The organism is Pseudoxanthomonas sp. 97-1-1 (assembly GCF_057773125.1).
Genome location: NZ_JBYMTJ010000003.1, coordinates 597,086 through 653,529, shown reverse-complemented (window position 1 = coordinate 653,529; position 56,444 = coordinate 597,086). Strand labels below are relative to the sequence as shown.

51 protein-coding genes and 2 pseudogenes (2 of these 53 running past the window's edge) are annotated in these 56,444 nt (G+C 68.0%); 16 read left to right on the top strand and 37 right to left on the bottom strand.

The window, feature by feature from the left end; translation table 11 throughout:
• The 7 genes in view from lptD to AC3DET_RS14805 are tightly spaced (at most 51 nt apart) and all read left to right on the top strand, a layout consistent with a single transcriptional unit that may run on beyond the window.
• A protein-coding gene (lptD, locus tag AC3DET_RS14835) for an LPS assembly protein LptD (protein ID WP_446538070.1) crosses the window boundary here: on the top strand, window positions 1-1,632 show its 3' portion. Its footprint begins 837 nt before the window's first position; the window shows 1,632 of its 2,469 coding nt (coding positions 838-2,469); its start codon lies beyond the left edge, outside the window; it ends in the stop codon at window positions 1,630-1,632.
• Window positions 1,629-2,957 (top strand): peptidylprolyl isomerase, encoded by a 1,329-nt coding sequence (locus AC3DET_RS14830; RefSeq protein ID WP_488392099.1) that lies wholly within the window; start codon window positions 1,629-1,631, stop codon window positions 2,955-2,957. The genes lptD and AC3DET_RS14830 overlap by 4 nt, the downstream gene beginning before the upstream one ends.
• A gap of 1 nt (window position 2,958) precedes the next feature.
• Entirely contained in the window at window positions 2,959-3,942 is a 984-nt protein-coding gene (gene pdxA, locus AC3DET_RS14825) for a 4-hydroxythreonine-4-phosphate dehydrogenase PdxA (protein ID WP_488392098.1), read from the top strand.
• A 38-nt stretch (window positions 3,943-3,980) separates the two neighbouring features.
• A complete protein-coding gene (rsmA, locus tag AC3DET_RS14820) occupies window positions 3,981-4,769 on the top strand; it encodes a 16S rRNA (adenine(1518)-N(6)/adenine(1519)-N(6))-dimethyltransferase RsmA (RefSeq protein ID WP_488392097.1) in 789 nt (262 codons plus the stop codon).
• A 51-nt stretch (window positions 4,770-4,820) separates the two neighbouring features.
• Entirely contained in the window at window positions 4,821-5,201 is a 381-nt protein-coding gene (apaG, locus tag AC3DET_RS14815; protein ID WP_192201929.1) for a Co2+/Mg2+ efflux protein ApaG, read from the top strand.
• Between the two features lie 12 nt (window positions 5,202-5,213).
• The gene (locus AC3DET_RS14810) at window positions 5,214-6,068 is read left to right on the top strand and encodes a symmetrical bis(5'-nucleosyl)-tetraphosphatase (RefSeq protein ID WP_337731369.1); all 855 of its coding nucleotides are present in this window, start codon (window positions 5,214-5,216) and stop codon (window positions 6,066-6,068) included.
• A gap of 2 nt (window positions 6,069-6,070) precedes the next feature.
• Window positions 6,071-6,736 (top strand): DUF1287 domain-containing protein, encoded by a 666-nt coding sequence (locus AC3DET_RS14805; protein WP_488392096.1) that lies wholly within the window; start codon window positions 6,071-6,073, stop codon window positions 6,734-6,736.
• A 199-nt stretch (window positions 6,737-6,935) separates the two neighbouring features.
• On the opposite strand, the gene AC3DET_RS14800 is transcribed toward AC3DET_RS14805, so the two are convergent.
• The 8 genes from AC3DET_RS14800 to AC3DET_RS14765 form a co-directional block, all read right to left on the bottom strand.
• Window positions 6,936-7,430, bottom strand: coding sequence for a dihydrofolate reductase (locus AC3DET_RS14800; RefSeq protein WP_488392095.1), 495 nt, complete (start codon window positions 7,428-7,430; stop codon window positions 6,936-6,938).
• Window positions 7,431-7,436: 6 nt separating this feature from the next.
• Window positions 7,437-8,231, bottom strand: a complete 795-nt coding sequence (locus AC3DET_RS14795) for a thymidylate synthase (protein WP_488392094.1) — start codon at window positions 8,229-8,231, stop codon at window positions 7,437-7,439.
• Between the two features lie 22 nt (window positions 8,232-8,253).
• Window positions 8,254-9,144, bottom strand: coding sequence for a prolipoprotein diacylglyceryl transferase (lgt, locus tag AC3DET_RS14790; protein ID WP_337731373.1), 891 nt, complete (start codon window positions 9,142-9,144; stop codon window positions 8,254-8,256).
• A gap of 87 nt (window positions 9,145-9,231) precedes the next feature.
• Window positions 9,232-9,723 (bottom strand): TPM domain-containing protein, encoded by a 492-nt coding sequence (locus AC3DET_RS14785; RefSeq protein WP_488392093.1) that lies wholly within the window; start codon window positions 9,721-9,723, stop codon window positions 9,232-9,234.
• Window positions 9,723-10,604: a TPM domain-containing protein gene (locus tag AC3DET_RS14780; RefSeq protein ID WP_446538078.1), complete on the bottom strand. Its 882-nt coding sequence runs from the start codon at window positions 10,602-10,604 to the stop codon at window positions 9,723-9,725. The genes AC3DET_RS14785 and AC3DET_RS14780 overlap by 1 nt, the downstream gene beginning before the upstream one ends.
• Before the next feature lie 19 nt (window positions 10,605-10,623).
• The gene (locus AC3DET_RS14775; RefSeq protein ID WP_192201936.1) at window positions 10,624-11,262 is read right to left on the bottom strand and encodes a LemA family protein; all 639 of its coding nucleotides are present in this window, start codon (window positions 11,260-11,262) and stop codon (window positions 10,624-10,626) included.
• A gap of 162 nt (window positions 11,263-11,424) precedes the next feature.
• Window positions 11,425-12,159 carry a TerC family protein gene (locus AC3DET_RS14770; RefSeq protein WP_142125807.1) on the bottom strand — a complete coding sequence of 245 codons (735 nt, stop codon included), beginning with the start codon at window positions 12,157-12,159 and terminating at the stop codon, window positions 11,425-11,427.
• A 29-nt stretch (window positions 12,160-12,188) separates the two neighbouring features.
• Window positions 12,189-12,569, bottom strand: coding sequence for a diacylglycerol kinase (locus AC3DET_RS14765; RefSeq protein WP_337731376.1), 381 nt, complete (start codon window positions 12,567-12,569; stop codon window positions 12,189-12,191).
• Between the two features lie 223 nt (window positions 12,570-12,792).
• Here AC3DET_RS14765 and AC3DET_RS14760 point away from each other — a divergent pair, with 223 nt between their 5' ends.
• Window positions 12,793-13,515: an SGNH/GDSL hydrolase family protein gene (locus AC3DET_RS14760; RefSeq protein WP_488392165.1), complete on the top strand. Its 723-nt coding sequence runs from the start codon at window positions 12,793-12,795 to the stop codon at window positions 13,513-13,515.
• Between the two features lie 58 nt (window positions 13,516-13,573).
• On the opposite strand, the gene AC3DET_RS14755 is transcribed toward AC3DET_RS14760, so the two are convergent.
• The 9 genes from AC3DET_RS14755 to AC3DET_RS14715 all read right to left on the bottom strand — a co-directional run bounded on the left by AC3DET_RS14755 (window position 13,574) and on the right by AC3DET_RS14715 (window position 22,874).
• The gene (locus AC3DET_RS14755) at window positions 13,574-14,947 is read right to left on the bottom strand and encodes a S8 family peptidase (protein WP_446538079.1); all 1,374 of its coding nucleotides are present in this window, start codon (window positions 14,945-14,947) and stop codon (window positions 13,574-13,576) included.
• Window positions 14,948-15,153: 206 nt separating this feature from the next.
• Complete coding sequence (locus AC3DET_RS14750; RefSeq protein ID WP_337731379.1) at window positions 15,154-15,531, bottom strand: VOC family protein; 378 nt, start codon at window positions 15,529-15,531, stop codon at window positions 15,154-15,156.
• Between the two features lie 20 nt (window positions 15,532-15,551).
• Window positions 15,552-16,217: an RNA polymerase sigma factor gene (locus AC3DET_RS14745; protein WP_488392092.1), complete on the bottom strand. Its 666-nt coding sequence runs from the start codon at window positions 16,215-16,217 to the stop codon at window positions 15,552-15,554.
• On the bottom strand, window positions 16,218-17,174 hold the full coding sequence (locus AC3DET_RS14740; RefSeq protein ID WP_337731381.1) for an isoaspartyl peptidase/L-asparaginase family protein: 957 nt from the start codon (window positions 17,172-17,174) through the stop codon (window positions 16,218-16,220).
• Window positions 17,175-17,249: 75 nt separating this feature from the next.
• The gene (locus AC3DET_RS14735) at window positions 17,250-18,491 is read right to left on the bottom strand and encodes an ABC transporter permease (protein ID WP_337731382.1); all 1,242 of its coding nucleotides are present in this window, start codon (window positions 18,489-18,491) and stop codon (window positions 17,250-17,252) included.
• Window positions 18,488-19,213 (bottom strand): ABC transporter ATP-binding protein, encoded by a 726-nt coding sequence (locus tag AC3DET_RS14730; RefSeq protein ID WP_488392091.1) that lies wholly within the window; start codon window positions 19,211-19,213, stop codon window positions 18,488-18,490. Before AC3DET_RS14730 ends, AC3DET_RS14735 begins: the two co-directional genes overlap by 4 nt.
• A gap of 2 nt (window positions 19,214-19,215) precedes the next feature.
• Entirely contained in the window at window positions 19,216-20,751 is a 1,536-nt protein-coding gene (locus AC3DET_RS14725; RefSeq protein WP_488392090.1) for an efflux RND transporter periplasmic adaptor subunit, read from the bottom strand.
• Between the two features lie 96 nt (window positions 20,752-20,847).
• A complete protein-coding gene (locus AC3DET_RS14720) occupies window positions 20,848-22,119 on the bottom strand; it encodes a sensor histidine kinase (protein WP_192201944.1) in 1,272 nt (423 codons plus the stop codon).
• Between the two features lie 53 nt (window positions 22,120-22,172).
• On the bottom strand, window positions 22,173-22,874 hold the full coding sequence (locus tag AC3DET_RS14715; protein WP_055940490.1) for a response regulator transcription factor: 702 nt from the start codon (window positions 22,872-22,874) through the stop codon (window positions 22,173-22,175).
• A 127-nt stretch (window positions 22,875-23,001) separates the two neighbouring features.
• On the opposite strand from AC3DET_RS14715, the gene AC3DET_RS14710 reads away from it, so the two are divergent.
• Window positions 23,002-23,340, top strand: a complete 339-nt coding sequence (locus tag AC3DET_RS14710; protein ID WP_446538084.1) for a DMT family protein — start codon at window positions 23,002-23,004, stop codon at window positions 23,338-23,340.
• 19 nt (window positions 23,341-23,359) lie between these two features.
• On the opposite strand, the gene AC3DET_RS14705 is transcribed toward AC3DET_RS14710, so the two are convergent.
• The 6 genes from AC3DET_RS14705 to nudE all read right to left on the bottom strand — a co-directional run bounded on the left by AC3DET_RS14705 (window position 23,360) and on the right by nudE (window position 26,791).
• Complete coding sequence (locus AC3DET_RS14705; RefSeq protein WP_488392089.1) at window positions 23,360-23,902, bottom strand: hypothetical protein; 543 nt, start codon at window positions 23,900-23,902, stop codon at window positions 23,360-23,362.
• 7 nt (window positions 23,903-23,909) lie between these two features.
• Complete coding sequence (locus tag AC3DET_RS14700; protein ID WP_488392088.1) at window positions 23,910-24,212, bottom strand: Mpo1-like protein; 303 nt, start codon at window positions 24,210-24,212, stop codon at window positions 23,910-23,912.
• A 16-nt stretch (window positions 24,213-24,228) separates the two neighbouring features.
• Complete coding sequence (locus tag AC3DET_RS14695) at window positions 24,229-24,552, bottom strand: YnfA family protein (protein WP_446538086.1); 324 nt, start codon at window positions 24,550-24,552, stop codon at window positions 24,229-24,231.
• Between the two features lie 61 nt (window positions 24,553-24,613).
• The gene (mazG, locus tag AC3DET_RS14690) at window positions 24,614-25,426 is read right to left on the bottom strand and encodes a nucleoside triphosphate pyrophosphohydrolase (protein WP_488392164.1); all 813 of its coding nucleotides are present in this window, start codon (window positions 25,424-25,426) and stop codon (window positions 24,614-24,616) included.
• The gene (gene cysQ, locus AC3DET_RS14685; RefSeq protein WP_337731389.1) at window positions 25,410-26,246 is read right to left on the bottom strand and encodes a 3'(2'),5'-bisphosphate nucleotidase CysQ; all 837 of its coding nucleotides are present in this window, start codon (window positions 26,244-26,246) and stop codon (window positions 25,410-25,412) included. Before cysQ ends, mazG begins: the two co-directional genes overlap by 17 nt.
• Window positions 26,243-26,791 carry an ADP compounds hydrolase NudE gene (nudE, locus tag AC3DET_RS14680; protein ID WP_142125793.1) on the bottom strand — a complete coding sequence of 183 codons (549 nt, stop codon included), beginning with the start codon at window positions 26,789-26,791 and terminating at the stop codon, window positions 26,243-26,245. Before nudE ends, cysQ begins: the two co-directional genes overlap by 4 nt.
• A 74-nt stretch (window positions 26,792-26,865) precedes the next feature.
• Between nudE and bioA the strand changes: the two genes are divergently transcribed.
• Window positions 26,866-28,260, top strand: a complete 1,395-nt coding sequence (gene bioA / locus AC3DET_RS14675; protein ID WP_488392087.1) for an adenosylmethionine--8-amino-7-oxononanoate transaminase — start codon at window positions 26,866-26,868, stop codon at window positions 28,258-28,260.
• Window positions 28,261-28,426: 166 nt separating this feature from the next.
• Window positions 28,427-29,158 (top strand): 16S rRNA (uracil(1498)-N(3))-methyltransferase, encoded by a 732-nt coding sequence (locus AC3DET_RS14670; RefSeq protein WP_488392086.1) that lies wholly within the window; start codon window positions 28,427-28,429, stop codon window positions 29,156-29,158.
• A gap of 96 nt (window positions 29,159-29,254) precedes the next feature.
• Here AC3DET_RS14670 and AC3DET_RS14665 read toward each other — a convergent pair whose 3' ends face one another.
• The 7 genes and pseudogenes from AC3DET_RS14665 to AC3DET_RS14635 form a co-directional block, all read right to left on the bottom strand.
• Entirely contained in the window at window positions 29,255-29,725 is a 471-nt protein-coding gene (locus AC3DET_RS14665) for a chemotaxis protein CheW (protein WP_192201951.1), read from the bottom strand.
• 10 nt (window positions 29,726-29,735) lie between these two features.
• Entirely contained in the window at window positions 29,736-30,977 is a 1,242-nt protein-coding gene (locus tag AC3DET_RS14660) for a chemotaxis protein CheB (protein WP_488392085.1), read from the bottom strand.
• Window positions 30,970-31,782 (bottom strand): annotated as a pseudogene (locus AC3DET_RS14655) (response regulator); the annotation flags it as partial. The pseudogene AC3DET_RS14655 and the gene AC3DET_RS14660, both read right to left, overlap by 8 nt.
• Window positions 31,768-37,083 (bottom strand): annotated as a pseudogene (locus tag AC3DET_RS14650) (chemotaxis protein CheA); the annotation flags it as partial. The pseudogenes AC3DET_RS14650 and AC3DET_RS14655, both read right to left, overlap by 15 nt.
• 90 nt (window positions 37,084-37,173) lie before the next feature.
• Window positions 37,174-39,210 (bottom strand): methyl-accepting chemotaxis protein, encoded by a 2,037-nt coding sequence (locus tag AC3DET_RS14645; protein WP_488392084.1) that lies wholly within the window; start codon window positions 39,208-39,210, stop codon window positions 37,174-37,176.
• Window positions 39,211-39,244: 34 nt separating this feature from the next.
• Window positions 39,245-39,775: a chemotaxis protein CheW gene (locus AC3DET_RS14640; protein WP_488392163.1), complete on the bottom strand. Its 531-nt coding sequence runs from the start codon at window positions 39,773-39,775 to the stop codon at window positions 39,245-39,247.
• Window positions 39,776-39,829: 54 nt separating this feature from the next.
• On the bottom strand, window positions 39,830-40,231 hold the full coding sequence (locus tag AC3DET_RS14635; RefSeq protein ID WP_055940451.1) for a response regulator: 402 nt from the start codon (window positions 40,229-40,231) through the stop codon (window positions 39,830-39,832).
• A gap of 242 nt (window positions 40,232-40,473) precedes the next feature.
• Here AC3DET_RS14635 and gshB point away from each other — a divergent pair, with 242 nt between their 5' ends.
• Both gshB and AC3DET_RS14625 read left to right on the top strand, forming a co-directional pair.
• Entirely contained in the window at window positions 40,474-41,418 is a 945-nt protein-coding gene (gene gshB, locus AC3DET_RS14630; RefSeq protein WP_488392083.1) for a glutathione synthase, read from the top strand.
• Between the two features lies 1 nt (window position 41,419).
• Complete coding sequence (locus tag AC3DET_RS14625; protein WP_488392082.1) at window positions 41,420-42,295, top strand: TonB family protein; 876 nt, start codon at window positions 41,420-41,422, stop codon at window positions 42,293-42,295.
• An 11-nt stretch (window positions 42,296-42,306) separates the two neighbouring features.
• On the opposite strand, the gene tsaB is transcribed toward AC3DET_RS14625, so the two are convergent.
• The 4 genes from tsaB to mrcB all read right to left on the bottom strand — a co-directional run bounded on the left by tsaB (window position 42,307) and on the right by mrcB (window position 48,178).
• Window positions 42,307-43,047 (bottom strand): tRNA (adenosine(37)-N6)-threonylcarbamoyltransferase complex dimerization subunit type 1 TsaB, encoded by a 741-nt coding sequence (tsaB, locus tag AC3DET_RS14620; protein WP_337731397.1) that lies wholly within the window; start codon window positions 43,045-43,047, stop codon window positions 42,307-42,309.
• A 55-nt stretch (window positions 43,048-43,102) separates the two neighbouring features.
• Complete coding sequence (yoaA, locus tag AC3DET_RS14615) at window positions 43,103-45,148, bottom strand: DNA repair helicase YoaA (protein WP_488392081.1); 2,046 nt, start codon at window positions 45,146-45,148, stop codon at window positions 43,103-43,105.
• Between the two features lie 64 nt (window positions 45,149-45,212).
• Entirely contained in the window at window positions 45,213-45,794 is a 582-nt protein-coding gene (locus tag AC3DET_RS14610) for a hypothetical protein (protein ID WP_488392080.1), read from the bottom strand.
• Window positions 45,795-45,796: 2 nt separating this feature from the next.
• Window positions 45,797-48,178 carry a penicillin-binding protein 1B gene (mrcB, locus tag AC3DET_RS14605; RefSeq protein WP_488392162.1) on the bottom strand — a complete coding sequence of 794 codons (2,382 nt, stop codon included), beginning with the start codon at window positions 48,176-48,178 and terminating at the stop codon, window positions 45,797-45,799.
• 126 nt (window positions 48,179-48,304) lie between these two features.
• On the opposite strand from mrcB, the gene AC3DET_RS14600 reads away from it, so the two are divergent.
• Window positions 48,305-50,401 carry a glycosyltransferase gene (locus AC3DET_RS14600; protein WP_488392079.1) on the top strand — a complete coding sequence of 699 codons (2,097 nt, stop codon included), beginning with the start codon at window positions 48,305-48,307 and terminating at the stop codon, window positions 50,399-50,401.
• Here AC3DET_RS14600 and AC3DET_RS14595 read toward each other — a convergent pair.
• Window positions 50,398-51,813 (bottom strand): tetratricopeptide repeat protein, encoded by a 1,416-nt coding sequence (locus AC3DET_RS14595; RefSeq protein WP_488392161.1) that lies wholly within the window; start codon window positions 51,811-51,813, stop codon window positions 50,398-50,400. The genes AC3DET_RS14600 and AC3DET_RS14595 overlap by 4 nt on opposite strands.
• Window positions 51,814-52,007: 194 nt before the next feature.
• A complete protein-coding gene (locus AC3DET_RS14590; RefSeq protein ID WP_488392078.1) occupies window positions 52,008-54,152 on the bottom strand; it encodes a RelA/SpoT family protein in 2,145 nt (714 codons plus the stop codon).
• Window positions 54,153-54,223: 71 nt separating this feature from the next.
• Here AC3DET_RS14590 and AC3DET_RS14585 point away from each other — a divergent pair, with 71 nt between their 5' ends.
• Window positions 54,224-54,742, top strand: a complete 519-nt coding sequence (locus tag AC3DET_RS14585) for a hypothetical protein (RefSeq protein ID WP_488392077.1) — start codon at window positions 54,224-54,226, stop codon at window positions 54,740-54,742.
• A 20-nt stretch (window positions 54,743-54,762) separates the two neighbouring features.
• The gene (locus AC3DET_RS14580) at window positions 54,763-55,239 is read left to right on the top strand and encodes a hypothetical protein (protein ID WP_337731404.1); all 477 of its coding nucleotides are present in this window, start codon (window positions 54,763-54,765) and stop codon (window positions 55,237-55,239) included.
• 15 nt (window positions 55,240-55,254) lie between these two features.
• Here AC3DET_RS14580 and hrpA read toward each other — a convergent pair whose 3' ends face one another.
• Window positions 55,255-56,444, bottom strand: partial view of an ATP-dependent RNA helicase HrpA gene (hrpA, locus tag AC3DET_RS14575; protein ID WP_488392076.1) — the 3' portion only. It continues 2,935 nt past the right edge of the window; 1,190 of the gene's 4,125 nt are visible here — the last part of the coding sequence; its start codon lies off the right edge, out of view; its stop codon occupies window positions 55,255-55,257.

Genomic DNA, 56,444 nt, shown 5'->3' with positions numbered 1-56,444 from the left:
TACCTGTACGAGAAGGGCCGTGGCGAGATCCAGGGCTCCTGGATGAACAAGGACGACCTGATCCGGGACCGGATGAACGAGGTGGACTATGACCCGCTCAATCCGAACAATCCGGATCCGGACGACGGCCGCGGCTTCTTCTCGTTCGCAGGTAACCACCGCTTCAACACGAACTGGCAGGCACGCGCCAACCTGATCTGGCTGAGCGACGCGCGCTATCAAGAGGATTTCGGCAGTTCACTGTATGGTCAGGCGTATTCGTCGGTAACCAGTACGGCCGGCGTCTACGGCGCCGGAGAGTTCTGGAGCGCCGGCGTGATGGCCGACCACTGGCAGCTCTCCGATTACCTGAGCAGCGAAGCCTCGCTGCCCTACAACAGGCTGCCGCGCGTCTACCTCAACTGGAGCCAGCCCCTGAGCCGCTGGATCAGCGTGGGTGGGCACGCGGAAGCGGTGAAGTTCCAGCACGACGAGAAGCCCGGCGGCAGCCGCCTCGACATCAAGCCAACCATCTCGTTCCCGCTGCAAGGCGCCGCCTGGTACATCACGCCAACGCTGGCGTACCGCCATACCGAATATCGCCTCGACGCCGATCTGGCGCAGCAGATCGCCACCAGTCGCGCCGTCGAGGCGTACGGAGTCCCCGCTGCGCAGGTGACGCCCGCGATGATGGCGGAATTCTACGACCGATCGCCCAGCCGCAGCCTGCCGATCGGCTCGCTGGATGCGGGTGTCTATTTCGACCGCGAGACCGAGATCAAGGGCGACCGCTTCCTGCATACGCTGGAACCTCGCCTGTTCTACCTCAACGCACCGTACCGCGAGCAGGAAGGACTGCCGATCTTCGATACCCGTCCGTTCAACTTCAGCTACGGCCAGTTGTTCCGCGACAACCGCTACACGGGCCCCGACCGCCAGGCCGATGCCAACCAGCTGACGCTGGCACTGACCACGCGCCTGCTGCGGCAGAAGGACGGCTTCGAACGGCTGTCGGCCAGCATCGGCCAGATCCGCTACTTCGAAGACAGCCTGGTCACCTATTCCTCCGCAGAAACGCCGCTGGAACAAGGCAAGTCGGCCTGGGTGGTGGACGCCAACTACGCCCCGACCGATCGCTGGACCATTGGTGCCTCGTACCAGTGGGACCCGAAGTTCCGCCGCGAGGACCTGGCCAGCGTCCGCGCACGCTACCTGCTGCCGGACGATGGCGTGGTCAACATCACTTACCGCCGCCGCCGCGACCTGCTGGAACAGGCCGACTTCTCGTTCCTCTATCCGGTGACCCCGGCATGGAGCGTTGTGGGCCGCTACTACCACTCGTTCTACCGTGATGCCGCCACCGACCAAGAGCCTGGCCTGCTGGAAGGCGTGGCAGGCGTGCAGTGGGACAGCTGCTGCCTTGCCGTGCGTGCGCTGGTGCGTCGCTACGTACGGAATCGCGAGGGCGACATGAACACCGGCTTCCAGGTCGAGTTCGTCCTGAAGGGCCTGGGCTCGGCGGGCCAGAACACGGACCGCACGCTGCGCCGTGCTATCCTCGGTTATTACCGAGACGACCTCTATCTCGTCCCGCCGAGCAATATCGCGCCGCGTCCGGACGACAACACTTACGATCCGGATCCGATGCCATGACCAAGCCTCTTTCCCACCTCCTGATCGCCGGCCTGCTGGCCCTGTCGGCAGCCTCGACGCCCGTGGCAGCGCAGACACTGCAGCCGCTGGACCGGATCGCCGCCGTCGTCAACGAAGACGTCGTCCTGCAGAGCGAGCTGGAACGCGCCGTGAGCAACGTCCTCGCCCAGTACGCCAACCAGCCCGGCCAGCTGCCCCCGCGCGCGGTGCTGGAGCGCCAGGTGCTGGAGCGCCTGGTGCTGGTGAAGCTCCAGGTGGCACGAGCTGCGGAGACGGGTGTCCGTGTCAGCGATGCCGACCTCAACAACGCCGTCAACGCCGTGGCCCAGCAGAACGGGACCACGCCCGACGGCCTGCGCCAGCGGCTTGAAGCCGATGGGATGTCGTTCGCCGAATTCCGCAACTCGATGCGTGATGAAATCACCATCCAGCGCCTCAAGCAGAGCTTCGCGCAGAGCCGCGTGCAGGTCAGCGAGGCCGAGGTGGACGCAGCCCTGGCCATGCAGGCCAACAGCGGCGCGCAGTACCACCTGGCGCACATCCTCGTCAGCCTGCCGGACGGAGCAACCGCCGAGCAGATCACCGCCGGCCAAGGCAAGATCGATGGCATCAAGGCGTTGATCGACAAGGGCGAACTGGACTTTTCCGCCGCTGCCGTCCGCTATTCCGACAGCCCGAATGCACTGGAAGGCGGCGACCTCGGCTGGCGCAGCCTGGACGAAATCCCCACCGCCTTCGTGGAGATGCTCAAGGGCATGTCGCCGGGCCAGTCGGTCGGCCCGTTGCGCGGCCCCAGCGGATTCCAGCTGCTGAAGCTGGTGGAAGTCCGCGATGCCACGCAGGCCGAGAAGCGCAGCGTGACCGAGTACAACGCCCGGCACATCCTTGTACGGATCACCGAAACCCAGGACGCCGCCGCCGCCAAGGCCAAGATCGACACGCTGCGCGCCCGCATCGCGGGGGGCGCCGACTTCGTTGCCGTGGCAAAGGAATCCACCGAGGACGCCAACAGCCGCGATGACGGTGGCGACCTGGGCTGGTTCCCCGCCGATGCGTTCGGTCCGGCCTTCGGCCAGCAGGTGACTGCGCTGCAGGATGGCCAGGTCGGCGCACCGTTCCGTACCGATGCCGGCTGGCACATCGTGCAACGCGTGGGCAGCCGCCAGACCGACGTGACCGACCAGAACCGCCGCGCGCAGCTCCGCGACACCATCGGCCGTCGCAAGGCCGAGGACGAGTACAACCGTTACCTGCAGGAGTTGCGCGGCGAAGCCTACGTCAGCTTCCGCAGCGGTGACCGCGCCGAGACTACGCCGGGCGGCTGAGGTGATTCCGCGGCTGGCGCTGGTACCGGGCGAGCCGGGCGGCATCGGCCCCGAACTCTGCGTACGGCTCGCGCAGCACCCGCGCAGCGACTGTACCCTGCTCGCGTTCGGGGATCCCGGCACACTGCGCGCCGCGGCCGACGCACTCGGTCTGCCGCTTCGCCTGCTCGACGAGGCCGTCGTCGCCGTCGAACCGGGTGACCTGCGCTTGCGGGCGGTGCCCAATGCAGCGCCCAACACCTTTGGCGTTACCGATCCCCGCAATGCGCGCGCCGTCATCGATGCACTGACGCAGGCCGCCGATGCGTGCCTGCAGGCATCCCTGGATGGCATGGTGACGGGCCCCGTGCACAAGGCGGCCATCAACGCCGGCGGAATCGCGTACAGCGGCACTACCGAACTGCTGGCAGAACACGCCGGCCGCAAGGTCGTGATGATGCTCGCCAACGACATCGTCCGCGTCGCACTGGCGACCACCCACCTGCCGTTGCGGGATGTCGCGGACGCGATCACGCCCGCGTTGCTGGAAGAGATCCTGCGCATCACGCACGCGTCCTTGCGGCAGGACTTCGGCATCGAAGATCCGGTCATCGCCGTCCTGGGACTGAATCCGCATGCGGGTGAAGCCGGACACCTCGGACGCGAGGAGATCGAGGTGATCGGGCCGGTGCTCGCCGTCCTGCGTGCAGAGGGCATGCGCCTGGAAGGCCCGCTGCCCGCCGACACCGCCTTCCTGCCCCAGAAGCTGCGCGGCTTTGATTCCGTGGTGGCGATGTACCACGACCAGGGCCTGCCCGTGCTCAAGTACAGCGGGTTCGAGCAGGCGGTGAACCTGACCCTGGGTCTTCCCTACCCGCGCGTGGCCGTCGACCACGGCACGGCACTGGACCTGGCCGGCAAAGGCATCGCGGATCCTTCCAGCCTGTTCGCGGCCGTCGCCACCTGCGCACGGATGGCCTCCCAACGCATCATGGGCCGCACTTGACGCCACGCAGTACGCGAGCGTTCCCGCATAATCCATCCATGTCGCATTTCAAGGCTCCCCCCAAGAAGTCCCTCGGCCAGCATTTCCTGACCGATCGCAGCTACATCGACAAGATCGTGAGGGCAGTGAATCCGCAGCCCGGCGACCGCCTGGTCGAGATCGGCCCTGGCCAGGGCGCGATCACGTTCCCGCTTCTGAAGAAGCATGGCGAGCTGACCGCCATCGAGTTCGACCGCGATCTGATCACGCCGCTGATGGAAGCATCGGAAGGCATCGGGCGATTGACCATCATCCACAAGGACGTGCTGTCGGTGGACTTCGGCAAGCTCGCGGGCGAAGACACGCTGCGCCTGGTCGGCAACCTGCCCTACAACCTGTCCTCGCCGATCCTGTTCCACGCCATCGAACATGCTGCGGCGATCACCGACATGGTCTTCATGCTGCAGAAGGAAGTCGTCGACCGCATGGCGGCCGAGCCGGGCAGCAAGGTCTACGGCCGGCTCAGCGTGATGCTCCAGGCCTACTGCCAGGTGGATGCCCTGTTCGTGGTGCCCCCGGGCGCCTTCCGTCCGCCGCCCAAGGTGGACTCCGCCGTCGCGCGCCTGGTCCCGCGCGATCCGGCCACCATCGGCATCCAGGACCCTAAGCGCTTCGAGCATGTCGTGCGCGCCGCCTTCGGCCAGCGCCGCAAGACCTTGCGCAATGCGCTGTCCGAGGTGTGCAGCAGCGAGTCGATCGAAGCCGCCGGTGTGCGCCCGGATGCGCGCGCCGAGCAGATCGCGGTGGAAGATTTCATCCGGCTGGCCAATCAGGTGGCCACTGCCTGAGATGGAGGCGGGTAGTTTCCGCTTTCACCTGCGTTTGAATACACTGCGGGGATGAATTCCCCCGACTATGCCATCGATGTGGACGTGGCCACGCGCTTCCTGGACGACCAGTCCGCGCCCGAGGACGGGCGCTACGTGTTCGCGTACACCATCCGTATCCACAACCGTGGGCGCGTACCCGCGCAGCTGCTGCGCCGCCACTGGGTCATCACCGATGCCAACGGCAAGGTGGAGGAAGTGGAAGGCGAAGGCGTCGTCGGCGAGCAGCCCTGGCTGAGGCCCGGTGAAGATTTCCGCTATACCTCCGGTGCCATCCTGGAAACGGCGCTGGGCACCATGCAGGGAAGCTACGACATGCTGGCCGACGACGGCACCCGGTTCGACGCCCCCATCGCCCCGTTCACCCTGTCCGTTCCACGGACCCTGCACTGAGGCCACGGCACAATGAGTGTCTGGGCCATCGGTGACCTCCAGGGCTGCTACGACGCCACGCAGCGACTGCTCGAGAAGATCCGCTTCGATCCGGCGCAGGACCGCCTGTGGTTCTGCGGTGACCTGGTCAACCGCGGTGGCCAATCACTGGAAACGTTGCGCCTGGTGCATTCGCTGCGCGAGCACAGCACCGTGGTCCTGGGCAACCACGACCTGTCCCTGCTGGCCATCGGCGAGCGGTCACCGGACGAGCAGCGCAAGGTCAATCCCGACCTCCAGCGTGTAGTACTGGCCGACGATGCACGCACGCTGCTGGACTGGCTGCGCCTGCAGAAGCTGGTGCATGCGGACCGCGAACTCGGGTGGATGATGGTACATGCCGGTCTCGCTCCGAAATGGACCACCACGCTCGCCGAGAAACATGCGCGCGAGGTCGAGCAGCAGCTGCATGGCAACGCCTACCGCAAGCTGTTCCGCAACATGTACGGCGACAAGCCGAACTGGGCACCGCACCTGTCCGGCTACGACCGTGCGCGCGCCATCATCAACGTGCTGACGCGCATGCGTTATTGCACCCCGCGCGGCCGCATGGCGATCGAGGAAAAGGGCGCGCCCGGCCGCCAGGCCCAGGGCCTCTACCCCTGGTATGAAGTCCCCGGTCGCGCCGAGCGCGACCTGAAGATCGTGTGCGGCCACTGGTCCACGCTCGGCCTGATGATCGGCCACGGCGTGCATGCCATCGACACCGGTGCCGTGTGGGGCGGCAAGCTCACTGCGCTGCAGTTGGATACGGACGACATCCGGCTGGTGCAGGTCCCCGGCCGCGACGTGCCGCCACCACCGAAGGGCGAGTTGCCGAAGGACTGAACATGCGGCTGGCACGGTGCGCATCGCTGTGCCTGATGCTGCTGACGCTCGCGGCATGCCGCAACGAAACACCCGTCGCCTTCGAACCCGCGGCGGCGCCGACGACGGTGCCGGACGCGCCGCCCATCCTTTCTCCGTCGCTGGTCTCGGCGACACGCGCGCAGATCGGCGTGGTCCGCGTCTACGACCCGGCCTACTTCAGCCTGTCCTATCCCGGCGGCGACGTGCCGGCCGATCGGGGCGTGTGCACGGACGTGGTGATCCGCGCGCTGCGTACGCAAGGACTGGATCTTCAGCAGGCGATCCACGAGGACATGCGCGCGCACTTCGCCCTGTACCCGCGCCAGTGGGGCCTGAGCCGACCCGACCGCAACATCGACCATCGTCGCGTCCCCAACCAGATGTACTGGTTCAAGCGGCAGGGATGGCAACAGCCCATCGGTCGCACGGAGAAGGACTTCGCGCCCAGCGACATCGTGGCGTGGAAACTCGGCGGCAGCGGCCTGCTGCACATCGGCATCGTCTCCGACCGCCGCAGCCACGACGGCACGCCATTGATCCTGCACAACATCAACGCCGGCACGCAGGAAGACGACATCCTGTTCCGCCACGCCATCATCGGACACTACCGGCAACCGGAGACGCGCACGCCGGGCGCGCCTCCCTAGCGCAGGACCCGCTCGATGCCGCAGGCCGTCCGCTCGCTGCGAACCCGCCCAAAGACGCCAGAGGGTGGACTCCGCCCGTCATTCCGACGAAAGCCGGAATCCATCTTGATCCTACGGTCAGATGTGCGTCAGCTGACGACCAATGGATTCCGGCTTTCGCCGGAATGACGGACCAGGGTTGAAGGCGTACCGCCTGCTTTCAGGTGCGCCGATACTCGACGAAGTCAAAATCCAACGCATGCTTCGCATCCACCGGATGCGATTCGCGCGCGATCTCGCGCCACTGCGCGGTATCGAACGCGGGGAAGAAGGCGTGCGCGTCCTCGACGACGGTATCGACCTCGGTCAGATGCAGCACGTCGGCGCGGGACAGCGTCAACGCATAGATCTCGCCGCCGCCGATCACGCACAGTTCGTCGCTTCCCCGCTCCATGGCGATCCGGACCGCCTCGTCGATCGAGGCCACCGGCTGCATGCCGTCGAACGGCACGTGGCCGCTGCGTGTCATCACGAGATTGAGCCGGCCGGGCAACGCCCGCCCCAACGACTCGGCCGTCCTGCGCCCCATCACTACCGGCTTGCCCAGCGTCAGCGCCTTGAAGCGCTTCAGGTCATCCGGTAGGCGCCACGGCAGGTCGTTGTCGCGGCCGATGGCGCGGTTGCGGTCGAGGGCGGCGATCAGGGAAATACGCATCGGCACCTAGACCGCCACCGGCGCCTTGATCGCGGGATGAGGATCATAGCCGTGGATCTCGATGTCGTCGTAGGTGAAGGCGAACAGATCCGTGACGTCGGCACTCAGGTGCAGCTTCGGCAGCGCGCGCGGTTCGCGCGACAGCTGTTCACGCGCCTGCTCGTAGTGGTTGGAATACAGGTGCGCGTCACCCAGCGTGTGCACGAAGTCGCCCACCCCCAATCCGCAGGCCTGCGCCACCATGTGGGTCAGCAGCGCATAGCTGGCGATGTTGAACGGCACGCCCAGGAAGATGTCGCCGCTGCGCTGGTAGAGCTGGCAGCTGAGCTTTCCCTCCACCACGTAGAACTGGAACATCGTGTGGCAGGGCATCAGCGCCATCTTCGGCAGGTCGGCCACGTTCCAGGCCGACACGATCAGCCGGCGCGAGTCTGGATTGCGCTTGATCTCCTCGACGACCCATTTGATCTGGTCGATCTCGCCGCCGTCGGCCGTGGCCCAGCGACGCCATTGCTTGCCGTAGACCGGGCCGAGTTCGCCGTCGGCATCGGCCCATTCATCCCAGATGCTGACCTTGTTGTCCTTGAGGTAGGCGATGTTGGTCTCGCCCTTCAGGAACCACAGCAGCTCGTGCACGATCGAGCGCAGGTGCAGCTTCTTCGTCGTGACCAGCGGGAAGCCTTCGTTGAGGTCGAAGCGCATCTGCCAGCCGAACACGCTGCGCGTGCCGGTGCCGGTGCGGTCGGACTTTTCGGTGCCCTGCTCCAGCACGTGTCGCAGCAGGTCGAGGTACTGCTTCATTCTTTGCCTCCGGCGGATGGCTTCATGCGATGTCCTTGCCGGCACCGGGTGCGGGCAGGACGGGCTGCAGGGTGGGCGCGCGACGCGACAACGCGAGCAGGAACAGGCCCAGTGCCACCAGCGGCAGGCTCAGCACCTGGCCCATCGTCAGCCAACCGAAGGCGAGATAGCCGATGTCCGCATCCGGCACGCGCACGAACTCCACCACGAAACGGAACACGCCGTACATCAGCGCGAACAGGCCGGAGATGGTGTAGCGCGCGCGTGGCTTGCGCGACACCGTCCACAGCACCACGAACATCACCAGCCCCTCGAGGAGCGCCTGGTAGAGCTGCGAAGGATGGCGCGCGAACGGATCCAGCGCACCCGCCGCATACTGCGCCTGCAACTGCGCCGCATCCAGGCCGCGCAGCGCGGGATCGGTCGGGAAGATCACGCCCCAGTCGGCACCGGTCGGCTTGCCCCACAGTTCGGCACCGATGAAGTTGCCGATGCGGCCAAAGCCGAGCCCGGGAGCGACCACCGGCGCAACGAAATCCATCGTGTCGAAAAAATGCAGGCGATGTTTGCGCGACCACCACCATGCGGCGGCCATCACGCCCAGCAGGCCGCCATGGAAGCTCATGCCGCCTTCCCAGACCTTGAAGATCGACAAGGGATTTTCGAGGAAGGTGCCAAAGCCGTAGAACAGCACATAGCCGATGCGGCCGCCCAACACCACGCCCAGCATGCCGTAGAACATCAGGTCGGAGAACGCGTTGGCGTCCACGCCGGGCAGTCGCCCCTGCGATGCGCGCATGCGTCCCAGCCACCAGGCGGTGACGAACGCCAGCAGGTACATCAGGCCGTACCAGTGCAGCTTCAGCGGACCCAGCGAAAGGATGATCGGATCGATCTGGTGGAGGTAGATCATGCGCCTCGGCTTGGCCGGTGGGGATGGGCTATTTTGCCCCACCCTGCCCGCGCGTGGCGGATCCCGGACTGATCGGCGATCGGTGGATCAGTCCAGCAAGTGCGGCCGGTTTGGGAGTTCGTCCTCGTCCGGACGGTCGTCCAGCTGCGGAAAATGCAGCGCCAGCAGGTCCGAGACTGCGCGGATGCCGTCGATGACGGCCTGTTCCGCCCGGTTCTCCGCCATGCCCACTTCAATCAGGTGGCAGACCTCGCGCCATGCCGCGTCGCTGACGAGGCCGTTCAAGCCGCGGTCGGCGACGATCTCGATGCGGTGGTCGGCCAGCAGCAGGTAGATGAGCACGCCGTTGTTGGCTTCCGTGTCCCAGGTGCGCAGCCGCACGAACACCTCGTGCGCGCGCTCGCGCGGCTCCACCGCGGAAAGTACCGCACCCAATGGCAGGTCCGACTCCACCGCGAACATCACCTCGCCGCGGTGCCTGCGCTCGCCCTCGGCAATGGCGTCGGTGATGTGGTGCAGGGTCGATTCCGGGAACAGCCGGCGCGCCGAACGGGCGAACAGATGGCGGAGAACGCGCATCACCAACTCCCGGAGGCGCCACCGCCCCCCGACATGCCACCGCCACCACCCCAGCCACCTCCGCCGAAGCCCCCGCCTCCCCCACCAAAGCCACCGCCTCCGCCACCCCAGCCGCCCCAGTCCCGGTGCCGGGCGTACCCGCCGCGGGTCGACACCGACATCAGACCGTAGAGCAATCCCAGCACGGCGGCGATGCCACCGACCGCAAGCAGCGACGACAGCAGCAGTGCAACACCACCGGCCGCACCGCCCGTGAACAGTCCGCGGATGCCGGAGGGCGCACGGCTGAACATGCCGCGCACGATGGTGGCCACGACGAAGGCGGCGAATGCGGCGAACAGCACGCCGCCGCCCCTGCCGCCTTCACCGGAAACGCGATGCGTGCTGACCGGTTCGGGCAGCGCTTCACCGTCGATCAGTTTCACCAGCGTCGCGGTCGCGTCGCCAATGCCGCCCGCGTAGTCACCGGCGCGGAACCTGGGCGCCAGGTATTCCTGGATCACGCGGTTGGCGATGGCGTCGGGAATCGCGCCCTCCAGTCCGTAGCCTGTTTCGATCCGAACGCGGCGGTCGTCCTTGGCCACCAGCAGCAGCACGCCGTCATCCACGCCCTTGCGGCCCAGCTTCCATTGTTCGAACACGCGCACCGCGTACTGTTCGATGGTTTCGGGCTGCGTGCTGGGCACCATCAACACCTGCAGCTGGCTGCCCTTGCGCTGCTGCAACGCCAATGCCTGCGCTTCCAGTTGCTGCTTCTGCGCGGCATCCAGCGTGCTGGTGGTATCGACCACCGGCGAATCGAGCGCGGGAATCGGCGCCAGCGACTGCGCCCAGGCGGGCGCGGCGATCAGCAGCAGGCAGAGCGCCAGCGCACGCAGCATGGAAGCGCCGGGACGCTGATCAGTTGCCGGGCGACGGCGGAGGCGGCGGTGTCGGAGCCTGCGGCGTCGCCGGGGCCGGCGTACCGAAGTCGACGGCCGGCGCTTCGGAGATGGCCGCTTCGTTCTCGACGGTGAAGTTCGGCTTCTCCTTCGCGCCGGTGACCTTGGCGGTGATCACTTGCGGGAACTGGCGGATGTAGGTGTTGTAGTCCTGCACCGTCTGGATGTAGCGCCCGCGCGCCACGGTGATGCGGTTCTCGGTGCCTTCGAGTTGCGCCTGCAGGTCGCGGAAGGACTGGTCGGATTTCAGGTTCGGGTAGTTCTCGGTGACGACCAGCAGCCGGGACAGTGCCCCGGAAAGTTCACCCTGCGCCTGCTGGAACTGCTGGAGCGAGGCGGCATCGTCGGCATTGACCTGGATCTGGCCCACGCGCGCGCGCGCGTTCGTCACGTCGGTCAGCACCTGGCGCTCCTGCTGCGCATAGCCCTGCACGGTCTTGACCAGGTTGGGAATGAGGTCCGCACGACGCTTGTACTGGTTGAGCACCTCGGACCAGCCCGCCTTCACGGCTTCGTCCTTCTGCTGGATGGTGTTGTAGCCGCAGCCGGACAGCAGCACGGTCAACACGACGAGCAACCACAGACGCGAAACCTGCATGGCACGACACTCCCTTGGACGGACGCGCCGATTGCAGCACCTTGCCCATGACCACGCAAGCATCCGCCACGTCACAGTGCGTGGTGCGCCGACTTGTTAGCCCCCCGTGAAAATAAAAGGGCTCCCGAAGGAGCCCTTTGCGGCACGCGATGGATGCAAGGCTCACTCGCGCAGCATGCGCCGGCCGGCCCGCTTCTTCGCCCACAGGTTGAGGCACTCGACCACGGCCGAGAAGCCCATCGCGCCGTAGAGGTAACCCTTCGGGATATGCATCTCGAAGCCGTCCAGCAGCAGATAGGCGCCGACGGCCACGATGAAGGCCAGCGCCAGCATCTTGATGGTCGGGTTGTTGTCGATGAATTGTCCCAGCGGCTTGGCCGCCAGCAGCATCACCGCCACCGCCAGCAGGATCGCCGCCACCATCACCGGGGTGTGGTTGGCCATGCCGACTGCCGCGATCACCGAGTCCAGCGAGAACACGATGTCGATCACCGCGATCTGCGCGATCACGCCGGCGAACGACACCGCCGGGCGCGTGTGCACGTCTTCGGAATCGGGTTCGCCCTTCACCAGTTCCAGGATTTCCTTGGTGCCCTTCACCAGCAGGAACACACCACCCAGGATCAGCACCAGGTCGCGCACCGAGATGCCTTGCCCGAACAGCGTGAACAGGTCGGCGGTCAGGCCTGCCAGCCAGGCCAGCGTCAGCAGCAGCAGGATGCGGGTGATGCACGCCACCGCGATGCCGAACTTGCGTGCGACTTCGCGCTGGTGCGGCGGCAGCTTGCTGACCGCGATGGAGATGAAGACCAGGTTGTCGATGCCCAGCACGATTTCGATCGCACTCAGCGTGATCAGCGTGATCCACACCTGCGGATCGGTAAGCAATTCCATCATCGGGTAGAGACCTTGTTCATATCAGGATTTCACAGGTAGCGCGGCGCAAGGATCAATCCCCAGCACAGCAGCACATTCATCATCAGCACGAAGACCGCCGCCGAACCCATGTCCTTCGCGCGGCCGGCGAGTTCGTGGTGTTCCGGACCATAGCGTTCGATCACGGCTTCCACCGCGGAGTTCAGCAGTTCGGCGGCCAGCACCAGCAGGCAGCTGCCGATCATCAGCGCGCGCTCCAGGCCGGTTCCGCCCAGCCACAGCGCCAGCGGCGCGAGCACGACAAGCAGGTACACCTCCAGCCGGAAGGAGGATTCGTGCATCCACGCCGCGCGCAGGCCCTGGATGGACCACACGGTGGCTTTGAGGATGCGGCCGGGGCCGCGGGGAAGGTGTCCGGTTTCGTCAGCCATGGCAGGTCGATGCGAAGGAAGCCCCGCATCGTCTCCGGCCGGTCAGGCAAGGGCCTGGTCCAGTGGGAGGTCGGATCGGGTGGAGCCGGCGCGGATACCGCGCCAAGGTGGTAATTTTGCCACAAGGCGCCCGCGTACCGCCCCAGGGCGGTTTGCATCGCCCGGCACGGGCTGGTCCACTAGGGCCCGTCCGACAAGAAGGAGCCCTCCCCCCGTGCCTTTCCTGAACACGTTCCGCCTTTCCCTGTCCGTCGTGCTGCTGGCTGCCCTGGCCGCGTGTGCCGGCACCCCGCCCACCGGGCCGGAGGCGGTCGCGGAGCCCCGGGCACAGACGGCCCCGCGCATCCCGGACCAGGTCTCGAGCCCGGCCTGGGAGGCCGACATGCAGCGTTTCGAGGCTGCCGACGCGAAGTCCCCGCCCGCGCGCCGTGGCGTGCTGTTCATCGGCAGCTCTTCGATCCGTTTCTGGGACACGCTCGCGCAGGACTTCCCCGGCGTGCCGGTGATCAACCGCGGCTTCGGCGGCTCCGAACTGCGCGACAGCACCTGGTACGCCGATCGCATCATCGTGCCGTATGCACCCCGGCAGCTCCTGATCTACGCAGGCGACAACGACCTCAACGCCGGCCGCACGCCGCAACAGCTGCAACAGGACTTCACCGCCTTCGTCCAGCGCGTCCGCCGCGATCTGCCGGAAACGAAGATCGCCTACATCAGCACCAAGCCGAGCCCGTCGCGCGCCCAACTGCTTGCGACGCAACGCGAAGCCAACATGCTGATCCAGGCCGAAGCGAAACGGCTGGGCGTGGACTACATCGACATCTTCACGCCGATGCTGGACGCCAAGGGTCAGCCGGACGAGACCTTGTTCATCGACGACCGCCTGCACATGAATGCCGCCGGCTACGACATCTGGCAGCGGGTGATCGCGCCGTACGTGAAGTAACTGCAAAAAAGAAGCCCGGCATTGCCGGGCTTCTTCATGCCTGGAGCATCGCGGAGCGTCAGAAACCGCTGACGTCGAGGCGTCCGCCCGTGACCGTTTTGCCCTGCAGCGAGGGTGTAGGCACGGCGGCGCCGAGGATCGCCGCCTTGATCTGCGCCGCGGTCACGCCCGGGCGCGTGGACGCATACAGGGCCGCTGCGCCGGTGACGTGCGGCGTCGCCATCGACGTGCCGTTGTAGCTGGCATAGCCGGACACGATCTTGCCCTTCGACGAGGTCGGCACCGTCGACCAGATGCCGTAGCCGGGCGCGCCCAGGTCCACGGTGGTCACGCCATAGTTGTAGACCAGCGCGCCGGTGGAGCGCAGTGCCGCCACCGAGATGATGCTCGCATTGGGATACGACGCCGGGTAGCAGGCACCGGAGGTGTTGCCTTCGCAATTGACGCTGTCGTTGCCCGCCGCGACGATCGTCAGGATCTCGGCCTGGCCGGCGCGGTCGATCGCATCGCTCAGGGCCTGCGAATAACCACCGCCGCCCCACGAATTGTTGGTCGCCACCAGGTTCAGGCCATGGCGGGTCTTGAGGTCGGTGAAGTAGTCCAGCGCCTTGACCGCATTGGCCGTGTTGCCGCCGCGACGGCCGAGGAACTTGCCGCTGATCAACTTGACGCCGCTCCAGCACACGCCGGCCACGCCCTTGCCGTTGCCGCCGACGCCGGCGATGGTGCCGGCCACGTGGGTGCCGTGGTCGTCGTTGGCGCCGCCGGAATTGATGTTGTTGCTGTTGCCATCGAAGTCCCAGCCCCGCACGTCATCGACGTAGCCGTTGCCGTCGTTGTCCACGCCGTCGACCGGGTCGTACGGATTGGTCCAGATGTTGGCCGCCAGGTCTTCGTGGCTGAAGTAGATGCCTTCGTCGATCACGCCGACGACGACGTTGCCGCAGCTGGTGTGGCCGGCCGCCCATGCCTCGGAGGCCTGCGAGCCGTAAGCATTCGCGGGCGTGCCCGCATCACCGTACATTCCCCACAGCGAGCCGTTGGTGGCGTAGGTGTCGTTGGATACTGCGTTGTGCTGATACGTCCAGTTCGGTTCAGCGTACTCGACGGCCGGATCGGCGCTGAGCGCCTGCACGGCCGCAGACAGGTCCACGTTGCCCGGCAGCTTCAGCAGCGCGATTTCGCCACGGCGTCCATTGCCGCGGCGCACCGTCTCCAGCTTCTGCGCACCCAGCCCGTGCACGACGGCGTCGCGGTCGCCGGCCACCGCGCCATCGCGATACTTCACCAGCAGCTCGCCACTGACGTGGGGCTGACCTGCTTTCAATCCCTTGATCACCAGGTCCGGCCTGCCGCCCGCGTTGGCGGCTTGCGCCGCGCCCATCGTCACCAGCGCCAAACCCACCCACTTCGCCATGCGATTCTTCTTCATAAGCCGATCCGACTCCGAGTGTTGTGATTGCCGCGCCGGACAGCGCAGTGGGCCGAATCTAGCTTGTAATTTTCGTTCTAGATACGGATTTACAGCTCACATTTTCATGCCTGGGAGTGAAGTGCAGGATGGCACCGGTAGCCATGAGAACGAGTCGCATCGCGAAGGACTGTTCCGCCGCGACGCGACCGCCCATGTGGTGCGATTCAGCGCCTGCGGGCGGCGCCGGCGGGTTGATGGAGGCTCAGGACATTGCCGTCGGGATCGAGGAAATCCAGTGACAGACCTCCATCGGGCGATTCGCTCACGGGCACCACGATCTCCACCTGACTGGCTGCCAATGCCTCGGCATAGTCATCGATGCCGCCCTCGAGACTGAAGACGACGACCGGCGATTCTCCCGCGCGGGCAGGGCGTGGAATCAGGACCAACGCCAGCCCGTCCACTTCGCCCGTCGCCCATGGGCCGTCATGCCCGTCCAGCAACTCCAGCGGCAGCCCGAGGGTGTCGCGATAGAACGTCACCGACCGGGCCAGATCGGAAACGAAGAAAACGATGGCGCCTACCTTGCAGTTCGTGAGCATGGGATCTCTTTCTGTGGGATTCACTTCTTTCTGTTGCCGCGGGAAGGCGATGTGTGAGCACCGGCGTCGATCAGGATCAGGTGGCCGTCGGGATCGTGCGTTCCCAGGCCCTCGCCCACGCGCATGGCGGCCTTCAGCACTCGCCGGGTCAAACCGAACTGCAGCGCCACGCAGCGCGTCGGATCGCGTGCATACGCCAGGGCGATGCTGTCCGCACGCACCGCCGATGATTGGGCCGCCAGTGTCCGCCGGATGCGCGTGAGGCGCTGGCGGAACGCCGTGGGTTCGATGCGCAGCAGCCAGCGGATCTCGTCCGCAGACAGCCCGTGCAGCGCCAGTACCGCGACGCGACGCGCCGAAGGCGGCAGCCCCTCCAGCCAGGGCGGCACCAACGCCGCGGTCTCCCCTGCGGATCCGTCGGCGGTATCATCGATGTCCGCCGCCGTCGCTTCGCGTGCGCGCCGCCGCACCGCCGTGCGCGCGGTGAGCATGGCCTGCCGTCGCAGCACGCCCGAGAGCCAGGGCAGATCATGGCGACCCGCCTGCAGGGCGATCAGCAAGGTGTCCTGCACCAGGTCATCGGCATCCTGCGCACGCCGGCACAGGCGCAGGGCCTGCGTGCGCAGCTGGCGGCACGTGTCCTCACCGAGCTCAAATCCACGCGCACCACCGGACGCAGGCGACACTCAGGCGTCCTGGTAGATGGCGATGCCGCGCGAACCATCCGGACCGATCCAGCCCCGGTACATGCCTGTCGTGCTCAATACGAGCGCGATGTTGCCCTCGCGGTCGAGCGCGATCGCACCTCCATCGCCACCGTGCGCGGGCACCTCCCCCAGGATCACGTCCTCCGCGGCCACCTGCAGCCGGTCGCCGCGATACGCCACGCGTGCCGCGATGTCGTGCGCCACCGCATTGCGGATGTAGTACTCGCCCCAGCCGGTGCATGAAACGGCGCAATGTGCATCGGCCCATGTGCCTGCGCCGATCAGTGGCGAATCACCGACACGGCCCCAGCGCTTGTTGGTCATGCCGCCGGTGGAGGTGGCCGCCGCAACGTGCCCGTGCGAATCCAGCGCGACCGCACCCACCGTGCCGAAGTACTTCCCGCGCAGGTCCTGGCTGGCCTGCCACGCGCGCTGCTCACGCTGCTGCGCCTGCCGCAGCTGTTCGCGGCGCGGCTCGGTGTCGAACCATTCGTTGGGTACGCGCTCGATGTCGGGATGGGTGTCGGCATATTGTTCAGCGCCTTCCCCGATCAGGAACACGTGCGACGACTCCTCCAGCACCCGGCGTGCCAGCCGCACGGGATGACGCACCGTCGACACGCCCGCGACCGCGCCGGCGCGGCGACCGTGGCCATCCATGATGGAAGCATCCAGTTCGTGTCGTCCGTCGGCAGTGAACACGGCCCCGTAGCCGGCATTGAAGTAAGGCGAGTCCTCGAGCATCGCGACTGCCGCTTCCACCGCATCCAGCGCCGTGCCACCGTTGCCGAGGACCGCGTGGCCCGCATCCAGCACGCGATCCAGTTCGGCCCGGATCGCACGCTCGGCCTCCGCGCCCAGCGCGTTCCGTTCGATGACACCGGCACCGCCATGGATCGCCAGCGCCAGAGGCCTACGGAGTTGACGCGCACTCATGGCAAGCGGCCACCGTACGAGGCGACGGGAGACCAGCATACTCCCGCCATCGCGTCGCACCAGCCCCGCCGCCGGCTATTGCGAACGCAGCGCTTCGATGGGGTCCAGCTGCGAGGCCTTGCGCGCGGGGTAGTAGCCGAAGAACAGGCCGGTCGCGATCGAGAAGCCGGCGGCCAGGCCGATCACCTGCCCGTTCAACGCCACCGGCAGCTCGCTGAACTGGCCCACCAGCAGCGCGCCGACCACGCCGATGACGATGCCCAGCACACCGCCGCCCAGCGACAGCAACATGGCCTCGGCGAGGAACTGCCGGCGTACGTCGCCGGGCCCCGCACCCACCGCCATGCGCAGGCCGATCTCGCGGATGCGCTCGGTCACCGACACCAGCATGATGTTCATGATGCCGATGCCGCCGACGATCAGCGAAATGGTGGCCACCGCGCCCAGCAGCAGCGACATCAACTTGGTCGTGGCCGTTCGCGTGGCGACGATCTCGGAGATGTTGCGGACGTTGAAGTCGTCCTCTTCGCCCGGATTGATCTTGTGCCGCTGGCGGAGCAGCGCTTCCACTTCGCCCTGCACGTAGCTCAGGTCCTTGGCATCGGCCACGGTCAGCGCCACCTGCATCACCGCGCCCGGCGGCAGGCCCATCGAACCGAGCAGGCGACGGCGCGCGGTCTCCAGCGGCACCATCATCACGTCGTCCTGGTCCTGGCCGAAGCCGCCCTGGCCCTTCGGCGCCAGCGTGCCCACCACGGTGAACGGCACGCGTCCCAGGCGCACGGTCTGGCCGACGCCGCTGTCCTCGCCGAACAGGGTGCGCCGCACCGTCTCGCCGAGGATCACCACCTTGCCGGCGCTGGAGTAGTCCTGCGCGTCGAAGCCCTCGCCGTTGGCGATGACCCAGCCGTTGATGTCGAAGAAGTCGGCCTGCACGCCCTGCCAACTGGTCGATGCGTTGTTTTCGGCGAACACGATCTGGGTGTTGCCGCGCAACGCACCGGCCACGTACTGCACTTCGGGGATCTCGTTGCGGATCGCTTCCACGTCGCCCTCGTTGAGGGTGTAGAAGCTGCTGGAACTCATGCGCACGCCACCCCCGCCGGGACCCCGGCCGGCACCCGGGCTGATGTCCAGTCGCTGGGAACCCAGGCCGGAGACCAGCTTGTCGATCTCGGCCTGCGTGCCCTGCCCCACCGACACCATGACGATGACGGCCGCGATGCCGATGATCACGCCCAGCGAGGTCAGCGCGCTGCGCATCCAGTTCCCGCGCAGCGCATGCAACGCCGTGCGCAGGATGTCGGAGAACTTCATGACCGGCCTCCCGCGTGGTCCGGGTCTTCGTGCAACTCACCATCGCGCATCACCAGGATGCGGTCGGCATGCGCGGCGACTTCCGCGTCGTGGGTGATCAGGATGACGGTGTGGCCGTCGTCGCGCAGGCGCTTGAACAGCGACAGGATTTCCTCGCCGGTCTTGCTGTCCAGTGCGCCGGTGGGCTCGTCGGCCAGCAGGATGGGCGGCTGGTTGATCAGTGCGCGCGCGATCGCCACGCGTTGCTGCTGGCCGCCGGAAAGCTCGCTGGGCCGGTGGCCGGCGCGCTCAGCCAGCCCGACCGCGGCCAGCGCCTGGCGCGCGCGCTCGGTGCGTTCGGCCGGCGGTACCTGCGCATACCCCAGCGGCATGGCCACATTCTCCAGCGCGGTCATGCGCGGCAGCAGGTGGAAGCCCTGGAAGACGAAGCCGATCTTCTCGCGCCGCAGGATCGCCAACTGCTCGGCGTCCAGCGTGGCCACGTCGATGCCGTCGCAGGAATAGCTGCCGTCGCTGGGGGTGTCCAGGCAGCCGATCAGGTTCATCAGCGTGGACTTGCCCGAGCCCGACGGCCCCATGATCGCGACGAAGTCGCCCCGTGCCACGCGCATGTCCACGCCGCGCAATGCGACCACTTCCGCTTCGGTGCCTGCGGAATAGACTTTCCCCAGCGCGCGTGTCTGGATGACCGGCACGCGGTCGTCGGCATTCGCTGACGGCATGCTCATTCCTTCGCGCGCTCGCCCACGACCACCACGTCGCCTTCCTTCACCGGGCCGGACACCTCGGTGCTGGTACCGTCGCTGGCGCCGATGCGGACCTGCACCATCTCGGGCTTGCCGTTGACCAGCGCGTACACCGGCGCACGCTTGGCGGCAAGCAGCGTGCGCAGTTCGCCGTCCCAGCGTTGCTTCTGCGTGTCGTCGAGCGCGGCGCGGAACGGCGCGAAATCCTGCTGCATGCGGTCGGCCATGCGCTGGCGCATCTGCGCCTGCATCGCGCCCGAACCACCCCCGGCATTGCCACCGGAGCGTTGCCCGCCACCCGGTCCGCCGAACATGCTGGCCCCGCGTTCCTGCGCCTGCGCCATGCGGGCGGCCTGGCGCTCGCGCAGCGCGGCAAGCGCCGCATCGAAAGCGGCCTGCTGTTCGGGCTTCAGCTGCAGGGTGCCGGCCACGCGCACCAGGTCGTCGCTGACGCCACCCCCGCGATTCTGTCCGCCCTGCGGCGTCGCCTGCGCGGGCGACGCCGCGCCCGACTGTTCACCGGTCGGCTTGTAGCGCAGGGCCGCGTTGGAGATCTTGAGGATGTTGTCGCGCTTGCTGACCTCGATCTCGGCGTTGACGGTGAGGCCCGGCAGCAGGGTGCCGTCGCTGTTGTCCACGCTGACCACCACCGGATACGTCACGACGTTGCTGGTGGTGGTCGCCGACAACCGCACCTGCTGCACTTCGCCGCGGAACTGGCGATCGGCGAACGCATCGACGGTGAACGAGACCGACTGCCCGACCTTCACCTGGCCGATGTCGGCTTCATCGACGGCCAGCTCGATCTTCATCTTCGACAGATCTTCGGCGATGGTGAACAGTTCCGGTGCCTGCAGGCTGGCCGCCACGGTCTGGCCGGGCTCGATGGTGCGGGTCAGCACCACGCCGTCCACCGGCGAGCGGATCACGGTGCGGTCGAGGTTGACGCGGGTGGTTTGCGTGGACGCGGTCTGTTGGCGGATCTGCGCCTGCGCCGCGTTGACCTGCGCGCGCGCCTGGTCGCGCGAGGCGCGCGCCAGGTCGACGTCGCTCTGCGCGACCAGCTTCTGCTGGCCAAGGTCGGCCTTGCGCGTGTAATCCAGTTCGGCGTTCGCCAGCGTTGCCTGCGCCTGCCTCAGGCTGGCCTGGGCGTTGGCGATCTGCGCGTTGCCCTGTTCGATCTGGGCCTCGTAGGTGCTCGGGTCGATGCGCGCAAGCACCTCGCCCTTCTTCACTTCGCTGTTGTAGTCGACCAGCACGTCGGTGACCTGGCCGGAAATCTGGCTGCCCACGGTCACGGTGGAGATGGCGCTGAGCGTGCCGGTGGCCGAAATGGCCACGCGGATGTCGCCGCGCTCGACCGTCGCCGTGCGATAGGCGCTTTCGACGCCGTCTCCCTTGCGCGTGGCCCAGTACCAGGCGCCGCCGCCCAGAATGGCGACCACGGCAATACCCAGCAGGAGGGTGGGCAGCGGGGATTTCTTGCGGAGAGGGGTGCGTGCAGGCTGGCTCATGCAGTGAGTCGGCTCGGAAGGTGGGGAGTCGTGGGAGGGAACGCGTCGGGAGCGACATGGTTGACAACCCGTGTCGCGGGTCAGTTCCCGTTCGGTTTACGGAACGAAGCGGATCGTCGCAGTGGTTCCGCGCCCCGGCTCGCTGTCCAGTTCGATCTTCCAGCCGAAGCGATCGCACAAGCGGCTGACGATGGACAGGCCCAGACCGCTGCCGTGCGGACGCGTGGGGTCTGCGCGGTAGAACGGCTCGAACACCCGTGTCATCGATTCGGCCGACATGCCGATGCCGGTGTCGCGCACGATCACGCGGTCCGGCTCCAGCACCACGTCTATGCGGCCCCGGTCGGTGTACGCGCATGCGTTGCGCAGCAGGTTGCTGACCACCACCTGGAACACCCGTGGCGGTGCGTGCAGCCTCGGCCGTGCATGCAGGGTGACTTCCAGGTCCACGGGCTTGTTCAACAGCAGGGCACGTGCGTTCTCGGCCTCGTCCATGACGATGTCGGCGACATCGAAGTCCTCGCTCTGCGGTTCGACCTCGGCTTCGCGGGCCAGGATCAGGAACGCATCGATCACGGCCTCCATGTCGCGGCCGGCGCGCTGGATGCGTTGCAGCGCGCGCGCGACGCGCGGCGGCGCGTCTTCGGCCATGCCCATGTCGGTGGCCACGCGGATCACGGTCAGCGGCGTCCGCAGTTCATGGCTGGCGTCGCGGGTGAAGTCGCGCTCGCGTGCCACGTGTGCGGTCACGCGCTGCGCCAGCCCGTGCAGCGCGGACGCAAGCTGGCGCGCCTCGCCCTGCACGTCGCTGGGAAGGCGATCCGGGGCCAGAACGCTGACGTCGGGACGGCGCGGATCCCATTCCGCCACCTGCCGCGCGAGCCAGCTGACCGGGGACACCAGCCGCTTGGAGGCGCGATAGGTCAGCCAGGACACCAGGTAGATCGCCACCAGCGTCATGATGATCGGCACGGTGCCGAAGTAGAACGCCAGCCGCTCGGCCTGGGAACGCAGGAACACCAGGTAGAGGCGGCCGGCGGGCTCTTCGTCCACCAGCACCAGCTGGTCGTCCTGCTTCAGCTCATGGAACCCGGGCGCGAGGTTGCGCAGGTTCTCCGGCAGGACGAGGTTGGAATGCCCCTTCACCACCAGGTAGCCGCGCAGGTTGTGGGTGTTGGGCGGCGGCTGCGCGGTGCTGGCGCTGTAAAGCTCCCAGAAGTGCGTCGCCTCTTCCTGCAGGGCGGTATTCATCAGGCTGTGCTTGATCACCGCGGAGATGAGGTACACGCCCAGCACGATGGCCAGGCTGACCATCACGGCCTGCAGGATGAAGGCGATCCTGAGTTTGCGGGGCAGGCCGTGGCGCATCGGCGTATCGTCGGGCGAGGACGGGATTATGACGCGCGTGCCCGACGGTCGGGTCAGCCGATGTCCGCGATGCGGTAGCCCGCGCTCTGCACCGTATGCAGCAGCGGCTTGTCGAACGGCTTGTCGATCACCTTGCGCAGGTTGTACAGGTGGCTGCGCAGCGTGTCCGAATCCGGCAGGCCGTTGCCCCAGATCTCGCGTTCGATCTCCTGCCGGGTCACCACGCGCGGCGATTCACGCATCAGGATGGTGAGCAGACGCAGACCGATCGGCGACAGCATCAGTTCGGTGCCGCCGCGGGTCGCGCGCATGCTGACCGGGTCCAGCACCAGGTCGGCGACCTTCAGCACTTCGGCTCCGACCTGGCGGCGCTCACGGCGGATCAGCGCGCGCAGGCGGGCTTCCAGTTCCTGGATGGCGAAGGGCTTGGTGAGATAATCGTCGGCGCCGGAACTCAGGCCGGTCAGCTTGTCGTCCAGGGTGTCGCGCGCGGTAAGCATCAGCACGGGCGTGGATTTGCGGGCTTCCGTGCGCAGGCGCTTGCAGACTTCCATCCCGTCCAGGCGCGGCAGCATCAGGTCCAGCACCAGCACGTCGTAGCTGTTCTCCACCGCCAGCCGGTACCCATCCAGGCCATCGGTGGCGTAATCGACCTCGAATCCCCGGCCCTCGAGATACTCTCCAATCATCTCCGAGATGTTCCGGTTGTCTTCCACCACCAACACCAGACCCGCGGTTTCCTGACTGTGTCGCATGACAACTCCTTCAGAGGCTTCAGGTTTGTGAAGCTACCGGCCTCCCGGTGGACATCATGTGAAGGCGGCAGCTCCATTCAGCCCACAGTTGGGATTACGCTTCGCCACCCCTCCCGACGGCCCCGCCATGATCGAACGCGTCCTGCCCCTGTTCCTGCTGCTGGCCTCCAACGTCTTCATGACCTTCGCCTGGTACGGGCACCTGAAGTACAAGTCCTCGCCGCTGTTCGTCGCGATCCTGGCCAGCTGGGGCATCGCCTTCTTCGAGTACACCCTGATGGTGCCCGCCAACCGGATGGGCAGCGCGGTCTACTCGGTGGTGCAGCTGAAGACGATCCAGGAGGTCCTGACCCTGCTGGTCTTCGCCGGCTTCAGCACCTGGTATCTGGGGCAGCCGCTGAAATGGAACCACTACGCGGCCTTCGCTCTGATCGTGGGCGCGGCCTTCCTGATGTTCTACGAGTGAGGTCGCTCGTCACCGGTACTCAACGGGCGTGTCCGGTGCGGGCCAGCAGCCACTCGGCGCGCGCTTCCACCCGCCGGTGGTCCCGCAACACGTAGGAACCCTGGATGACGGCAACGGTGCGCGCCGCTTCGAGGGGCGACAAGGCATCCAGGGACGTGCGATGTTCGCGTCGCGCGAGTGCCGCCAGGCCACGGTCAGTACCGTTGTAAGCCTGGGACACGATGAGGCCATACATCGCGGAGTCGTCCAGGTGCAGCGGCAGCAGGAACCGCCAGAGCAGTTCGCGCACATGCCGGCCCACCGCACTGCGCCTGTCCGTGCCATCCACGTGCGCCAGCGCGAGACGTGCTCCGTAGGCGTCCGGGGAAGCCACTCCGGCATCGATGAGGTCGCGAACACGCTGCGGAGGCGATGCCTCCAGCGGTTCCGCCCTTGCAAGCAGCACCTCGACCTCGGCGACATGCGGCCTGACTGCCACCCAGTCGTATGCGAACAGTCCGGCCAACGGTAAGCCGACCAGCAACGCCGCGGCGCGGACGGTGTGCCGGACCACGCGGCTCATGCGCCGCTCAGAACCGGATCTTGCCGGTGAGGATGTCCTTGAACATCACCCAGTCGCCGGCGAAGGAATAGAACGGATGCTTGAAGGTCGCGGGCCGGTTCTTCTCGAAAAAGAAGTGGCCTATCCAGGCGAAGCCGTAGCCGCAGAACAGCGCGGCGAGCAGCCACCACGCATTGCGTTCGACGAGGGCCAGCACCAGCAGGGCCAGCACGCCGCAGCTGCCGATGAAGTGCAGCCGGCGCGAGGTGCGGTTGCTGTGTTCGTTGAGGTAGAACGGATAGAACTCGCGGAAGCTGGCGAAGCGGCTCATGTCCCCTCCCACAGGGTCAGGCGGCGCGTGGCGAGAACATGATCACCGCCATGCCGGCCAGGCACAAGCCGGCGCCGAGCAGGTCCCAGCGGGTGGGCTTCACCGCGTCCACCGCCCACAACCAGAAGATCGCCGCCGTGATGTAGACACCGCCGTACGCGGCGTAGACGCGGCCGGAGGCCGTCGGATGCAGGGTCAGCAGCCATGCGAACAGCGCCAGGCTGGCTGCGGCGGGCACCAGCAGCCAGGCGCTGCCTTCCTTGCGCAGCCACAGGTACGGGAGATAGCAGCCGACGATCTCGGCCAGCGCAGTCACCAGGAACAGCAACAAGGTTTTCATGAGACCCCTGTAGGAGGGGCTTCAGCCCCGATGCCTTGTGCAGTCGGGGCTGAAGCCCCTCCTACAGCCCTTGCTGCTTCACCCGCGCCCACAACGCTTCCTGTTGCTCCAGCGACAGCGCGGACATCGAGGTGCCGTCTGCCGCGGCCAGCGCTTCCATCGCACGGAAGCGACGTTCGAACTTCAGGTTGGCGCGACGCAGCGCACCACCCACATCCACCTTCGCATGACGCGCCAGGTTGGCGGCGACGAACAGCAGGTCGCCGATCTCGTCTTCCAGCCGCACGTCCCGCTCGGGCGAGGGCGCGGCGGCGAGCTCGACGCGCACTTCGTCGATCTCCTCGTGCAGCTTGTCGATCACCGGCGCCGTATCCGGCCAGTCGAAGCCCACGCGGGCCGCGCGCGATTGCAGCTTCACCGCGCGTTGCCACTCCGGCAACCCGCGCGAGATGCCGGCCAGCGCCGAGGTGTCTTCCTCGCCGGCGGTCTTGCGCTCGGCCGCCTTGATCGCTTCCCAGTTGACGGTCTGCGCCTCGGCATCGGCGAACGAGGCATCGCCGAAGACATGCGGATGACGCCGCACCATCTTGTCGCAGATGGCATCGACCACGTCCCCGAACGCGAACGCGCCCTGCTCGTTCGCCATCTGCGCATGGAAGACGACCTGCAGCAGCAGGTCGCCGAGCTCGTCCTTCAGCGCCGGCAGGTCATTGCGGTCGATCGCGTCGGCGACTTCGTACGCTTCCTCGATCGTGTAGGGCGCGATCGAGGCGAAGTCCTGCTCGAGGTCCCACGGACAACCGCCCTCGGGATTGCGCAGGCGGGCCATGATGCCCAGCAGGCGCGCGATGCCACCGTCAGGCGCTGCGGGCATGTCCATGGTCGCCGTCCTGCGCCCGCGCCAGCCAGTCACGCCATGGCAGCGTCATGTCGCCCAGCGCCACGAAATCACCATTGAGCAGGGTCTCGCGGCGGTTGTAGCGGAATGCACGTCCATCCGGCGCGAGCAGTGCACCGCCAGCGGCTTCCAGCACGCACTGCGCGGCGGCGGTGTCCCACTCGCTGGTGGGGCCGAAGCGTGGATAGACGTCCAGGGTACCTTCGGCGATGCGGCAGAACTTCAGCGAGGAGCCGAGCGAGACCTCCTCGATCCCGCCCATGCCCTCCAGGAAAGCCTGCGTGCGCGCGTCGCGGTGCGAACGGCTGGCCGCCACCTTCAGCGTGCCCCTGGCGGGCGCACGCGTGCGGATCTGCGCGTCGACCTCGCCGATGCGGCGGTACGCATTGCGGCCCTGGCGCGCATGCCAGGTCTCGCCGGTCACCGGCGCATGCACCACGCCGAAGATGGGCTCGTTCTGTTCGATCAGCGCGATGTTCACGGTGAACTCGCCATTGCGCTTGATGAACTCGCGCGTGCCGTCCAGCGGGTCCACCAGCCAGTACGTCGGCCACTGGCTGCGCTCGGCCCACGGAATGTCGGAGGCTTCCTCCGACAGCACCGGCCATTGCGGGGTCAGCCGGCGCAGGCCATCGGCGATGACCTGGTGCGCGGCCATGTCGGCGGCGGTCAGCGGGCTGTCGTCACTCTTGCGCTGCACATCGAAGGCGTTCTCGTACACGGCCAGGATGGCCTGGCCCGCTTCGCGGGCGATGACGATGACGGCTTCGTGCAGGTCGGCGGTCATGCGACTCATGTCCGCTCTTTCAGCCATTCGCGGGCGATGAACAGAGCCGCCAGCGAACGACCTTCCGAAAAATCCTCGCGCAGCATCAGCTGGTCGAGGTCTTGCAACTTCCAGGGCACTACTTCCAACTCCTCGGGTTCATCCCCCGGCAGGCGCTCGGGGTACAGGTCTCTTGCCACCACCAGCCAGGACTGGTGGCTCATGTAAGTGGGTGCCAAGGTCAGGGCGCGCAGCACATCGATACGGCGCGCACCGAAGCCGGCTTCTTCCTTCAGTTCGCGGTCGGCCGCCTGCTCGGGCGTTTCGCCGGCATCGATCCGGCCCTTCACCAGGCCCAGTTCGTAACGGTGCATGCCGGCGGCGTATTCGCGCACCAGGAGCACGGTGTCCTCGTCCTGCATCGGCACCACGACCACCGCGCCATGACCCTGCGCACGGAGCCGATGGTAGCGACGGCGTTCGCCGTTGCTGAACTCCAGGTCGAGTTCCTCGACATGCCGGTCCGGCCCGTCTGCGCGCTGGGTGATGCCGTGGATGGTGGGAAGACGGCTCATGCGGCGGCGCGGCGTCCACGCCCGGCACGCAGGGCGTGGCGACGGAAGGGGGTGGGGGCCGATATCATGTGGGGATGCGACAACAGGATCATCAAGCGGGAATGCTAGCAGAGGCGGACGCCTGGCGTGCCCGCGATCTGTCGGTGGTGTGGCATCCCTGCACCCAGATGCGTGAGCACCCGCACACCTTGCCACTGGTACCCATCGCGCGCGGCGATGGTGCATGGCTCATCGGGCACGATGGCACGCGTTACCTGGACGCCGTCAGCAGTTGGTGGACCAACCTGTTCGGGCATGCGGAGCCGCGCATCGGCGCCGCCGTCGCCACCCAGGCCATGGCCCTGGAACAGGTGATGCTGGCCGGCTTCACCCACGCACCGGCGGTGGAACTGGCCGAACGCCTGCTTGCGATCGCACCGCGCCAACAGGGACGCACGCCGCTATCGAAGGTGTTCTACGCCGACAACGGCTCCGCCGGCGTGGAAGTGGCATTGAAGATGGCGTTCCACTGGTTCCACAACCGGGGCGAACACCGCCGCACCCGGTTCATCGCGCTCGAGAATGGCTACCACGGCGAGACGCTGGGAGCGCTGGCGGTGGGCGACATCCCGCTTTACCGGCGCGTCTATGCACCGCTGCTGGCCGAGGCGCTGTTCGCACCCTCGCCCGATGCCTACCTCGCGCTGCCCGATGAATCGCCGGCCGACTGCGCCGCGCGCGCCGCGGCCGCGCTGGCGACCCTGCTGGAGCAGCATCCGGGTGAAGTCTGCGCAGTGATCGTGGAGCCACGCGTGCAGTGCGCGGGCGGCATGCGCATGCACCACCCGGATTACCTCGCCCGCGTGCGCGAACTCTGCGACGCCAGCGGCGCGTTCCTGATCGCCGACGAGATCGCCGTAGGCTTCGGCCGCACCGGCACGCTGTTCGCCAGCGAGCAGAGCGGCGTGATGCCCGACCTGCTGTGCCTGTCGAAGGGGCTGACCGGCGGCTTCCTGCCACTGGCCGCAGTCCTGGCCACGGAGACGATCTACGATGGCTTCCTCGATGACGCGCGCGAACGCGCCTTCCTGCATTCGCACAGCTACACGGGCAATCCCCTGGCCTGCGCGGCGGCATTGGCCTCGCTGGACATCTTCCGCGCCGACGACGTGCTGGCGCGCAATCGCGCCACGGCGCGCGCCATGGGGGCACTGGCCGAGCCGCTGGCCGCGCACCGCCACGTAGCGGACGTGCGCCAGGCCGGCATGATGCTGGCATTCGAACTGACCCGGGACGGCGACAAGGCCACGCCCTTTCCGGCAACGGCGCGCGTTGGCCTGAAAGCCTACCGGGCTGCATTGGCCCGCGGCGTGGTGCTGCGCCCGCTCGGCGACGTGCTGTACTGGATGCCGCCGTACTGCGTGGACGAAGAGCAACTGCAGATGCTGGCCGATGTCACCCGCGCGGCGATCGACGAGGCGACGGCATGACGTGCCCCCGCCAGAACGCTCCCTGTCGGAGCTTCAGCCCCGACTGTGGGTCCGGAAGCGCCGACATGGCCATCCACCCAACGGGTGCGCTGCAGCGCGTTCGTTGTCATGGCGGCGGGCATGTCGTCGTGGCGCGGGCTGAAGCCCCTCCTGCAGGGAGCGTCACATGCGTCTGACTCGTTGTTTCGTTGAACGCCCGTTGCAGACGGGCGCGCGGCTCGCCCTGCCGGAGTCCACCGCCAACCACCTGGCCCGCGTCCTGCGCCTGCGCGAAGGCGACGCCTGCGTGCTGTTCAATGGCGACGGCCACGACTACGACGCCCGCATCACCGCCATCGGCAAGCGCGAGGTCGTGGCCGAGATCGCGTCGATGCGCGCGGTGGACCACGAATCCCCGCTGCACATCACCCTGCTGCAGGGCATCGCGCGGGGCGAGAAGATGGACCTGATCCTGCAGAAAGCGACCGAGTTGGGCGTGGCCGCGATCATCCCCGTGACGGCCGAACGCACCGAAGTGAAGCTGGACGCCGAGCGCGCCGGGAAGCGCGTGGCGCACTGGCGCAATGTCATCGCGTCCGCCTGTGAACAGAGTGCGCGTGCGCGCCTGCCGTCGCTGTCGCCACCGGCCGCACTGGCGGATGCGGCGCGCATGGTCGACAGCGGCGCGGCGCGACTGACGCTGGATCCTGCCGGCGACGTGTCGATGGCCACCGTGCAGGTGGCATCAGGCGCGGTGGTGGTGGCGATCGGGCCGGAAGGCGGCTGGTCACCACGCGACCGCGAGGTCCTGTCGGCGGCGGGATTCACCGGATTGCGCCTCGGCCCCCGCATCCTGCGCACGGAAACCGCAGGACTGGCCGCCATCGCCGCCTTGCAATCGCGCTTCGGCGACCTGTAGGGCGGGCCCTGGCCCGCCAGCATGCATCGCGGAAAAGCCGCTTCGCTTGCAGGATCCGTGGAGGCGGGCTGAAGCCCACCCTGCGACAGCGATATCTCAGGCCGCGTTGGCCAGCGCGTCGCCGATCATCGATTCGACCACTTCCAGGTCGGGCAGCACGGCAGCTTCGTCACCGAGCAGCACGCGCACCTTCACCCCGACCGGCAGGTCTTCTTCCGTCGCGTCGGCCAGCAGGCCGTCACGCGGGACCGACACCAGGCGCGGGAACGATGGCGTCAGCAGCGCGAAGTAGGGGCGATCCTTGTCGCCACTCAGCGCCTTCAGCACCACGATCTTGCTGTTGAGCGCCACCGGCTCGTTCGGATTGCCACTCAGGCGGCCGAATGCGACCAGCGGTACCGGCCAGCCATGCCAGTCGATCCGGCCCGGCAGCCAGTCGGGCATGTCGGCGATCGGCTCGACCGGCGCACGCGTGAGCACTTCGGCCACGGTGGCGTTGGGCAGCAGCAGGCGGTACTCGCCTGCCTGGATCAGGACGCCGCGGATTTCGTCGTTGGAATGGGCCATCGTATGTTCCTCAGAACCAGCGGTCGGTCAGGCGTTGCGCGAGCTGCATGGGCGCGGCCAGTTCGGCACCACGCGATGCCAGCGCCTTCGGTGCCACCGGGTCGTAGCAGCCATCCTGCGACTGGCCCAGCACCAGCGCACCCTGCTCGCCCAGCCCGGCGACCGGATCCACCAGTGCGCTGTCGCTGCCGCTGAGCAGCAGCACCGCGCTGTCGGCGGGTGGCAGTTGCGGGATCATCGTGTGGATCACGGCACCCGGGCGGAAGCTCACCACACCTGCATCGACAAAAGGCACCACGTCACCGGGCAGCACGTAGATGTGTCCCGCTTCGGCGGGTTTGCCGGCTTCGGCCAGCAACACCGGCATGTGCGCCACGCGCTCCATCTGCCGGACCAGGTTGTCGTAGCGGCCACCGTCCAGGCGCAGGTGCACCAGCACGGGCTTGGGGAAGCCATCCGGCAACTCGGCCAGCAGCTTCCGCACTGCATCGGGACCGCCGATGCCAGCGAAGACCAGCACGGCGCCCTGCACGCGCGCCGCACCCGTGGCACCGCCGGATTCCAGCGGTTCCAGTTCCAGCGTGGACAGGTCGAAGGTCGAAGCAGGCACTGGCGGTGGCGCCACGACGGGCGCTTCCGGGAGCGGCGGCGGCATGGAGGGTGCCGGCGCGGCAGCGGGCGCCGCGTCGACCGTGGCATGACGCAGCCAGTCGTCCGCGTCGATGACCTGTTCCGCGGCTGAGCGCGTCGCCAGGCCACCGGTGTAGGCGAAATCATCACGCGGAAGTTCGAACGCGATGTCGGCCGCTTCTTCCAGGTGCAGCGAAATCTCCGCGCCCTCGTGCAATTGCGCGGGCGTCACCGGCAAGCCGGGTTCAAGCTGCAGGCCGACGTCTTCTTCGCGACCAGGCGGCAACACGTCCTGGTGCCCGTGCAGTTTTGCCGCCAGGTGCCGCGCCCAGCGCTGGGCTTCCCAGCCCTGGCGCCGCGCAGCCAATTCGGCTTCGTCGAAGATCACCGCGACCGCCGGGTCGTGCAGCACGCTGTCGAAGCGCTCCAGGCTGTCTTCGATGGCCGGCTCCAGCGCCACCAGCACCACCTGCGGCGCACTGCCGCCGAGGGCTTCCACATCGAGCGCATTGGGATCGTCTTCCAGCACGATGTCGGCGCCGGCTTCATGCAGCGCCACACGCAGGCGCTCGCGCGCTTCGCCCGGCCGCGCCAGCAAGGCAACGCGTTTGGCTTCACTCACGGACACGGGCGATTCCCAGCAGGTCGTAGACGTTGCGCATCAGGTCAAGCTCCTGGTACGGCTTGCCCAGGTAGCGCTGCACGCCGATATCGAAGGCGCGCTGGCGGTGCTTGTCGCCGGTACGCGACGTGATCATCACGATGGGCACGTCCTTGAAACGCGGATCGGCCTTCATCGCGGTGGCCAGCTCGTAACCGTCCATGCGCGGCATTTCGATGTCCAGCAGCATCAGGTCGGGCACGCGTTCTTCCAGTTTCTCCAGCGCTTCGACGCCATCGCGCGCGGCGCTGACCTCGAAGTTATGGCGTTCCAGCACGCGGCTGGTCACCTTGCGCATGGTCAACGAGTCGTCGACCACCATCACCAACGGCACCCGGCGCTGCTCGACCGCGGTGACCTGCTGCGTCGGCTGCTGCGGCTGCGCGAGATGGCGACGCACCAGCGGCGCGGCATCCAGGATCACCACCACGCTGCCGTCGCCGGTGATCGTGGCGCCGTAGATGCCGGGGATGGACGCGATCTGCGGCCCCACCGGCTTGACCACGATCTCGCGATTGCCAAGCACCTGGTCGACCGCGACGGCCGCGCGCAGATCGCCCGCGCGCACCAGCAACAGCGGCACCTGCGGCTGGCCTTCCGCCTTCGCCGGTCCCTGTCCCACCAGGTGGCCCAGGTTGTAGAGCGGATAGTCCTCGCCTGCGTAGTGGTAGCTGCCCACGCCCGCACTGAAGCGCGCGTGGCTGATGCGGCCGATGCCGCTGACCGCCGCCACGGGCACCGCGAACTGCGTTTCGCCGATCTGCACGAACACGGCCTGACTGACCGCCAGCGTCTGCGGCAGGCGCAGGGTAAAGGTCGCCCCCTTGCCCGGTACCGAATTGATTTCCAGCGAGCCGCCCAACTGGCGCACCTCGTTGTACACCACGTCCATGCCCACGCCGCGGCCCGCCAGCTGGCTGACCTGGTCGTAGGTGCTGAACCCGGGCTCCAGGATCAGGCGGTCCAACGCGCTGTCGGGCAGCACCGCGCCCGGCTGCAGCAGACCCCGCTGCTCGGCGCGCTTGCGGATGGCATCACGGTTGAGGCCGGCACCGTCGTCGGATACCTCCAGCACCATTTCCGAGCCTTCGCGGCGCAGCGCCACGTGCACGGTGCCTTCTTCCGGCTTGCCGGCCTTGCGGCGTTCCTTGGGTCCTTCCAGCCCGTGCGCGACCGAGTTGCGCAGCAGGTGCTCCAGCGGCGCGGTCATGCGGTCCAGTACGTTGCGGTCCATTTCACCGTGCGTTCCGGAGAACTGCAGGCTGACCTGCTTGTGCGTCTCGGTGGCGGCCTGCCTCAGCACGCGGCGCAGGCGCGGCACGATGCCTTCGAACGGCAGCATGCGCGCACGCATCAGGCCATCCTGGAGCTCCGAACTGACGCGGGACTGCTGTTGCAGCAGGCCGTCGTACTGGCGCGCCAGGTCGTCGAGCACGCCCTGCAGGCCGCTGATGTCCGCCGCCGATTCGGCCAGCGCGCGACTGAGCTGCTGCAGCGTGGAGAAGCGGTCCAGTTCCAGCGGATCGAACGTCGGGTCCTGCTTGTCGTGCTCGCGCTGGTAACGCGCGACGATCTGCGCCTCCGTCTCCAGGTCGAGACGGCGCAACTGGTCGTGCATACGGATGTTGGTGCGGTCCAGTTCGGCCATCGCACCGCGGAACGCGCCCAGCTGCTGTTCGAGGCGCGCACGGTAGATCGCCACTTCGCCGGCGTTGTTGACCAGGCGATCCAGCAGGTCCGCGCGCACGCGCACCTGCTCCTGCTGGCCCATCGGGAAGAACTCTTCCTCCACCGGCGCCGCGACCTCGGTCTCGATCGGCGCCGACAACGGCGCCAGCTCGACCGGGGCGATGGACGTTTCCGCTGCCGTCGGCGTCTCAGGCAGTTCGATGCCGCGGGCGCGCGCATTGAACTCCGCGATCATGCCGTCCGGAATGGCGACGGCGCGACGCGCGGTGACGCGGGCAAGCTGGGCGTGAAGCGTGTCGAAGCCGCGCTCCAGCAACTGGATGGCGCGACGGTCCAGCTCGGTGCGCTGGCCGGCGATTGACTCCAGCATCGATTCGATCGCGTGGCCCAGGTCGCCCACGGCGTGGATGCCGGCCATCCGGGCGCCGCCCTTCAGCGTGTGCAGATCGCGCTGCAGGCCGATGACCAGCGAGCGGTCTTCCGGTGTCTCCCGCAACTTGGCGATCAGATCGTCGGAGTGGTCGAGCAGGTCGTTGCCTTCCTCGATGAAGATCTCGACCAGGTCCAGGTCGAGCCCGGTCAGGTCGAGGGCCTCTTCCGGCTCCGGCATGTCGGCGGGTGCACTGGTCACGGCAGACTCCTCGACTTCCACGGAGGCGACGACATCGGACGGCGCTTGTTCGGCAGCTTCGAAGGCTTCCGCGTCTTCCGTTGTTTCAACCGGCTCGGCAGCGTCTTCGACAGGCGTGTGCTCCGCCGCGACGGCGTCGTCCACCAACGGCTCTTCCACGGCGCCATCGAAGCCGGTCGCCCCGTCGGCAACCTCGGTCGCCGCCTCTTCGATGGAGAGACTCTCGACTGCGGGCGCGTCGGCACCCTGCTCCTCGGTGCCGTCCTCTTCGACGATGAGCGGCGTTACCTCGCCCATCGCAACCTCGTCATCCTGCGCCGCCACGCGCTCGTCGGTGGCATCGGCGACGGACGCCGTTTCGTCGGTGACGTCGACGGTCACGACCGCATCGACGGACGCTTCCACCGGATCAGGCTCGCCTGCTTCCGGCACATCCATCGCGGCAACGTCGGCGAGATCGGTCGCGTCGGTGATGTCGTCCGTGCTTCCGGTGCCTTCGGCGACCGCCACGTCCGTGATCGCGTCATCCGGCACCGGTGCCGTGTCGACAACGACGGCTTCGGTTTCGACCAGGAACGCAGGCAAGTCGGCGTCCACCAGCAGCGCGTCATCGATCGGCGCGGCGAACGCTTCTTCTTCCTGCGCCTCCATGGAAGCTTCCGGCGACGCGTCGGCAACGGTGGAGGACGCCATCTCGATCGTGGCGCCATCCGCCACCTCGGCATGAACGTCTTCGCCCGCCCCGGCCGGCGCCGCCGCGTGATCGACTTCCGATTGCCGTGCGCGAGGCAGGATGCGGTAGTCGATGTCGTAGAACGTCACGCCCTGCGATGCAGGCTGCTCCACGTCCGCCGGGGTGGTTTCCCCGGTGTGCAGCACTGCATCGGGTGCGGCATCGGCCGTTTCGACGACCGCATCTTCCGGCGTGGCGTCGTCCGCCATTCCGGTCGCGGCAAGATCGCCCGCACCGTTGGCGGCGTCGCTGTCGAGATACGCGGACAGGTCCAGCGCGGACAGTTCGATGTCGGACGGCGCGACCGGCGGTGCGATCGTCGGCATCTGCCCGACATAGGTGCCCTGGTGTGCATCGTCCACGATCTGCGCGCCATGGCGCAGGTCGGGCAGGCTGTCGCGCAGCGCGGCGAGCTGGCCCGCCAGCGCCGCGAATACCGGAATGCGCGGCGACGGCGCCTGCAGGGCGGCGATGCTGCGGCGGATCGCCTGCGCGGTGTCGGCCAGTGCGGCCACGCCTTCCGGCGGTGGCGTCTCGCCCGCCGACAGCAGGCGTTTGACGTACTGCTCCGCGGACGAGGTGACATGGGTGATTTCCGGCACGTCCGCCATCGCCAGCGCACCGTTCATCGTATGCACGGCGCGCAGCAGTTCTTCCGTGACCGGCGTGGCTTCCACCTGGGCCTTCTGCAGCCAGGTATCGACCGTGTCGAGATGGTTGTCGACCTCGGTCTCCAAGATCTCGCGCAGCACCGCATCGACGGACGCCGGCGTGCCTTCGGTCTCGGGTTCGAACACCGCAGGCACGTCTTCGGTGACCGGCACGGTCGTCTGCGCGAACGCCGGCTCGACGAAGTCCGCTTCCTCGTCCAGCACGGTCGGCTGGGCGCTGTAGTACGCCTCTTCACCCGCGGCCAGGCGATCCGCCACGTCCTGCAGGCCGGCCAGGTCGGCCGTCACGCTGCCCTGGCCGCGCAGCGCGGCGTTGAGTTGCGGCAATGCGTCGCAAGCCTGTTCCAGCAGGACTTCCACCGCGTGGCTCGGCGCGCGCGTGCGGTCGAGCACGCGATTGAGCATGTTCTCGACCTTCCAGCTGAATTCGCCCAGCGTCTTGGCGCCCACCAGGCGTCCACTGCCCTTCAGGGTATGGAACACGCGGCGGATCGGGCGCAGGCGATCGAAATCTTCGGGATTGCTGCGCCAGGCGGGCAGCAGCTGGCGCAGGTTGACGATTTCCTCGTCGAACTCTTCGAGGAAGACGTCGCGGATCTCGTCGTCGATATCCGTGGCATCGCCGTCGAAGCCGCCCACCACGCTCACCGCCGGCAGCGCGGCCGCCGCAGCGGCAATCTCGTGGCGCAGGTCGGGCAACGCATTGGCATTGGTATCGACAACGTCCGGCGTCGCCTCGGACAGGTCCGCGGCGGTTTCGATGTGATCCCCGGCAAAAGGTGCATCGCCAGCTTCCAAGACGGGCGCGCCGGTGTCTTCCAGCACCGACAGCGGCGAGGCCGCCTCGGCATCACCGTCTGCTTCTTCGAAGCCGACCGGGTCGAATGGATTGGCGCCGCCGGGCGAAGATACGGCGGGCGCGGCGTCGATCGGTTCCAGCGACAGCCCGGAGAACGAGACTGGCGCGGGCGCTTCCTCCACGGGGACGGGAATTCCATCGACCACGGGCGCTTCAACGACAGGCGCTTCGGCGACCGGCGCCACGACGGGGGCCACCGCGACCGGCGGGATTGCTTCTTCAGCCACCGGGGCTTCGGCCGGCAGCGGCCAGTAGCGCAGGGCTTCCAGGCTGCCGCGGGTGATCTCGAGGATGTCCTCGCGATTCGGGCGGCGCTCGCGCAGCGCTTCCAGGTAGTACTCGAGGCTGGCCATCGCATCGGCCAGGGTGTCCAGCTGCTGGCCGCCGGGCACGCGCTTCTTGCCGATCAACTCGCCGCTGACGTAACGGCGCACACCGATGACGTAGTCGCCCGCCTGCGCCAGTTCGAGCATGCGCAGCGCGCCCGCGACCTCGTCCAGCAGGCGCGGTACGTCGGTCAGTTCGGCATGGTCCCAGTTGGTCTCGATGAACGCGACGAAACGCTCGCGTGCACCGGCGAAATTGATGATGGCCTCCTGTGCCAGCACTTCGACCGTGCGTTGCGATTCGGCCGTGCTGGGATCGGGCGCCGCATCGCCGGCACTGCCCAGGCGCGCGACCTGATCGTCCAGCGAGGCATCGACATACAGCAGTGCGCCGGCGACATCGAGCAGCGTGCCTTCGTCCGCAGGACGGGCGCCCGCCACGACTTCGCGCAGGGTGTCGCGCTGCTGCATCACCACATCGCGCGCCACGCCCAGGCCCATCATGCCCAGGGTATCGGCCACGTTGCCGAGTTCGGCAACCTGCGATTCGAGTTCCTGCGCCTCGCTGCCGGTGCGCAAATGCAGGTCCAGCGCGTCCTTCACGCGCAGGAGCTCTTCCTTGACCGCGTTGCCGACGGTATCGAGCAGTTCGCGGTTGCGCCCACTGAGGCTGCTGCGCGCGTGGTCGATCTCGGCCTCGCTGGGCGTCGCGTCGTCGCGCGCACCCGGCGGGAACAGCATACTTTCGTTGAGGCCCGATGCACCGCGCGACGCGCGGATTTCGTTGAGCAACGGCAGCAGCACGATGGGGATGTCCCGGTGGCCGTCCTGCAACCGTTCCAGGTAATCCGGCAACAGCACCGCGCCGCGCATCAAGGTGGAGCAGGCTTCGTCACGGTCGGCCACGCCGCCTTCCTGCAGCACCTTGGCGAGCAGCTCCAGCTCTTCGGCCACCATCGCGGGCGCGTACAACTCGACCATGCGCAGCGTGCCCTGCACCTGGTGCAGGTAGCCGGCGCAGAAGCGCATGCGGCTGGTATCGGCGGGCGTTTCGACGAAGGCTTCGATTTCCTGCCGCACCAGGCGCAGGGTTTCGTCGAGCTCGGGCTTCACCCAGCCGAGCACGGCGTGGCTCATGGCTTCGCGCAGCGCACTCATGGGCATGCTCCCGCGGCGACGGCGGAACCGTCAGCCTCGCGCTGCTGGCAGGCGGGATGGCGTAGGAAGTTCATGCAGTGCGTCCCGTCCTCAGCCCGGCAGCTTGAAGTCGGCGACCGAGCGGCGCAGGTCCGCGGCCAGTTGCGCCAGGTGACCGATGGATTCCGCCGTCTGCCCCGCACCCAGCGAGGTCTGCGAGGTGATCTGGCGGATCACGCCCATGGTCTGGGTGATGTCCAGCGCGGCGGCGGACTGCTGCTGCGCGGCGCCGGAGATGCCCTTGATGAGGTTGTTCAGGTCGTTGGACACGCGCTCGATCTCGCCCAGCGCGGTACCCGCGTCCTCGGCCAGGCGTGCACCGGAGACCACTTCGGCCGTCGTCTGCTCCATCGAGCTGACCGCTTCGTTGGTATCGGCCTGAATCGTCTGCACCAGCGATTCGATGCGGCGCGTCGCGCCCGAGGTGCGTTCGGCGAGGCGCTGCACTTCGTCGGCCACGACCGCGAAACCGCGGCCCGCTTCACCCGCCGAGGCCGCCTGCACGGCGGCGTTGAGCGCCAGGATGTTGGTCTGTTCGGAAATGTCGTTGATCAGTTCCACCACCGAGCCGATTTCTTGCGAGGACTCGCCCAGGCGCTTGATGCGCTTGGAGGTCTCCTGGATCTGGTCGCGGATCTGGTCCATGCCGCGGATCGTCTCGCGCACGACGCCAGCGCCCTCGGTCGCGATCTGCACCGAGCGCTGCGCCACTTCGGCGGACTCGGTGGAGTTCTTCGACACCTGGTCGATGCTGGTCGCGATTTCGCTGATGCGATCGGAGGCGGTGGTGATCTGGTCGGCCTGGTGGCCGGCGGCTTCCGCCAGCTGCAGCGCGGTGGCCTGGGTTTCCTGCGTCGATGCAGCCACCTGCACGGAGGTGTCGTTGATCGTGGTGACCAGGTTGCGCAGTTCGTCCACGGCGTAGTTGATGGCGTCCGCGATGGCGCCGGTCATGTCTTCCGTCACCGAGGCCTTCACCGTCAGGTCGCCTTCACCCAGCGAGCTGATTTCGTCCAGCAGCCGCATGATCGCCTGCTGGTTGCGGCTGTTGTATTCCACCTGCGTCTGGTAGCGCACTTCCTGCTCGCGCTGGCGGGTGCGGTACAACGAATACAACAGGCCGATGATGGAGATCAGCGCCGCGATACCCGACGCGATGCCCAGCCAGAAATTGGGGAACAGGCGCGTGTCGCGCACCGAGCCGAACGCCGAGAAGGCCTGGAACAGGTTGGTACTGTCCTGCAGCATCTGGCCCGAGCCGTTGGTCAGCGCGGCGGCGGCGGATTGGGCGGCGAAGAGGTTGCGCGAGCTGGCCAGGATGGCATCCAGGTCCTTCTTCATCGCGGTCCAAAGGGTCTGCGAGTTGTCCAGGGCGGACAGGGCGGCGCCATTGCGGACGGCCGCGATGCCGAGGTCGGCGTTGCCGTTGCGCAGGCCTTCCAGCACCTGGCCGAACAGCACGGCATCGCGACCCAGCGCGTCACCGGCGGTGGCCGCACCCGCGCCACCGGCGCGGATTTCCGTCACGCGGCGCGCCATGGTGCCGGCCAGCACGACCTGCTGCAGCGCGCTGTAGATCTGCGACGAAGGCGCGCCGCCGGCGGACATCGCGCGGACGACTTCATTGAGCTGTGCCTGCAGGTTGGGCACCTGGGTGGCGAAACGATCGGCGTTGCCGGCCAGCGCCAGCACGGCGGCTTCGGAGGTCACGATCTGGTCGGCGTTCTTGCCCAGCGGCGCCCAGGTGGCGGTCAACTTGGCCAAGGGACCGGCGATGGCGCCTTCACTGCCGAAGCGGCTCTGCAGGTCGGAGACGGTGGACTCGACCGACTGCTTGGTCTCCTTGAACGCCTTGAAGGCTTCGGCATTGCCGGCCACGGCCTCGCGACCCTGGTTGGCCAGCTGCTGCGACAGCACGCGCATGTCGGATGCGCCGGTGCTGGCACCGGACAACCGGCTGCCCTGGTAGGTGGCCACGCCGGTGTTGGCACCGAAGACCAGCACCGAAAGCGCGAGCAGCAGCAACCAGAAACTGTTGCCGAAACTGCCGATCTTGCTGGCGCTGGGAGAATCCGTCGCAGTGCTCATCGTTCAACCCCTGGATTGTTCTTGTTGTCCGCGCTCAAAGCGCGGTCTGACGGAATTCGGGCGTGCGCGCGAGCAGTCCCAGCGCAAAAACACCCCATCGCTGGTCGTCGCTGGCGAAGGCCCGCTCGATGAAATGCGCGTAGCGGCCGTCCGCCAGTTCCCCCGGCTCGACCTGCTGCGATTCATGGAAGCTGCGCTGCCCGTACAGCTCGTCGATGGTCAGCGCGACATCGCCGCCGGCTTGGCGCATGACCAGTACGCGCTGGCCTTCATGCAGCACCGTGCGCTCGCCCTCGAGGAACTGCTTCAGGTCGACCACCGGGAACAGGTTGCCGCGCAGGTTGCCGATGCCCAGCAGCCACGGATGCGCGCCCGGCACGGGCGTGACCGGCGGCATCTGCACGATTTCCACCACTTCCCCGAAGTTGGAAATCAGCCGGCGCTTGCCCACGCGGTAGCCGACGCCACGGTACTGGTCCTGCGCCATTTCCCGCGCCGGCTGCGCCACGGCGTGCGCCAGGCTGCGGCGCTCGTATTCGGCAAGCGTATCGAACGGTGTGCGGATCATGGCCCGCCCCCTGTGCGTTCAGTGCGAATGGTCGCCATGCCGCCAGCCCCCTCAGGTGCTGACGTGGGCGCGGATGGCGTCGAGGAGTTCCTCGCGCGTGAACGGCTTGGTCAGGTACTGCTCCGAGCCGACGATGCGCCCGCGCGCCTTGTCGAACAGGCTGTCCTTGGACGACAGCATGATGACCGGCGTGGACTTGAACACCTGGTTGTTCTTGATCAGCGCGCAGGTCTGATACCCGTCCAGGCGCGGCATCATGATGTCCACGAAGATGATCTGCGGCTGCTGGTCGGCGATCTTGGCCAGGGCCTCGAAGCCGTCCGTCGCGGTCACGACTTCGCAACCCTCGCGTTTGAGCAGGGTTTCCGCGGTGCGGCGGATCGTTTTCGAGTCATCGATCACCATGACCCGTAGGCCGTGGAGTCCACCGGCCTGGCCTTCGTTCTGCGTCATTACCTGATTTCCCCATGCGCGCGGCGCTTCATTGACGAACCGGCCCCGCTGCGTTGCTACTTATATCCCAATCCCCTTGCGCACTGTCAAGCGACACCTTCAGCGCCCCTGCCGCTGAACGGCGCGATGCGAACTGCGTCTCAATTTTGCGGCGGCCCGGCAAACGCGGTGTTCCGCCAGTGCCGGGGCGTGGAATGCGCGCCGCCTGATACCATCCCCGCGTCTCCTGCAGAACCGCCCCCATGCCGCTGGACGTCGTCGTCGTCATGGATCCGATCGGGTCCATCAAGATCGCCAAGGACACCACTTTCGCCATGCTGCTGGAAGCCCAGCGGCGCGGCCATCGCCTCCTCTACGTCGTCCCGGGCCGGCTGGCCCTGCGGGACGGGCAGGCCAGCGCGCAGGTCGCCCCACTGACAGTCAGGGACGACAAGACGGACTGGTTCATCCTGGGCGAAGCGCGCGAGCTGGCGTTCGGTCCCGGCCAGGTGGTGCTGATGCGCAAGGATCCCCCTGTCGACGACCAGTACCTCTACGACACCCACGTGCTGGGCATCGCCCAGCAGGCGGGCGCGCTGATCGTCAACGACCCGCAGGGCCTGCGCGACTACAACGAGAAGCTGGCCGCCCTGCTCTTCCCGCAGTGCTGCCCTCCCACCCTGGTCAGCCGCGATCCGGCCGCGCTCAAGGCGTTCGTTGCCGAACATGGCGAGGCCGTGCTGAAGCCGCTGGACGGGATGGGCGGGCGCTCGATCTTCCGCGTGAAGGCCGGCGACCCCAACACCAACGTCATCCTGGAAACCCTGGTCGGCGACGGCAGACTGACCCTGGCGCAGCGCTTCATTCCCGGCATCAGGGATGGCGACAAGCGCGTGCTGCTGGTCGATGGCGAGCCGGTGGACTACGCGCTTGCACGCATCCCGCAGGGCGACGAATTCCGCGGCAACCTTGCGGCGGGTGGTCGCGGCGAAGGCCGCCCACTGAGCGAACGCGACCGCTGGATAGCGGCGCAGGTGGGGCCGGAGATGAAGCGCCGCGGCATGCTGTTCGTCGGGCTGGACGTGATCGGCGACTACCTGACCGAGGTCAACGTCACCAGCCCCACCTGCGTGCGCGAGCTGGACGCACAGTTCGGCCTCAACATCGCCGGCCTGCTGTTCGACGTCATCGAGAAGAAGCTGGCCTGAGATGTCGGCGGTTCCCATGACCCGGCCGAAGATCGGCGCGAACGAGCGCCTCGGCGCCACCCTCGCCCTGTCGCTGATCGTGCATGGCCTGCTGGTGCTGGGCGTGGGCTTCGCGCTCGACGACGCCGCGCCCGTGATGCCGACGCTCGACGTCATCCTCAGCCAGACCAGTACGCCGCTGACGCCGAAGGAAGCCGACTTCCTGGCCGCCGCGAACCAGGAAGGCGGCGGCGAACACGACCAGGCCAGGCGCCCGCGCGACAGCCAGGCCGGCTGGATTCCGCAGCCCGATACCGGTCTGGCGCCACAGCCACTGCGTGCGCAGACCACGGCCCCGGTGCCCCCCCCGGAGAGCCGCGTCGTCACCGCCCGCGACGGCGAAGCCCGTGCGCCGGCACCGGAAGCGCGCCCGCAACCCGACCGGCCCGAGCTGCCCCAGGGCGAACAGAAGGTGCAGCGCGATGCCGAGATGGCGCGGCTCGCCGCCGAGTACCACCTGCGCTCGGAGCTCTACGCCAAGCGGCCGAAGCGCAAGTTCGTCTCGGCCAGCACCAAGGAGTACGTCTACGCGAACTACCTGCGCGCCTGGGTCGATCGCGCCGAACGCGTGGGCAATCTCAACTATCCCGACGAGGCGCGCCGCAAGCGCCTGGCCGGCACGCTGGTGATCAGCGTGGCGGTGCGCCGCGATGGCAGCGTGGAGCAGACCCGCATCATCCAGTCCAGCGGCATCCCCCTGCTGGATTCCACCGCGCAGCGCATCGTGCAGCTGTCCTCGCCGTTCCCGCCATTGCCGGAAACCGCCGAGAACGTCGACATCCTGCATGTCACCCGCACCTGGCGCTTCCTGGCGGGCGGTGAAGTGCGCGACGAGTAGCGTGCGGGCCTTCAGCGCGAGGCGCGCAGCGCCTTCTGCTCTTCGAGGGTAAGGGCGACGTTGTTGCGCAGGTAGGCCGGTTCGACGTGCTCGGGCGCGATGATCTCGCCACGACGCAAGGCGTCGGCCGCCAGTCGCGCGAGATCGGCGGCATGCGGCAGTGCCTGCGCATCGACCCGACGGAAGCGGTCCTGCAGGCGCGCGGCGAACACGCCGTCGGCTGCGGCGAATCCCGTGCCCACGCCTATCCAGTCATTGTCCGCGCCCGGCAGCGCATAGTCGGCCGGGGCCCCCACGGCTTCGGCTGACGTGGCTTCCAAACGGTCGCCGCGATGCACGAACGTGCCCGTGTAGACCTCGCCCATGCGCGCATCGATGGCCGCCAGGATCGCATGCGCCATGCCGACATCGCAGCCGCATTCGCCCGCCGTCACGCGGGGCGCCGGCACCTGCGACGCCAGCACGGCAAGCGTGGATACCGGCACCAACGGCCGATCCAGCGCCAGCGCGATGCCTTGCGCCAGCGCGATGGCCAGGCGCACGCCAGTGAACGCACCCGGGCCACGGCTGAGGGCGATGGCATCCAGTTGCGCGCGCGCGATGCCGGCTTCCGCCAGCAACTGATCCGCCCACGGCAAGGCGAGTTCGGCGTGCCGACGCGGCGCGACCTCGAAACGTTCGCGCACCTCGCCATCGACGTATACGGCGACGGAACAGGCTTCGGTGGCGGTTTCGAAGGCGAGCAGCTTCATGGGCGACAGGAGTTTCGTGAGGTGCCTAGCTTAAACGCTGCGGTCCGCGATGCGCTCAGAAGCGGGCGTCGGCGAACCAGTCATCGCCGCCGTCACCGGCTGCCGCCACCGGCTCCGGCGCAGCCTCGACGCCGAAGAACCCCTGCACGTCCTGCACCCGCTGCGTGCGCCGGAAGGGCGGCAGCGAATCCAGGAACACGCGCCCATACGGCTTGCCGGTCAGGCGCGGATCGCACAGCACCAGCACGCCACGATCGGTCTCGCTGCGGATCAGCCGGCCGACCGCCTGCTTCAGCGCGATCACCGCCTGCGGCAGTTGCTCATCGCGGAAGGGATTGCCGCCGGCGCGACGCACCGCTTCGAGCCGCGCTTCGAACACCGGGTCATCCGGTGCCGCGAAGGGCAGCTTGTCCACCACCACCACGCTCAGCGCATCGCCGACCACGTCAACGCCCTCGCGGAAACTCGCCGTGCCCAGCAGCACGCCGTTGCCGGATTCACGGAAACGCTGCAGCAGCGTGCCGCGTGGCGCCTCCCCCTGCACGAACAGCGGCCAGGGTCCACCGCGCAAAGCGTCGGCCGCCTCGCGCAACGCGCGATGCGAGGCGAACAGCAGGAACGCGCGCCCCCGCGAGGCTTCCAGCACGGGCCGAAGTGTGGCGATCAGCGACTGGCCGTAACCCGGTGCATTCGGATCGGGCAGCCCGGTGGGCAGGTAACACAGCGCCTGCCGAGGCCAGTCGAACGGACTGGGTTGCAGCAACGTGGGCGGATCGTCCAGCCCCAGCCGCACGGCGAGATGGTCGAAGCGACCGCCTACCGCCAGCGTGGCCGAGGTGAACACCCATGCCGCGCGCGATTGCTCGCGGTGCTGGCGCAGCGGGCCGGAGACATCGAGCGGCGTGCGCTGGCAGCGGAAGGCGCGCGGCGTCAGTTCGTACCACAGCACGTCGCTGGCGTCGTCGGCCCTGGAGGTTTCTTCGTCAAACGCGCCTCCGCCCGACGGTGCCTCGTACCAGCGCGACAGCCGCGTGCCGAATTCCTTCGCCCGCGCCGCGCAGGCTTCCAGTCCGAGCGAGGCCGCCGCCAGCGGAGCAAGGGCCGCAGACAGGTCGCCGAGCGCGCCGGCGAGCGCGTCGAAGCCTGTCGCCACCTCCGGCTTCGCCAGCAAGCGCTCGCGGGTGCCGCGTGCCGGCAGTCCTTCCATCGCCGCGCGCAATTCGCGCAGGGACTGCTCCAGCGCGCGCACCGGCGGCTGCAGGACCGACAGAGCGCCCGCTGCGTCTTTCGATTCGGCCAGGCAGTCGCGTGCCAGTTCCTGCAGGGGGCGCATACCGAAGCCTTCGCCAAAGAAATTGGCGGCGAGTTCGGGCAACTGGTGCGCTTCGTCGATGACGAAAGCCTGCGCACCGGGCAGTATCTCGCCGAAGCCTTCCTGCTTCAGCGCCAGGTCGGCAAGCAGCAGGTGGTGGTTCACCACCACGATGTCGGCGGCCTGCGCGCGCTGCCGCGCCTGCACCACGAAGCAGTCGTCCCAGAACGGACATTCGCTGCCCAGGCAGTTGTCGATGGTGGACGTGACCAGCGGCAGCAGCGGGGAATCGTCCGGCAACGCAGCCAGTTCGGCCATGTCGCCGAACTGGGTGCGCCCGCCCCAGGCGACGATGCGCTGGAACTGGTCCACCTGCTCGCGGCTGGTGAAAGTGGTCCGCAACGCCTGCGGATCGCCCTTGGCCTGGTTGAGGCGGTAGCGGCACAGGTAATTGCTGCGGCCCTTCAACAGCGCGGACTTCAGGCCCGCGACCCCGAGCGCATCCCGCACGCGCGGCAGGTCGCGATGGTACAACTGGTCCTGCAGCGCGCGCGTACCGGTGGAGACGATGGTCTTCAGGCCCGAGAGCAGCGCAGGCACGAGGTAGGCGAAGGTCTTGCCGGTGCCGGTGCCGGCCTCGGCGAGCAGCACGTCGCGCGCGTCGAAAGCATCGGCGATCGCCGCCGTCAGGCGCTGCTGGGCGTCGCGGGGGGCAAAGGCGTCGAGTCGTTCCGCCAGCGCACCGCCCTCGCTGAGGGCGTCGCGGCTGGCCTGGGCTAGCTGGGACATCGTGGAAACGTAGGGCGGCGTGCAGCGACAAGGGTACCGCGTCGCATCGCGCGCGGCATGCGCTTCACATGCGCTCGATCACGGGCACGGTGCAGGCATCGCGCCGGCTTTCGGCGTCGGTGATCGCCGCCCGCCTGGTCGCTGCGCGGGCGGCATGCTGTGCGGCATCTTCGGGCGTGTGGCGGGCGGGCAGCGATGGCTGCACCGCAAGCTCGTGCTGGCGCACCTGGCGCACGGTCTCCCAGTGCTGGCGGCACAGCGGTCCCACCTGAGATCCCAGCTGGAAAGCACGCTGCGCCAGCGTGTCGGCACGTGCATAGTCGCCCTGCGACAACGCCACTTCGGCCCGTTCCTGCAGCACGGCGGGATCTTCGGGGACCAGCAGCAACGCCTGGTTGAGCGCCTCGGCCGCCCCCGCGTAATCGCGGGCCGCACGGGCCCGCTGCGCCTTCTCACGCAGGTCCTCGACCTGCGGATCGCGCAGCGGCTGCACCGCGAGTTCGCGGTCGTCGTCACCTGCAGCGGCCAGGATGGCGGCAACGCGCTGTTCGGGCGTCACAGGATCGCGGGCGACCGGGGTTTCCGGCACGGGTGCGGTCGCGCAACCGGCCAGCATCATCAGGAACAGGAGGAATACGTACTTCATGGTCACGGCTGCTGCGGGGGAGTCTCTTCGGGTGGCGGCGCGGCTTCTTCCTTCCGGTCCAGGCCGAACCAGCTGCGCCAGCCGCCACCTTCGGGCTCCTCGCCATCGATCACCGGCTGCTCGACCACGCAGGCCGCATACGCGGGCGCGAAGCCTGAAACGAAGGGCAACTGGCGTGCGCCGGCGCAACCGGCATCGGTGCTGTTCGAACCGACGACCCATTGCCAGTCCAGCCCCTTGTCCGACACCTTCAACGGTGCGGTAGGCAGGCGAGCGAACAATCCGGACCACACGCGCATCGCGCCCGTACCACCGTACAGTCCGGTCTGTTCGTTCTGGTCGTTGCCCATCCACACCACGGCCAGGTGATCGCCGGTGTAGCCGGCATACCAGCTGTCACGGCCATCGTTGCTGGTGCCGGTCTTGCCCGCGGACTGCAGGCGGCCCAGCCCGTCGCCGATCAGCTGGCGGCCGGTGCCGTTGGACACCACTTGCTGCAGGGCCACGGAAATCAGGTTCGCCGCGATGGAATCGCCTTCCTGTGCCGGGGCGGGCGTCTTGTCGTAGCGCTTGAGCAGCTTGCCATCCGGGTCGAGCACGCCGCGCACCGCGTGCAACGGCTGGATTTCACCGCCCGACGCGAGGAACTGGTACAGCTGCGCCATCGCGTACGGGCTCTGGTCGGTCGCGCCCAGTATCAGCGCGGGATTCGGCTCTGCTTCGATGCCGGCCAGCACGCGGATCAACTGCGCCAGGCGTTCCGGCTCGACCTTCATGCCCACGCGCACGGTGGCCTGGTTGTACGAGCGCGCGAGCGCATCCACGAGGCGCACGGTGCCATGGCTGCGACGGTCGGAATTGGCCGGCGTCCAGCGCCGGTTCTTGCCGAGTTGGACGGTCACCGGCGAATCGTCGACCCACGATGCCAGCGAATACTGGTCCGGCTGCGCAAGCGCGAGCAAGTAGACGAACGGTTTGAGCAGCGAGCCCACCGGACGTTGCGCTTCCACCGCACGGTTGAAGCCCACCTCCGACACGTTGCGGCTGCCGACCACCGCCAGCACGTCGCCATCATGCACGTCGGTCACCACCATGCCGGCCTGCAGCGGGGGCCGGCGCTTGTTCTCCAGCGCCTTGATCGTGCGCGTGACCGATGCTTCCGCGTAGGCCTGTGCCGACGGCGACATGCCGGTCAGCACACTCAGGCCCGCCCCCTGCAGCGCGCTCTCGGGGTAATCGCGCGCCAACTGGCGGCGAACGAGGTCGACATACGCCGGGAAGCGATTCGCGGCGGCCATGCCCGGCGTCTTCGTCACCCCGAGCGGCGCGGCGAGTGCGCGCTTGTATTCGGCGTCGTCGATCAGCCCGGTCTCATGGAGTTTCAGCAGTGCGTAGTCGCGGCGGTCCTTGGCGCGATCCGGATTGCGTCGTGGATCGTAGTGCGACGGCCCCTTCACCATGCCGATCAGCAACGCGACCTGTTCGGTGGTCAGGCTGTCCAGATCGCGACCGAACCAGAATTCCGATCCCGCGGCCACGCCATGGATCGCCTGGCTGCCGCGCTGGCCCAGATACACCTGGTTGAAATACGCCTCCAGGATGGTGCGCTTGTCGTAGCGGGCCTCGAGGATCAGCGCATACAGGATCTCGTTGAACTTGCGCGTCGGCGTCTGTTCCTTGCCGATGCCGAGCAGGCCGCTGCGCGCCAGCTGCTGGGTCAGCGTGCTGGCGCCTTGGCGCGTATCGCCACCCGAACGCACCAGCAGCCACGCCGCACGCACCATGCCCGACAGGTCGACGCCGTGATGATCCTTGAAGTCGCGGTCCTCGACGGCCTGCAGGCCCGTCACCAGCAGTTCCGGCACTTCCTCCAGCCGCACCAGCCGGCGCTCTTCCTGCTTCTGCCCGTACAGCGTCGCGATGCGCGCCGGATCCAGCCGCGCCGCTTTCAGCGCCTGCTTGCGCGCGATGTCGCGCACGCTCGCCACCCGGCCGCCGGACAGGCTGACCTGGATGCGCCGGGGCGCCACGCGACCATCCACGTCGATGTAGCCGCGACTGGAAATGGTGAAGCGACCACCTTCCCGGGCGTAGGTGCCTGGGGCCTGGCCCGTGCCATCGTCGCGATACGACGCGGCATCGAGCTCGGTCTTCAGCGTCTGCGCGTCCATCGCCAGCCCTGGCGCGACCTGCAGCGGACGCGCGTACACCCGGGTGGGGATCTGCCAGCGCAACTCGCCGAAGCGCTCGGTGACCTGGTGGTTCAGATACAGCGTGTAGGGGATCAGGAATCCCAGGCCCAGACCTACCAGGGCCAGGCCCCACGTCAGCAGGCGCTGCCGCCAGCCGGGGCCGCCGCCGTCATCGATGTCGTCTTCGTCCAGCGCTTCGTCGTCGTAGTCGTTGCGGGCCACAGGGGATGCGACAATGGGAATTCGGGCGAGTCTAGCGCAGTCCCAAGGGTGCGTCCGGCCCGGTTTCCCCCTTCGCTCAGCTGGAGTTGCAACGGAATGTCGATGTCGTGGGCCCACGTGCGCTTCATGCTGGAACGCGCGCGCGGCCTGGTCCGTCGAGGTCTGGCCAGCCTGCGCACGCGCGGCCTGGGCCCGACCTGGGCGCGGGTGCGCCGGCAGTTCGCGCGACGTGCGCCGCCGGCCTCCGGGCCCCTCTACTTTCCCCATGCCGGCGCATTCCAGCCTTTTGCGGTGCCGGCCAGCGGCGCGCCGCGCGCCAGCATCGTGATCCCGGTCTACAACCAGGCGGCGCATACCCTCGCCTGCCTGCGGGCACTCGCCGAACACCCTCCCACGACCGCCTGCGAAATCATCGTGGTCGACGATGGCTCCCACGACGAGACGCACGCATGGATGCCGCAGATCACCGGACTGCGCTACCACCGCCGCGCAGTCAACGGCGGTTTCATCGCGGCCTGCAACGACGGCGCATCACGCGCGACCGGTGACTGCCTGGTATTCCTCAACAACGACACCGTGCCACAACCCGGCTGGCTTGACGCGCTGCTCGCCACGTTCGATGCACACCCGGAGGTGGGCCTGGTCGGTGCACAGTTGATCTATCCGGATGGCCGCCTGCAGGAAGCCGGCGGCGTGGTATTCAACGATGGATCGGCCTGGAACTACGGGCGCTTCGACTCGCCCGACGACCCCCGCTACGCCAGCGTGCGCGACGCGGACTATTGCTCCGGCGCGGCGATCGCGGTGCGCGCTGCGCTGTTCGAGGAAGTGGGCGGATTCGATACACGTTACGCGCCGGCGTACTACGAGGACACCGACCTCGCCTTCGCCTTGCGCGTGCTGGGCCATCGCGTGCTGTACCAGCCGGCGTCGCGCGTGGTGCATCTGGAAGGCGTCACCTCCGGCACCGATACCGGCAGTGGCGCCAAGGCCTACCAGGTGCGCAACCGCAGTGTGTTCGCAGAGAAATGGGCAGCGGCGCTTGCCACGCACCCCTCCGCGGACAGCCTGCCTTCGGCCGGCTCCGTCGTCCAGCCGCAGCGGCAGATCCTCATCATCGATGCGGAAACACCGCGACCGCAGCATGATTCCGCGTCCCTGCGCCTTGCCAACCTGATGCGGCTGCTCAATGCCGACGGTGCCCACGTGGTGTTCCTGCCGGCAGATCTCCGCTATGCGGGCGACGACACGGCGCGCTTACGGCAACAGGGCGTCGAAGCCTGGCACGCGCCGTTCGTGCAACGCCCGTCCGCGTGGCTGCATGAGCACGGCCATCGCTTCGACGTGGTGATGCTGTCACGCCACTATGTGGCGGCGGAGTTCCTGCCCCTCGTCCGACGATTCGCGCCGCAGGCGCGCGTGGTGTTCGACACGGTCGATCTGCACTTCCTGCGCGAGATGCGTGGCGCGGAACTCGCCGGTGACGCCACGCTGCGCCACGCTGCCGAAAGGACGCGCGAACGCGAGCTGTCGGTGATCCGCGCCTCGGACACCACGCTCGTGGTCAGCCCGGCCGAACGCGACATGCTGTCGGCGCTGTTGCCGGGGGCCGATGTCGAAGTCCTGGCGAACCTGCACGAAGTGGCGCATACCGGGTTGCCCTTCGGGCAGCGGCACGATCTGGTCTTCGTGGGCGGCTTCCGCCATCCGCCCAACGTCGATGCCGTGCTGTGGTTCGGCCGCGAGGTCTTCCCGCTCATCCACGCGCGGCAGCCGGACATCCGCTTCCACTGCATCGGCACGGCGCCGCCGGCCGACGTGCTCGCACTGCAGGCGCAGCCCGGCATCGTGATCCATGGGCACGTGGCGGACCTGGGGCCCTACATGGACGGTGCGCGCGTCGCGGTGGCGCCCCTGCGTTTCGGTGCGGGCGTCAAGGGCAAGGTGAACCTGAGCATGGCGCACGGCCAACCGATGGTGGCCACGGCCTGCGCCGTCGAGGGCATGCACCTGACAAGCGGGCACGACGTGCTGGTCGCTGACGACGCCGCGGGATTCGCCGATGCCGTCCTCACGTTGTATCGCGACGAAGAACTGTGGGAACGACTCGCAGCCCATGGTCGCGCGAACATCGAGCAGCATTTCTCGATGCAAGCGGCACACGGCACCGTGCAGCGTGTTTTCCGGCGCTAGCGTGCGGGCGCGGCCTGCGCCACCTTGACGCGCGCCTCGAAGTCATCCAGCCCGGGCGAGTCGACATCCAGCTTGCGCGCTTCCTCGAGCGCCCGCGTCGCGAATGCCACGTCACCTGCGCCCAGTCGTTCCGCACCCACCGCGATCCATTTTTCCGCCAGCCGCCTGCGTACATCGGCCAACGCAGGATCGCGGGGCTGCAAGGTCTGCCATGCCTGCTGGCAGGCTTGCGCGCGACGGATGCGATTGGCGCGCAACTCGTCTTCGTAACAGTCGCGCACCGCCGGCAACAGCCGCGCTGCGGCCTGCCTGACCGCGGGGTGGTCAGGCGACAACGCCTGTGCCGCGCGCAACGTGTCGTAGGCGCTCTCCCCGGGAGGGGTAAGCCATTGCCCTTTCGTCTCGGCCTGTTCCATGGCTGTGAGCAATGCACGCACGCGCTGCTCGCGCTCGCGCGCCGGCACGTTGGACTCCCGGCCCTGTCGTTGGTGCGCCTCGCGCGCACGTGCCACGGCCTGCTCGGCCTGTGCCACGCGCATCGACTGCGGCGCCAGGGTGCGCGCCAGACCGAGTTGGTGCTCTGCCGGCCCGAAGCGGAAATCGGCCGCCTGCCGTTCCGCCTGCCGGGCGTATGCGATGCCCACCTGCTCCAGTCCCTGCCTCGCAGCGGCGTCTTCCGGCAAAGCCACGAGCACCGCCTCGTATGCCGAGCGTGCGGACTCCAGGCGTCCCCGCGCCAGATCGCGTGCGCCAGCACGGCGCCGCGCGTCCAGCGCCTCCGTCAACGCGGCTTCCGCCTGGGGAAGATCGACGTGGCCGGCGTCGAATCCGCGCGCCGCCGCGATCCGCGCAGCGGCTTCGGCGAGTTCATGGCGCTGGAGATGCCTGTTCGCTTCCTGGAGGAGATCGGACAACGCATCCTCCCTCCCCTCCAGCGCCTCGATGCGTGTCGGCTGCAGGGCGAGCACGCGCTGGTAGAGCGGGAGCGCGGCATCGTCACTGCCCAACAGCCGATGCGCGGCATGCGCCTGCGAGGCCGCCTGGAGCACGCCGTCGATGCCTGCGTGTTCGGCCTCTCGCGCGCGCAAGCGTGCGGCGAGCGCATCGGCCTGTGGGCGAGGCACCTGCAGTTCACGCGCCAGCAGAAGGTGCGCGCGCGCCTCGTCGAAGCGATTCTGTTGCAGCGCTTGCCCCGCCGCGCGCAAGGCTGCCTGGGCGACGCGCGCAAGGCCCTTCGCGGCCTCGTTGCGATCCGCATCGAGCGCTTGGGCCGCTTCGTAAAGCTGGCGCGCGCCCGTGCCGTCGGCGGCATCCAGGCGCCCCTCGCGCAGGGCATGATCCGCCTGGCCAAGCAACGCCTGTACGCGCGTCTCCGGCCACAGCACATCCGCCAGTGGGCGGCGCAGCAGCATCACCAGTACGATCAGGACGAGGACCGATGCCGCCGCCCAGCGCCAATATCGGCGGCTACGCCATGCGGGGACCGGCGCGACACGGAATGACACGTCCGGCGCCGGCGCGCGGGTCCAGTCGATGCGCGGCTCGATACGACGGCTCCGTCCGGCGTCATGGTGGTCTTCGCGGGTCACGCCCGCAGCATAACCAGTCAGCCTGAACGTCGCGCGTCTTCAACGCCCGGCAGCGCGTCCAACTTCCCCAGCAATGTCGACAGCTGGCCGAAATCGGCCACCTTCAGGCGCAGTCGCAGATGAACGCGCCCGTTGGCGCGGTTGCCCTGGCTGTTGATGTCCAGCACGTTGGCTTCTTCCTGCGCGATCAGCGTGGTGATGTCCTTGAGCAACCATTTGCGGTCAAGCGCGGTGACCTGCACGTCGACCTCGTAACCGCCGCCCGCCTGCCCCCACTCCACCGGCAGCACCCGCTGCGGACTAGCCGCCGCGAGCCGGGCGAACGCCGCGCAATCGGCGCGATGCACGGTGACCCCGCGCACACGGGTCAGATACCCCGCGATGGGCTCGCCCGGCACCGGCTGGCAGCAGCGCGCCAATTGCACGAGCAGGTTGCCCACGCCCTGCACGGTGAACTTCGATTTGCCTGGTGCAGCGACTTTCCTCGGAGGCCGGCGCAGCGGCAGCGACGTTGGGTCGGGCTCGACGGCGGCGCGCTGCTCCTCGTGCAGCGCGCGGCCCACCTGGTGCGGCCCCACGTCGCCGAGGGCCACCTGGATGTAGAGCTCGTCGACGCTGTCGGCATGGAACTTCTTCGCCGCGCCGGTCAGGTCGGCGTGGTGCAGTCCCAGCCGCTTGAGCTCCTTCTCCAGCAGCTCACGCCCGGCCTGCAGATTGCGTGCCCGGTCCAGCTTGTGGAACCAGGCCCGCACCTTGTCGCGCGAGCGCCCGCTGGCCAGGAATCCATTCGCCTGCAGCAACCAGTCGCGACGCGGCTCCGGTTCCTTCGAGGTCAGTATCTCGACACGGTCGCCGCTGCGCAGCACGTGATTGAGCGACACGATGCGGCCATTGACCTTCGCGCCGCGCGTGCGGTGCCCGACCATCGTGTGCACGTGATATGCGAAGTCGAGCACGGTGCCGCCCTGCGGCAGATCGACGACCTCGCCCTTCGGCGTCAACGCGTAGACGCGGTCCTCGACCAGCTCCGCATCCAGGTCGCCCGCCAGCGCGCCGTCGCCGGCGGCACCTTCGGCCACCCCGTCCAGCAGCCGGCGCATCCAGGCGATCTTGCGATCGAACGCATCGCCACCGCCCTTGCCTTCCTTGTATTTCCAGTGCGCCGCCACGCCCAGCTCGGCCTGCGCGTGCATCTCGTGCGTGCGTATCTGCACTTCCAGCGTGCGGCCTTCGGGGCCCACCACGGCGGTGTGCAGCGACCGGTAGTCGTTGGCCTTGGGCCGTGCGATGTAGTCGTCGAACTCGCTGGGAATCGGCACCCACAGCGCATGCACGATACCCAGCGCGGCATAGCAGGCAGCCACATCGTCCACGGCGATGCGTACCGCGCGCAGGTCATAGAGCTCGTCGAACGCCACCTGCTTGCGCTGCATCTTCCGCCAGATGCTGTAGATGTGTTTCGGCCGCCCGCTGACATCGGCACGGATGCCGTTCTCGCCAAGGGCGGCGCGGAGCGCTTCGATGACCGCGCCGATGTAGCGCTCCCGGCCCATCCGCTTCTCGTCCAGCTGCGTGGCGATCTGCTTGTAGGTCTGCGGCTGCAGGTACCGGAAAGCCAGGTCTTCCAGCTCCCATTTCAGCTGCCAGATGCCGAGCCTGTTCGCCAGCGGCGCGTGGATGTCGCGCGTGAGCCTGGCCAGCGCCTGGCGTTCCTCCTCCGGCAGGGCGCCGGCGGCGCGCATGCGCGCCAGTTGGCGGGCCAGCAGGATCGGCACCACGCGCAGGTCCCGCACGATCGCCAGCAGCAGCCGGCGCAGGCCCTCGGTATTCACCCCGCGCGCCTGTTCCGCGTGCAGGGCCCACACCTGCGCCGCAGCGACCTGGCCTTCCAGCAGATCGGCCAATCCGGGCGCAAGCCTGGCGACAGCGGGCTGCACGGCCGGCAGCCCATGCAGGATCGCCGCGAGGATGACATCGCCATCCGCGCCCAGCGTCGTCAGGGTATCCAGCGTGTCCGCCAGCACGCCCACCGGATCGGGCATGCCCTCGCCGGCGCCCGGTGCGGCCGAGGCATCCGCGAGCGCACGTCGCAGCGGTGCGGGCAGCGCCTCCAGGGCGGGCCTCTGCAGCAGCGTGGCGATGTCGGGATCGGGGGAGGTCATCGGGATTCGGCGTGGCGGTCAGTCGCCGCCAGAATGACTACACTACCGGCCAGTCGCCCAAGGGAACAACCATGAAGATGAGCCGCTTGTTTCTGTCTGTCGCACTACTGGTGGCCACATCGCCGGTATTCGCGCAGGACGCCGCGAAGGACGCGCACCTGGGCAAGCTGCGCGAGGCGATGACCGACACGGAGTTCAAGGCGGCCGGCCTGGACAAGCTCAGTCCCGCCGAACTCGCCACGCTGGACGAATGGTTGCAGCGTCGCGTCGGCCAGCAGACGGCGCAGGCCGTACGGCAGGCCAAGCAGGAAGGCCGCAAGGAAGTTGAGCAGGAGACGCGCGGCTTCTTCGATTTCGGCACCGCCGAACCCATCAAGAGCACCATCGTGGGGGCCTTCACCGGCTTCGCGCAGGGCCGCCAGTACACGCTCGCCAACGGACAGGTCTGGGAGCAGGTCGAAGCGGTCTCCCTGGCCGGGGTGCGTCGCCAGGACCCCACCGTGAACATCACGCCCTCCCGCTTCGGCAACAAGTGGTTCCTGAAGATCGACGGCTACAACACCGCCGCCCCCGTCCGCCGCATCAAGTGATGCCCACCTCGAGGATGCCCATGCGCCCGATCCGTCTTTTCCTGCTCGCCGCACTGTTCGCCGCCACCCTGCCCCTGCAGGCCCGCGAGTACGTCGCCATCGAGAAGCGGCTGTCCGCCGACCAGATGAAAGCCACCGGCCTGGACCAGTTGACCGGGCAACAGCTCGACCTGCTCAACCGCCTGCTCAGCGACGACCAGCAAGCCGTCGTGAAGGCCGCACGCGAAGACAGCGCCACGAAGGTGCGCGGCGCTTCGTTCTCGGACGAGGGCGTCAAATCCATCTCCAGCGCCCTGGTGGGCGAGTTGCGCGGCTGGACCCGCGGCACGGAGTTGACCCTCGCCAACGGTCAGCGCTGGCGCGTCACCGAGGGCGACTACACCTCGATGAAGCGCATCTCCAACGCGAACGTGACCATCACGCCGGGACTCGTGGGCGGCTGGTACCTGCAGGTCGAGGGACATGTGCCCAGGCCCAAGGTCACCCGGATCGACTGACGCCCGCGACATGCATCAACCGCGCAGCGCCTGCAGGCGCTGCGCGAGCTTCTTCGGCGACACGCCCGCGCGCGCGCCAAGCTCCTGTGCGAACACGGACACCCGCAGCTCTTCCAGCTCCCACCGCAACGCCTGCCAGCCGGCGTCATGCGCCACGCCGGACGCATAGGCGCCCTGCAAGGCATCCACGAAGGGTTTGAGTTCGAGCATCCGTGCCTGGTCACGCGCCGGATCGCGTTTGGCACGTTCGGCACGCAGCGTCATCGCCTTCAGGTAACGCGGCAGTTGCGCCAGCGCATCGGCGGGCGTCTCGCGCAGGAAGCCCGGATGCACCAGCGCCGCCAGTTGCTCGCGCAGGTCATCCAGGTTGCCGCGCGCCCACCCCATCAGCGGCGCCTCAAGCTGCGGCTTCAGTTCCGCCACCGCGGACAGGATCGCGTCCGCCAGTTTCAGGCGTTCCATCGCTTCACCGAACAGGCGTCTGCCCGCCTCGTCACGCCGCTGCTCGAAAGCCGGTCGGTCGCGGATCCCATCCAATCCTTCCGCCAACACGGCGTTGATCGCCGCATCCACGATGTCGCCGCGCAGGCGCTCCTGCGATTCGATGCTGGCATACAGCAACCCTGTCTTCGGCGACACCGGCAACTGCTTGCGCGCCTGCTTCATCTTGTCGGCCAGCGCGAATTCCAGCAGGCGGCGCACGCCAAGCGGATGCGCGGCCTGCGCCTGCGCGCGATCGGCGAACACGTGCAGGGCCACGCTGTCGCCGTCATCACGCAACGCGGGGTACGCGGGCACCCCGGCCTCGCCCGGTACCTGCAGTGGAATCGGCTGCGCCGGGAAATCATGCAGGCCGGTCGCCGCCATCTCGCGGCCCGCGCGCGCGGCGAACGCCTGCCCGGCGCGATCACCGAAGCGCGCACGCAAGTCCTCGAGATCGCGCGACTCGGCCAGCACGCGGCCTTCACCGCCGCCTCGCGGGTCTTCGCGCAGCCGCAGGTTCATGCGCAGGTGCGGCTCCAGCGCGGTTTCGTCGAAATCGATGGCGGCGACCGCCACGCCGGTGGCGCGGGAAAGGAATCGCGCGAGTTCGCCACGCACATCGTCGGCGCTCGGCTTCGGGAACGCCTCGAAGAACGCCCGCGCAAAATCCGGCGCCGGCACGTAGTTGCGCCGCATCGCCTTGGGCAGGCTGCGGATCAGGC

Excerpts from the sequence above, each read along its gene's own strand:
- AC3DET_RS14595 (WP_488392161.1), bottom strand. The coding sequence starts at position 51,813 with ATGCTGCTGCGCCGCCCACTGGCGGATGTGCTGTGGCCGGAGACGCGC.
- AC3DET_RS14580 (WP_337731404.1), top strand. The coding sequence starts at position 54,763 with ATGCGCCCGATCCGTCTTTTCCTGCTCGCCGCACTGTTCGCCGCCACC.
- AC3DET_RS14670 (WP_488392086.1), top strand. The coding sequence starts at position 28,427 with ATGCGTCTGACTCGTTGTTTCGTTGAACGCCCGTTGCAGACGGGCGCG.
- cysQ (WP_337731389.1), bottom strand. The coding sequence starts at position 26,246 with ATGAGTCGCATGACCGCCGACCTGCACGAAGCCGTCATCGTCATCGCC.
- AC3DET_RS14830 (WP_488392099.1), top strand. The coding sequence starts at position 1,629 with ATGACCAAGCCTCTTTCCCACCTCCTGATCGCCGGCCTGCTGGCCCTG.
- mazG (WP_488392164.1), bottom strand. The coding sequence starts at position 25,426 with ATGCCCGCAGCGCCTGACGGTGGCATCGCGCGCCTGCTGGGCATCATG.
- nudE (WP_142125793.1), bottom strand. The coding sequence starts at position 26,791 with ATGAGCCGTCTTCCCACCATCCACGGCATCACCCAGCGCGCAGACGGG.
- AC3DET_RS14770 (WP_142125807.1), bottom strand. The coding sequence starts at position 12,159 with ATGATGGAATTGCTTACCGATCCGCAGGTGTGGATCACGCTGATCACG.
- AC3DET_RS14780 (WP_446538078.1), bottom strand. The coding sequence starts at position 10,604 with ATGCTGCGTGCGCTGGCGCTCTGCCTGCTGCTGATCGCCGCGCCCGCC.
- AC3DET_RS14700 (WP_488392088.1), bottom strand. The coding sequence starts at position 24,212 with ATGAGCCGCTTCGCCAGCTTCCGCGAGTTCTATCCGTTCTACCTCAAC.
- AC3DET_RS14610 (WP_488392080.1), bottom strand. The coding sequence starts at position 45,794 with ATGAAGTACGTATTCCTCCTGTTCCTGATGATGCTGGCCGGTTGCGCG.
- AC3DET_RS14750 (WP_337731379.1), bottom strand. The coding sequence starts at position 15,531 with ATGCTCACGAACTGCAAGGTAGGCGCCATCGTTTTCTTCGTTTCCGAT.
- AC3DET_RS14765 (WP_337731376.1), bottom strand. The coding sequence starts at position 12,569 with ATGGCTGACGAAACCGGACACCTTCCCCGCGGCCCCGGCCGCATCCTC.
- AC3DET_RS14755 (WP_446538079.1), bottom strand. The coding sequence starts at position 14,947 with ATGAAGAAGAATCGCATGGCGAAGTGGGTGGGTTTGGCGCTGGTGACG.
- AC3DET_RS14585 (WP_488392077.1), top strand. The coding sequence starts at position 54,224 with ATGAAGATGAGCCGCTTGTTTCTGTCTGTCGCACTACTGGTGGCCACA.
- AC3DET_RS14705 (WP_488392089.1), bottom strand. The coding sequence starts at position 23,902 with ATGAGCCGCGTGGTCCGGCACACCGTCCGCGCCGCGGCGTTGCTGGTC.
- AC3DET_RS14795 (WP_488392094.1), bottom strand. The coding sequence starts at position 8,231 with ATGAAGCAGTACCTCGACCTGCTGCGACACGTGCTGGAGCAGGGCACC.
- AC3DET_RS14695 (WP_446538086.1), bottom strand. The coding sequence starts at position 24,552 with ATGAAAACCTTGTTGCTGTTCCTGGTGACTGCGCTGGCCGAGATCGTC.
- AC3DET_RS14740 (WP_337731381.1), bottom strand. The coding sequence starts at position 17,174 with ATGAGTGCGCGTCAACTCCGTAGGCCTCTGGCGCTGGCGATCCATGGC.
- AC3DET_RS14810 (WP_337731369.1), top strand. The coding sequence starts at position 5,214 with ATGAGTGTCTGGGCCATCGGTGACCTCCAGGGCTGCTACGACGCCACG.
- AC3DET_RS14635 (WP_055940451.1), bottom strand. The coding sequence starts at position 40,231 with ATGACGCAGAACGAAGGCCAGGCCGGTGGACTCCACGGCCTACGGGTC.
- AC3DET_RS14665 (WP_192201951.1), bottom strand. The coding sequence starts at position 29,725 with ATGGCCCATTCCAACGACGAAATCCGCGGCGTCCTGATCCAGGCAGGC.
- AC3DET_RS14600 (WP_488392079.1), top strand. The coding sequence starts at position 48,305 with ATGTCGATGTCGTGGGCCCACGTGCGCTTCATGCTGGAACGCGCGCGC.
- AC3DET_RS14725 (WP_488392090.1), bottom strand. The coding sequence starts at position 20,751 with ATGAGCCAGCCTGCACGCACCCCTCTCCGCAAGAAATCCCCGCTGCCC.
- rsmA (WP_488392097.1), top strand. The coding sequence starts at position 3,981 with ATGTCGCATTTCAAGGCTCCCCCCAAGAAGTCCCTCGGCCAGCATTTC.
- AC3DET_RS14625 (WP_488392082.1), top strand. The coding sequence starts at position 41,420 with ATGTCGGCGGTTCCCATGACCCGGCCGAAGATCGGCGCGAACGAGCGC.
- yoaA (WP_488392081.1), bottom strand. The coding sequence starts at position 45,148 with ATGTCCCAGCTAGCCCAGGCCAGCCGCGACGCCCTCAGCGAGGGCGGT.
- bioA (WP_488392087.1), top strand. The coding sequence starts at position 26,866 with ATGCGACAACAGGATCATCAAGCGGGAATGCTAGCAGAGGCGGACGCC.
- tsaB (WP_337731397.1), bottom strand. The coding sequence starts at position 43,047 with ATGAAGCTGCTCGCCTTCGAAACCGCCACCGAAGCCTGTTCCGTCGCC.
- AC3DET_RS14645 (WP_488392084.1), bottom strand. The coding sequence starts at position 39,210 with ATGAGCACTGCGACGGATTCTCCCAGCGCCAGCAAGATCGGCAGTTTC.
- AC3DET_RS14710 (WP_446538084.1), top strand. The coding sequence starts at position 23,002 with ATGATCGAACGCGTCCTGCCCCTGTTCCTGCTGCTGGCCTCCAACGTC.
- apaG (WP_192201929.1), top strand. The coding sequence starts at position 4,821 with ATGAATTCCCCCGACTATGCCATCGATGTGGACGTGGCCACGCGCTTC.
- AC3DET_RS14590 (WP_488392078.1), bottom strand. The coding sequence starts at position 54,152 with ATGACCTCCCCCGATCCCGACATCGCCACGCTGCTGCAGAGGCCCGCC.
- AC3DET_RS14730 (WP_488392091.1), bottom strand. The coding sequence starts at position 19,213 with ATGCCGTCAGCGAATGCCGACGACCGCGTGCCGGTCATCCAGACACGC.
- AC3DET_RS14720 (WP_192201944.1), bottom strand. The coding sequence starts at position 22,119 with ATGCGCCACGGCCTGCCCCGCAAACTCAGGATCGCCTTCATCCTGCAG.
- AC3DET_RS14800 (WP_488392095.1), bottom strand. The coding sequence starts at position 7,430 with ATGCGTATTTCCCTGATCGCCGCCCTCGACCGCAACCGCGCCATCGGC.
- AC3DET_RS14715 (WP_055940490.1), bottom strand. The coding sequence starts at position 22,874 with ATGCGACACAGTCAGGAAACCGCGGGTCTGGTGTTGGTGGTGGAAGAC.
- lgt (WP_337731373.1), bottom strand. The coding sequence starts at position 9,144 with ATGATCTACCTCCACCAGATCGATCCGATCATCCTTTCGCTGGGTCCG.
- gshB (WP_488392083.1), top strand. The coding sequence starts at position 40,474 with ATGCCGCTGGACGTCGTCGTCGTCATGGATCCGATCGGGTCCATCAAG.
- AC3DET_RS14775 (WP_192201936.1), bottom strand. The coding sequence starts at position 11,262 with ATGCAGGTTTCGCGTCTGTGGTTGCTCGTCGTGTTGACCGTGCTGCTG.
- AC3DET_RS14735 (WP_337731382.1), bottom strand. The coding sequence starts at position 18,491 with ATGAAGTTCTCCGACATCCTGCGCACGGCGTTGCATGCGCTGCGCGGG.
- AC3DET_RS14805 (WP_488392096.1), top strand. The coding sequence starts at position 6,071 with ATGCGGCTGGCACGGTGCGCATCGCTGTGCCTGATGCTGCTGACGCTC.
- AC3DET_RS14785 (WP_488392093.1), bottom strand. The coding sequence starts at position 9,723 with ATGCGCGTTCTCCGCCATCTGTTCGCCCGTTCGGCGCGCCGGCTGTTC.